This is a genomic window from Flavobacterium sp. FlaQc-28 (assembly GCF_044007415.1).
In the GTDB taxonomy this organism is placed as follows: domain Bacteria; phylum Bacteroidota; class Bacteroidia; order Flavobacteriales; family Flavobacteriaceae; genus Flavobacterium.
On record NZ_JBIPCM010000003.1, the window covers coordinates 346,029 to 403,699 of the forward strand.

At 35.0% G+C, this 57,671-nt stretch carries 33 protein-coding genes (2 of these 33 cut by a window edge); 21 read left to right on the forward strand and 12 right to left on the reverse strand.

Going from position 1 to position 57,671, the window contains the following annotated elements; genetic code table 11:
* Positions 1 to 214: the start of an alpha-L-fucosidase gene (locus tag ACHRVL_RS10985; RefSeq protein WP_395412677.1), read on the reverse strand. The gene continues 1,226 nt to the left of window position 1, outside the view; only the first 214 of its 1,440 coding nucleotides appear in the window; the start codon lies at positions 212 to 214; its stop codon lies off the left edge, out of view.
* Between the two features lie 411 nt (positions 215 to 625).
* Positions 626 to 1,492, reverse strand: coding sequence for an AraC family transcriptional regulator (locus ACHRVL_RS10990; protein WP_129056040.1), 867 nt, complete (start codon positions 1,490 to 1,492; stop codon positions 626 to 628).
* Positions 1,493 to 1,987: 495 nt separating this feature from the next.
* Between ACHRVL_RS10990 and ACHRVL_RS10995 the strand changes: the two genes are divergently transcribed.
* From ACHRVL_RS10995 to ACHRVL_RS11015, 5 genes are all read left to right on the forward strand, one after another.
* Positions 1,988 to 4,444, forward strand: coding sequence for a prolyl oligopeptidase family serine peptidase (locus ACHRVL_RS10995; protein ID WP_395412679.1), 2,457 nt, complete (start codon positions 1,988 to 1,990; stop codon positions 4,442 to 4,444).
* 300 nt (positions 4,445 to 4,744) lie between these two features.
* Positions 4,745 to 5,647, forward strand: coding sequence for an ROK family protein (locus tag ACHRVL_RS11000; protein WP_395412681.1), 903 nt, complete (start codon positions 4,745 to 4,747; stop codon positions 5,645 to 5,647).
* 51 nt (positions 5,648 to 5,698) lie between these two features.
* Positions 5,699 to 6,703: an isoaspartyl peptidase/L-asparaginase gene (locus ACHRVL_RS11005; RefSeq protein ID WP_395412683.1), complete on the forward strand. Its 1,005-nt coding sequence runs from the start codon at positions 5,699 to 5,701 to the stop codon at positions 6,701 to 6,703.
* Between the two features lie 164 nt (positions 6,704 to 6,867).
* On the forward strand, positions 6,868 to 8,313 hold the full coding sequence (locus tag ACHRVL_RS11010) for an alpha-L-fucosidase (RefSeq protein ID WP_395412684.1): 1,446 nt from the start codon (positions 6,868 to 6,870) through the stop codon (positions 8,311 to 8,313).
* Positions 8,314 to 8,341: 28 nt separating this feature from the next.
* Entirely contained in the window at positions 8,342 to 10,456 is a 2,115-nt protein-coding gene (locus ACHRVL_RS11015) for an alpha-L-fucosidase (RefSeq protein ID WP_395412686.1), read from the forward strand.
* An 85-nt stretch (positions 10,457 to 10,541) separates the two neighbouring features.
* On the opposite strand, the gene ACHRVL_RS11020 is transcribed toward ACHRVL_RS11015, so the two are convergent.
* The 7 genes from ACHRVL_RS11020 to ACHRVL_RS11050 form a co-directional block, all read right to left on the reverse strand.
* The gene (locus tag ACHRVL_RS11020; RefSeq protein ID WP_395412688.1) at positions 10,542 to 12,779 is read right to left on the reverse strand and encodes a GH92 family glycosyl hydrolase; all 2,238 of its coding nucleotides are present in this window, start codon (positions 12,777 to 12,779) and stop codon (positions 10,542 to 10,544) included.
* Between the two features lie 10 nt (positions 12,780 to 12,789).
* Positions 12,790 to 14,274, reverse strand: coding sequence for an alpha-L-fucosidase (locus ACHRVL_RS11025; protein WP_395412690.1), 1,485 nt, complete (start codon positions 14,272 to 14,274; stop codon positions 12,790 to 12,792).
* Positions 14,275 to 14,388: 114 nt separating this feature from the next.
* Positions 14,389 to 16,710, reverse strand: coding sequence for a family 20 glycosylhydrolase (locus ACHRVL_RS11030; protein ID WP_395412692.1), 2,322 nt, complete (start codon positions 16,708 to 16,710; stop codon positions 14,389 to 14,391).
* Positions 16,711 to 16,959: 249 nt separating this feature from the next.
* On the reverse strand, positions 16,960 to 18,039 hold the full coding sequence (locus tag ACHRVL_RS11035) for a putative glycoside hydrolase (RefSeq protein WP_395412694.1): 1,080 nt from the start codon (positions 18,037 to 18,039) through the stop codon (positions 16,960 to 16,962).
* A 6-nt stretch (positions 18,040 to 18,045) separates the two neighbouring features.
* Positions 18,046 to 19,113 (reverse strand): carbohydrate-binding family 9-like protein, encoded by a 1,068-nt coding sequence (locus ACHRVL_RS11040; RefSeq protein WP_395412696.1) that lies wholly within the window; start codon positions 19,111 to 19,113, stop codon positions 18,046 to 18,048.
* 7 nt (positions 19,114 to 19,120) lie between these two features.
* The gene (locus ACHRVL_RS11045) at positions 19,121 to 20,086 is read right to left on the reverse strand and encodes a glycoside hydrolase family 130 protein (protein ID WP_129053471.1); all 966 of its coding nucleotides are present in this window, start codon (positions 20,084 to 20,086) and stop codon (positions 19,121 to 19,123) included.
* A gap of 212 nt (positions 20,087 to 20,298) precedes the next feature.
* Positions 20,299 to 22,176 carry a sodium:solute symporter family protein gene (locus ACHRVL_RS11050; protein ID WP_395412698.1) on the reverse strand — a complete coding sequence of 626 codons (1,878 nt, stop codon included), beginning with the start codon at positions 22,174 to 22,176 and terminating at the stop codon, positions 20,299 to 20,301.
* Between the two features lie 541 nt (positions 22,177 to 22,717).
* On the opposite strand from ACHRVL_RS11050, the gene ACHRVL_RS11055 reads away from it, so the two are divergent.
* Both ACHRVL_RS11055 and ACHRVL_RS11060 read left to right on the forward strand, forming a co-directional pair.
* The gene (locus ACHRVL_RS11055; protein ID WP_395412700.1) at positions 22,718 to 23,776 is read left to right on the forward strand and encodes a sensor histidine kinase; all 1,059 of its coding nucleotides are present in this window, start codon (positions 22,718 to 22,720) and stop codon (positions 23,774 to 23,776) included.
* 65 nt (positions 23,777 to 23,841) lie between these two features.
* Complete coding sequence (locus tag ACHRVL_RS11060) at positions 23,842 to 24,555, forward strand: LytR/AlgR family response regulator transcription factor (RefSeq protein WP_395412702.1); 714 nt, start codon at positions 23,842 to 23,844, stop codon at positions 24,553 to 24,555.
* A 10-nt stretch (positions 24,556 to 24,565) separates the two neighbouring features.
* Here ACHRVL_RS11060 and ACHRVL_RS11065 read toward each other — a convergent pair whose 3' ends face one another.
* Both ACHRVL_RS11065 and ACHRVL_RS11070 read right to left on the reverse strand, forming a co-directional pair.
* The gene (locus tag ACHRVL_RS11065; protein ID WP_395412704.1) at positions 24,566 to 24,898 is read right to left on the reverse strand and encodes a hypothetical protein; all 333 of its coding nucleotides are present in this window, start codon (positions 24,896 to 24,898) and stop codon (positions 24,566 to 24,568) included.
* A 6-nt stretch (positions 24,899 to 24,904) separates the two neighbouring features.
* A complete protein-coding gene (locus ACHRVL_RS11070; protein WP_395412706.1) occupies positions 24,905 to 25,264 on the reverse strand; it encodes a DUF488 domain-containing protein in 360 nt (119 codons plus the stop codon).
* Positions 25,265 to 25,529: 265 nt separating this feature from the next.
* On the opposite strand from ACHRVL_RS11070, the gene ACHRVL_RS11075 reads away from it, so the two are divergent.
* The 11 genes from ACHRVL_RS11075 (at position 25,530) to ACHRVL_RS11125 (ending at position 42,727) form a co-directional block, all read left to right on the forward strand.
* A complete protein-coding gene (locus tag ACHRVL_RS11075) occupies positions 25,530 to 26,762 on the forward strand; it encodes an ROK family protein (RefSeq protein ID WP_395412708.1) in 1,233 nt (410 codons plus the stop codon).
* A gap of 476 nt (positions 26,763 to 27,238) precedes the next feature.
* A complete protein-coding gene (locus ACHRVL_RS11080; RefSeq protein WP_395412710.1) occupies positions 27,239 to 30,673 on the forward strand; it encodes a SusC/RagA family TonB-linked outer membrane protein in 3,435 nt (1,144 codons plus the stop codon).
* Positions 30,674 to 30,690: 17 nt separating this feature from the next.
* Positions 30,691 to 32,154: a RagB/SusD family nutrient uptake outer membrane protein gene (locus ACHRVL_RS11085; RefSeq protein ID WP_395412712.1), complete on the forward strand. Its 1,464-nt coding sequence runs from the start codon at positions 30,691 to 30,693 to the stop codon at positions 32,152 to 32,154.
* 93 nt (positions 32,155 to 32,247) lie between these two features.
* Positions 32,248 to 33,168 carry a dihydrodipicolinate synthase family protein gene (locus ACHRVL_RS11090; protein ID WP_395412714.1) on the forward strand — a complete coding sequence of 307 codons (921 nt, stop codon included), beginning with the start codon at positions 32,248 to 32,250 and terminating at the stop codon, positions 33,166 to 33,168.
* A gap of 29 nt (positions 33,169 to 33,197) precedes the next feature.
* Entirely contained in the window at positions 33,198 to 34,370 is a 1,173-nt protein-coding gene (locus ACHRVL_RS11095) for a galactose oxidase (RefSeq protein WP_395412716.1), read from the forward strand.
* Positions 34,371 to 34,436: 66 nt separating this feature from the next.
* A complete protein-coding gene (locus tag ACHRVL_RS11100) occupies positions 34,437 to 35,678 on the forward strand; it encodes an MFS transporter (protein ID WP_395412717.1) in 1,242 nt (413 codons plus the stop codon).
* A 130-nt stretch (positions 35,679 to 35,808) separates the two neighbouring features.
* Positions 35,809 to 37,914 (forward strand): GDSL-type esterase/lipase family protein, encoded by a 2,106-nt coding sequence (locus ACHRVL_RS11105; RefSeq protein WP_395412718.1) that lies wholly within the window; start codon positions 35,809 to 35,811, stop codon positions 37,912 to 37,914.
* 108 nt (positions 37,915 to 38,022) lie between these two features.
* Positions 38,023 to 39,207, forward strand: coding sequence for an AGE family epimerase/isomerase (locus tag ACHRVL_RS11110; RefSeq protein ID WP_395412721.1), 1,185 nt, complete (start codon positions 38,023 to 38,025; stop codon positions 39,205 to 39,207).
* 270 nt (positions 39,208 to 39,477) lie between these two features.
* Positions 39,478 to 40,620, forward strand: coding sequence for an exo-alpha-sialidase (locus ACHRVL_RS11115; RefSeq protein ID WP_395412723.1), 1,143 nt, complete (start codon positions 39,478 to 39,480; stop codon positions 40,618 to 40,620).
* Positions 40,621 to 40,668: 48 nt separating this feature from the next.
* Positions 40,669 to 41,808, forward strand: coding sequence for an N-acetylglucosamine-6-phosphate deacetylase (nagA, locus tag ACHRVL_RS11120; RefSeq protein ID WP_395412724.1), 1,140 nt, complete (start codon positions 40,669 to 40,671; stop codon positions 41,806 to 41,808).
* Between the two features lies 1 nt (position 41,809).
* Positions 41,810 to 42,727: a DMT family transporter gene (locus ACHRVL_RS11125; RefSeq protein ID WP_395412726.1), complete on the forward strand. Its 918-nt coding sequence runs from the start codon at positions 41,810 to 41,812 to the stop codon at positions 42,725 to 42,727.
* 160 nt (positions 42,728 to 42,887) lie between these two features.
* Here the strand turns inward: ACHRVL_RS11125 and ACHRVL_RS11130 are convergent, their stop codons facing one another.
* Positions 42,888 to 44,507, reverse strand: coding sequence for an arylsulfatase (locus ACHRVL_RS11130; RefSeq protein WP_395412729.1), 1,620 nt, complete (start codon positions 44,505 to 44,507; stop codon positions 42,888 to 42,890).
* A 538-nt stretch (positions 44,508 to 45,045) separates the two neighbouring features.
* Between ACHRVL_RS11130 and ACHRVL_RS11135 the strand changes: the two genes are divergently transcribed.
* The 3 genes in view from ACHRVL_RS11135 to ACHRVL_RS11145 are tightly spaced (at most 28 nt apart) and all read left to right on the forward strand, a layout consistent with a single transcriptional unit that may run on beyond the window.
* Positions 45,046 to 55,449: a PKD domain-containing protein gene (locus ACHRVL_RS11135; protein ID WP_395412730.1), complete on the forward strand. Its 10,404-nt coding sequence runs from the start codon at positions 45,046 to 45,048 to the stop codon at positions 55,447 to 55,449.
* 28 nt (positions 55,450 to 55,477) lie between these two features.
* Positions 55,478 to 56,401 carry a type IX secretion system membrane protein PorP/SprF gene (locus ACHRVL_RS11140; RefSeq protein WP_395412732.1) on the forward strand — a complete coding sequence of 308 codons (924 nt, stop codon included), beginning with the start codon at positions 55,478 to 55,480 and terminating at the stop codon, positions 56,399 to 56,401.
* Positions 56,402 to 56,412: 11 nt separating this feature from the next.
* Positions 56,413 to 57,671, forward strand: partial view of an OmpA family protein gene (locus tag ACHRVL_RS11145; protein WP_395412734.1) — the 5' portion only. It continues 670 nt past the right edge of the window; the window shows 1,259 of its 1,929 coding nt (coding positions 1-1,259); it begins with the start codon at positions 56,413 to 56,415; the stop codon falls past the right edge of the window.

A 57,671-nucleotide genomic window follows, 5' to 3' on the forward strand; every position in this document is an offset into this window, starting at 1 on the left:
TTCCAAGCTGACTGTATAATCCCATATGAATAAGCACTCCAAACTTATAATCCTGCCATTTGGCTAAGTTTTCTTTTACCGCTTTATCTTTTGGAGCAATATAAGTATCTGCAGGTGTTTTTTCGTTTTCCGGCATAATATCTCCTTGCGCCTGAGACAAAGTTCCTACGGCAAAACAACAAACGGATAATACTAGTTTTAATCTGCTTTTCATGTGCTATAATTATGTTTTTCTAAACTTATACCTTATTATAAAACAGAGTGTCTTTCTTTTAAGTAAAAACTAACTTATTTACTAAATCGTTTTATATATTTTGACACTCCTTTTTGATGCAATCTCAAAAAAATAAAATTATCGTATTATTAAGTCTTATATTACTCCAAAATTATCATTAATTAAGCATTTATTATCTTTACAATTAATTTCATAAAAAAAAGAATAAAAAATAATGCAATCCCGATTTTTTTAGCCTTTTAAAAGAATATCTGCTTTTTATTCTTTATAAATTCAAATAGTTTGTTTCTATTTTCTTGCAGAAATAAAGTCGTTTTAGAAAAACAGCATTGTATTTATCTTTTCAGATAAATATGACCTGTATTTATAAATAGAATAAAGAATCTAAAACTAAACCAATGCCTTTTTTCTATATTCCTTTGGTGTTGTACCAATTAATTTTTTAAACAGCTTATTGAAGTTTGAAGCTGTTTTATAACCGCACTCATAGGCAATCTCAGAAACGCCTAAATCTGTTTCGATTAAATATTTGCAAGCATTAGAAACTCTAATTTCATTAAGATATTCTACAAAAGGCTTTTTGGTTTTAGCCTTGAACATTCTACAAAAAGATGTTGGTGTTAAATTGGCAATTTTAGAAATTTCATCTAGTGATATCTCTTCTTTAAAATTTGACTTTACATATTTAAAAACCTCTGCTAGACGGTCATTTTTATTATCATCATCTACCGAAACATATGAACTGTCATTGATGAATCTTAAATCTTTACTTTTTGATAAAAGGAATATGATCTCGATTAATCCCATAACCACTTCAAAACCTTTTTTCTTAAGCAGTTTTTCCAATTTTTTAGAAACAATAGCATTTGTCTGTCCAGTAATCGAAACTCCTTTTATAGCCTGAGAGAAAAACTTTTTAATTTCCTGCGCTTCGGGAAGTTCATAAAAAGAGGTTCCAAAAAGATCACGGCTAAAATAGATTACAATCGCTTTTGCCTTTAAGCTATTAATTCCTTTATAGAAAATTTCATCATTAAGCCAAACGTGCGGAATATCATCTCCCAGAAAAACCATATCGCCAGATTCGAATGATTCAACAGAATTTCCAATAATTCTTTTTCCGTGGCTTTCTAAAATATATACCAACTCAAATTCTGGATGTGAATGAAAAGGCGACTGAAAAAAAGATTCTTCACGCGAGAATACAGACAGCGATGTATTGGTATAAGAAGCAATGTTAGTCTTTACAATTTTCATTTTCAGAATAGTAATGATAATTAATAATTAAATAAGGATAAAATCGAATTAATCACTTATTTTTTTTAGATATAATTTTAAATTTCCCAAAAAACAAAAATAATAAAAAATTCATATGAGAATACTAAATCGATTTACTAAGTTTGAAAAATATAAAAATAAAAACGAAAATGAGTAATTAATTTTCATTTATTACAAAAAAAACAGCACTATTTTTTCTATGCTTTACCTTGATATATTGGCAGATTATGCAAATAATCAAAGATAAAATAGAGGTAATTATTTGAAAAAACTGGGTTTTATAATTAGGAAGAGATTTCTCAAAAACATTTAAAAAAAACTAAAAAATAAAATAAAGAAAGGCTTTCTTTTAAAACAAAACCTTTCATTAATACCATACAATTCATCGTTTTTTACTCCTCAAATTTAAATTTTAGATCAAATATCTTTTGAAATGATTTTGGAGTAAAAATGACAAAACTAAAACTAGAAAAAATGAAAAAAGCCCTCGTGATTTTCCTTATTGGTTTGAGTGCAAACGCTATTGCACAAACCAAAACTACAGGTAATGTTGTTGAATATTTTGGAAAAGAAAAAATTGTTACAACTGCTGAGGGGAGCGTTTTATACAATTTCAGCACTGGTTTTACTCTTCCCGCTGATAAAAAATCGGGAACCCTTTTTAACGGGCAAGATCCTGTAGCTTGGCAGTATTCAGTTGGAAAATTTGTAAATCCAAACAAACAAAAAGGAGATTGGCAGCCTATTAAAGTTGATTCTGCCGGCGTTTTTAGCGGCAAGGATATGAGATCGGCATTTTTATTTACGGAATATAATTCCCCAAAAGAACAAATTGTACTGCTTGAAACAACCGGCGGCACACGTACTTATATAAATGGTTTCCCGCATGAGGGCGATCATTATGATTTCGGGTACACATTAATTCCGTTTAAACTTCGTAAAGGTGTAAATGAATTTGTGTATACAAAAGGCCGTTTTGGACGTGTGAAATCAAAACTTGTTGCGCCTTCAAAAAGTATACAATTTACCAAACGTGATTTAACACTTCCGGATGTTATTAATGGTGAAAATGACGAAAAATGGGCTTCTATTCGAGTTATTAATGCAACAGAAAAAGAGCTAAAAAACCTTGTTATCAAAGCAAAATTATCAAGCGGCGAAACTGCGAGTTATACAACAGATGCTATTATGCCTTTGTTTGTGAGAAAAGTAAAATTTAAAGTTCCCGCAGCAAAAGCCAATTTTACTGGCGAATTAAAAATCGAATTGACACTTACAGATAAAAGTGGAAAAATAATTGACAAAACCGAATTTCCTATTCAACAGCGATCTGCAACGGTGCATCATGAGCGTACTTTTGTAAGCAAGGTCGACAACAGCGTGCAATATTACAGTATTGCTCCTGCATTAGAAAGCGGTCCAAAAGCTTTAATACTTTCAGTTCATGGCGCTTCTGTTGAAGCTAGAAATCAAGCAAGAGCTTACAAACAAAAAGATTGGGTGCATATTGTTGCTGCGACAAACCGTCGTCCGTTTGGTTTTAACTGGGAAGATTGGGGAAGAATCGATGCGTTGGAAGTTTTGGGAGAAGCTAAAAAAGTATTCAACACCATTCCTGCTCAAACCTACTTAACAGGTCACTCAATGGGTGGTCACGGAACTTGGTTTTTAGGAACTACTTATCCAAGTAAATTTGCTGCAATTGCTCCTTGCGCCTCTTATCCTGATATTGCAACTTATGGTTTTGATAAAGGCGACGAAATGCACGATATGTTTAAAGCTTATGAACCAATTAAACGCTCTGCTAACTCTGGTCGTGTTAGAAGTCTTGTTCAAAACTTAAAACAATCTGGTGTTTATATGCTGCATGGCGATGCCGATTCGACTGTTCCTATTTCGCAAGTGCGAGAAATGCGACAAATTCTAGGAACTTTTCACCCCAATTTTTGTTATTATGAATATCCGGGAGGCGAACACTGGTATGGTGATCATTCTGTAGATTGGTTCCCTATTTTCGAATTTTTCAAACGCCAGACGATTCCAGCAAATAAAGAAGTTAAAGAAATTGATTTTCATACCGCTTCTCCTGCTGTTTCTTCAACTGATTATTGGATAAAACTGCAACAGCAGATTCTTCCGTTTGATTTTTCTAATATTAATGCAAAAATAGAGAAAGATCAAATTGCTATTAAAACGAAAAATGTTTCTATAATGGAACTTGACTTGGTTTCTTTAGATTTAAAAGGTGAAATCACGATCAACATCAACGATCAAATTTTAAAGGCAGCAACTGATAAGAAAGCAATTCTGGCTTTAAAAGATGACAAATGGTCTTTGATTAACGAAATCAATACAAATCAAAAATATGGTGATCGTCAAGGCGGTTTCAAATTTGCTTTTAATAACAATGTGGTTTTTGTTTATGCTACAGGTGGATCAGCTTCTGAGCGTGAATGGTACTTAAACAGAGCTCGTTTTGATGCCGAAACTTTTTATTATAGAGGAAACGGAAGTATCGATGTGATTGCCGATAAGGATTTTTCATTAGAAAAATATAAAGATAGAAATGTAATTATTTATGGTAACGCTTCTAATAATAGTGCTTGGAATTTAGTACTGAAAAACTCTCCTATTCAAATTGACAATCAACAGGTAAAAATTGGCACTAGAATATTGAAGGGATCCGATTTAGCTGCTTATTTTGTGGTACCAAGAAACGACAGCAAAACTGCAATGATTGGTGTTGTTGCCGGAACTTCAGAAAAAGGGATGAAAGCAACTTGGGCTAATAATTATATTTCTGTAATTACTGGTTTTCCTGATGTAATGATCTTTAAAACTGATTTACTTTTAAATGGTTTACCTAATATGAAAGTAAGCGGTTTCTTCGACAATGACTGGTCTGTCAAAACGCTTGAATTTTTTCAATAATAAACAATTTAAAAACCGCAAAATCATGATTTTATATTCAAAAAAAGGAGACTGGTATTTATTTACTAATACGATTTAGTATTTCGATAAAAAACAATTACTTTTAACGAAAATTTAAAGAATACAAAACAAACGGTAATCGTTTAAGGCAGAATAAACAACCTTTTGGCAACCCTGTTAATTAGTTTGTAATATAGGACTGCAAACTAGTCTTCAGAAAAGAACAAACAATTTCTAGGATGCCAATACTTTTTGAGTATAAAAACTAAAACAAAAATAACATAGAACAAAACTAAAAAAATGGAAAAAAGATTTGCAATAGCGATGGATGTCGGCGGTTCACATATTACTTCTGCAGTTGTTGATCTTAATGAGATGAAAGTTTTTAAAGAATCCCTTTTTAAGGTTTCTTTTGATTCCAATCTGCCTACCAATGAAGTAATGGATTTCTGGGAGAATGCCATTCGTGCAGTTTTAGAAAAACCACAATTAGAGAATTTATCTGGAATAGCCATGGCAATTCCTGGTCCGTTTGATTATGAAGAAGGAACCTGCTGGATTAAAGACCAAGATAAATATGAAAACTTTTATGGTCTAAATATAAAAGATCTGTTGAGAGAACGTTTTGATTTTGATCAAAACCTTCCAATTGTTTTTGAAAATGATGCTAAAAGCTTTGGCAAGGGAGAAGTTTACAAAAACATGGAAAATCTGCCTAAAAATGTTATGGCTGTTACTTTAGGAACTGGTCTTGGTGCCTGTTTTATTAAAAAAGGAAAAATTGTAAGCACTGGTCATAAAGTACCGCCAAATGGAGAAATATGGAATCTTGCTTACAAAAACGGAATGGCCGAAGACGCTGTTTCTTTAAGAGCATTGCTTTCTGGCTATCATAATTTAAGCGGTATTCAAATTAATAACGGACTCGACTTATATCTTTTGGCTGTTGATGGAGATCAAAAAGCGATTCAGGCTTTTACTGAATTTGGAGAAGATCTAGCCGAAATTATAATTCCGTGGTTAAAAAGCTTTAACGTCAATATGTTGGTTATTGGCGGTAAAATTGCAAATGCAGGAGACTTGTTTTTAAATGTTCTTAGAGAAAAATTAGAAGAATCAGAAATTGAAATTGAACTGGTTATTTCGACAGATAATGAAACTACTGCTTTATTAGGAGCTGCAAGCTTACTTTATGAAGCCTAAAAATAAACCCATTTCTGATTTTTAACAATCAGATTTAAAAAATAGATAATAATGACAAATCGCAGAAATTTTCTAAAAAAAACAGCAATGGCATCTGCTGCTGTTGCGTTTGGTTCTTTTGCCGGGCGAGCGGGAGAACTTGAAGAACAAAACGAACTTCTTGACGGAAAAGTGAGAAAACCAATTGTACTTTCGACTTGGCGTTTTGGTCTGCAGGCCAATGAAGCTGCTTGGGAAGTATTGAAAAAAGGAGGACGCGCCTTAGATGCCGTAGAAGCAGGTGTAAAAGTTCCAGAAGCTGATCCAAAAGAAAGAAGTGTTGGTTACGGCGGAAGACCTGATCGCGATGGACGCGTAACTCTGGATGCTTGTATTATGGACGAAATGTCTAATATTGGCTCTGTTGGCTGTCTTGAATTTATAAAACACCCTATTTCTGTAGCTCGTGCCGTGATGGAAAAAACACCTCACGTTATGCTGGTTAGCGATGGAGCGCTTCAATTTGCTTTGTCGCAAGGTTTTCCGAAAGAAAATTTATTACTTCCTGATTCAGAACGTGAATGGAAAGAATGGTTAAAAACATCCGAATATAAACCAATTGCAAATATCGAAAATCACGATACTATTGGTATGATCGCGCTTGATGCTGCAGGAAATCTATCAGGAGCTTGTACTACAAGCGGTATGGCCTTTAAAATGCACGGACGTTTAGGCGACTCTCCTATTATTGGTGCTGGTTTATATGTCGATAACGAAATTGGTGCTGCAACTGCAACTGGACATGGCGAAGAAGTAATTAGAATTTCCGGCTGCCACTTGGTTGTTGAATTAATGCGCCAAGGAAGATCACCACAAAAAGCTTGTGAAGAAGCTGTTTCAAGAGTTGTAAAACTGATGAAAAACCGAAATAAAAATCTAAAAGACATTCAGGTTGGTTTCATTGCCTTAAATAAAAAAGGGGATTACGGTTCATATTGCGTTCAAAGTGGTTTTAACTACGCCGTTTATGACGAAACTGGGAATCGTTTAATCGATCCTGATTTTTATCTTAAATAACATTTTACCTGTTATTGATTCATTTCTAAGTATCTCTTCTATACACTATAAATTTCTTCAACACATAGTCCCGAAACTTTGGCACTATGTGTTGAAACTAATAATATCCAACGAATATTAAAAAAAAGCTATCTATCCAAATACAGATAAAACAAACAACCACAATGAAAAATAAATTCCAGTTATTATTTACCGCATTGGTCTGTGCCAGTGCCTTCTCGCTGCATGCCCAAGGTGATTTCAGCATGGAAGCCAACAAATCTGAAGAAGCAGGTTATATTACACCAAAAGATCCATTGGTGAAAGCGAATCTTGACAAATGGCAGGGTTATAAATTTGGTGTATTAATCCACATGGGGCTTTACACTCAATTAGGAACAGTAGAATCTTGGGGATTAGCTCCGGAAGACTGGGTAACTAGAGATGGTTACAATGATTACTACAAATATGCTACTGATTATAGAAATACAAAATACAAATTGAATCCTACGAATCTTAATTCAGAAAAGTGGGCTAGAATGTTTAAGAATGCGGGAGCAAAATATATGATATTTACCTCCAAACATCATGATGGGTTTTGTATGTATGACTCGAAATTTACTGATTTTAAAATCACAAATCCAGAATTGCCATATAGCAAAAACGCAAAAGCCGATATCCTAAAAGATGTTTTGGATGCTTCAAGAAAAGAAGGTTTGGCTGTTGGTGTTTATTTCTCTAAGCCTGACTGGACGACCGAAACTTTTTGGTGGCCATATTATCCGCCAAAAGACAGAAACCCAACTTATGACATTACTAAATTTCCTGAAAGATGGAAAAGTTATGTACAATACACCCAAAATCAGCTGAACGAATTGACTACAAATTATGGTAAAGTTGATATTCTATGGCTTGACGGCTGCTGGGTTAGACCACTTTCGACCATAAATAAAAAAGTAGAAGAGTTTTGCAAATATCCTTATGATATGGATATTGACATGAAATTAGTCTCAGAAACTGCACGTAAAAAACAACCGGGAATGCTCGTTGTAGACCGCTGGGTTCCGAGTGAATATGAAAACTATTTAACGCCAGAACAAAAAACACCTGAAAAACCATTAAGCGTGCCTTGGGAAAGCTGCATTACACTTGGCGGAGCTTGGGGATGGGTGCCAAATGATCATTATAAATCTTCAAAAGAAGTTATTCAATTAATGACGAGCATTGTTGTTAAAGGCGGAAACTTACTATTAGGCGTTGGTCCAGATGCTAAAGGAGAATTTGATCCAAAAATTGAGACTACTTTAGCTAATGTTGGAAAATGGTTAACGGCAAATGGCGAAGCTATCTACGACACTAAACCTGTTGCACCATACTTAGATGGAAAAGTGGGTTATACTCAAAAAGGAAATGCTATTTACGGCATCTATATGCCATCAAAAGAGGAAAAAGAATTACCAACGTCAATCACTATCAAAACGGATAAAAAAAGCGGTTTAAAAGTCTCTTTATTGGGTACTAAACAAAAACTAGTCAGCAAAAAAGTAAGCGGTGGTATCGAAGTCACAATTCCGCAAGAACTTAGAACTTCTTTAGCAGCACAAGAAGCTGTTGTAATTAAAGTGATTTAACATCCTAAATAAATATTAAAATCTAAAGATGAAAAAACAATTAATAACAATTTTGGGATGTCTTGCCTTTTTATCTGTGACAGCTCAAAGAATCAGCGCTCCTGTACCTTACGGTGCATTGCCAAGCGAACCGCAATTGCGCTGGCACGAAATCGAGCAATATGTTTTAGTCCATTTTACGCCTACAACTTTTCAGAATAAAGAATGGGGATATGGCGACGCCGATCCTAAAATTTTTAATCCGACAAAATTCGATGCCGACCAAATTGTAAACGCAGCAAAATCTGGTGGCTTTAAAGGCGTTATTTTTGTGGCTAAACATCATGATGGATTTTGTTTATGGCCGACAAAAACAACGGCTTACAATATTAGTGCTAGTCCGTTTCGTAATGGAAAAGGCGATATGGTAAAAGAATTTGAAACTGCAACACGTAATGCAGGAATGAAATTTGGGCTTTATTGTTCGCCTTGGGACAGAAATAATGAAGATTACGGAAAACCTGAATATGTTACTAAATACCGAAATCAATTAAGAGAATTGTACACTAACTACGGTAAGCTTTTTATTACTTGGTTTGATGGTGCAAATGGCGGCGACGGCTATTACGGAGGCAAAAAAGAAAGCCGAAGTATTGACCGCGCTACTTATTATGATTGGGATAAAACATGGGCGATTTCTAAAGAGTTACAGCCAGAAGCTGTTATTTTCTCTGACAACGGTGAAGTGCGCTGGGTAGGAAACGAAAGAGGTTTTGCAGACGAAACTTCTTGGGCAACTTTTACACCTGAACCAATAGCAGGTAAAACAGTAGCCGTGCCGGGAGAAACTAATTACGAAAAAGCGCCAACCGGAACTCGAAATGGTAAGTATTGGAAACCTGCTGAGTGTGATGTACCGCTTAGAAACGGATGGTTTTACCATACTAATGAAGATAATCACGTAAAATCAGTTTCGGAGTTGTTTGAGATTTATTGTAAATCTGTAGGCCGCGGCGCTGGTATGGATATTGGTCTTGCGCCCACCACCGAAGGTATATTACATCCAAATGATGTAAAAGCGCTGAAAGATTTTGGAGATTTTTTAAAACAAACTTTTTCTGATAATCTTGCGCAATCTGCTGTGATTACTGCTTCGGAAGTTCGAGGTGAGAATCAAATCTTTTTCGGGACCAAAAATCTTACTGACAACGATCGCTACTCCTATTGGGCAACCAGTGATAATGTGAAAAAAGCATTTATAACTTTAGAATGGAATAAAGAGCAAACTTTTAATATCATTCGCTTAAGAGAAAACATCAAACTAGGCCAGCGTATTGAAAAAATAGAAATCGAAGCTTTTGCTAATAAAAACTGGAAAAAGGTAGCTGAAGCTACAAGTATTGGCGCTAATCGATTGGTACGTTTACCAAATTATATTACAACTTCAAAATTAAGAATTCGTATTGTAGAATCTCCAGTTTGTATCACTTTAAGCGACGTAGGTGTTTTTAAAGAACCAGAACAATTGCCTCTTCCAAAAATTAAAAGAGACAAAAATGGTACTGTTTCTATCACCACTGAAACAACTGTGAATCAAATTCGTTATACAACTGACGGAACAGAACCGACTATACAATCACCAATTTATAAAGAAGCTTTTTCGTTTTTAACTTCTGGCGATGTTAAAGCCAAATCATTTGGAACAGATATGAAACCTGGTGAAACCACAATTCAATCCTTTAATATTTGCAAAAAAGACTGGAAAGTAGTTACCGCTTCTTTCGAAAATGAACAAACATTAAATGCAATTGATGAAAATGCCGAAACTTTCTGGAGTACCGCAGATAATACATCGTTAATGCCTTTACCACAATTCATAGTTATTGACATGGGACAAGAATTGGAAATCAAATCTTTATCGTATTTGCCTCGTCAAAACGGAACCGGTGGAATTGTCAAAGACTACCAATGGCAAGTAAGCACCGACAATACGAATTGGACAACAATTGCTGAAGGTGAATTTGCCAATATCAAAAGCAATCTGGTTGAGCAAAATATTACTTTAAAAGCATCGGCGAAAGCCCGATATATTAGATTTACAGGAAAAACAACTGTTGACGGCAGATATATTTCTGTCGCTGAAATTGGTGTAAAAACGAAATAATTCAGTTTTCTTTTAATAGATTAATAGAGCAAAAAAGGACTTTCAATTGAAAGTCCTTTTTTTGTTCTAAATGTTATTATTCTTATTATTCTTGAATCACTTTTAATGTAGTTCCATTTACAAAATCATCATGATTGATAAAAAAACTATTCAATGTTTTTCCGTTTAACTGAATTTCTTTTATTTTTCCATCACTATTCATTGCCCTTTCAATTACTACATTTTCTTTATTGTAATACCTTGAATCTAGTTTAATTGTTACTTTATCAAACATTGGTGTTGTAATAGTATAAATTGGATCTCCCGGAGATATTGGATAAATTCCCATCATAGAATACACCAGCCAAGCCGACATCGTTCCTGTATCGTCATTTCCAGGTAATCCTTTTGGTTCATTTCTAAAATATTCTCTTACCAATTTCTTAACCATTTCCTGACTCTTCCACTCCTCGCCTTTTACATAATTAAATAAATAAGGATATGCAATATCTGGTTCATTTGCCATATCAAATTGTTTAATGTCAAAAACTTTCTGCAATTGATCAGAGAAAACTTTATCACCGCCCATTAATTTAATAAGTCCTTTTATATCATGCGACACCATAAAAGCATATTGCCATGCGTTGCCTTCTATAAATCCAACATTTTCTTGAAAATTAGCTCCCGCATTTGGATCAAAAGGCTCATACCACTTTCCGTCAGCTGTTCGTGGTCGAAGTAATTTTAAATCTTTATCATATAATTTTTGATAGGATAAAGATCGTTTATAAAAACGCTTATAATCTTCTTTTTCTCCTAAAGCTTTTGCCATAAGCGCAATCGCATAATCTGAAGCATTATATTCTTCTGTTGTTGAAACTGATCCATGATAATTTGTCGACAAATATCCTTTTTGAAGATATTCTTTAAGACCCGGACGCAGCGGATTTTCTTCAATTTGATCTGCTCCTTTCAGCATGGCATGATAAGCTTTGTAAATATCAAAATCCTGAATTCCTTTTAAACAGGCATCTGCTATAACTATACTCGCAGGATCTCCAACCATTGTAAATGTTTCCGTCGAATTTAATTCCCATTTAGGCAGCCAGCCGTTTTCATCATACATTTGCAGCATACTTTTTATCATATCAGATTGCTGCTTAGGATAAACTAAAGACGTTAAAGGATGCATATTTCGATAGGTATCCCATAAAGAAAACACGGTATATCGCGTACCCAATGTTTTTCCAATCTTGCTCCTTTTTATTTGAGGAAATTCTCCATTAATATCATTTAAAGTATTCGGATGAATTAAAGTATGATACAATGCCGTGTAAAAAATAACCTTATCTTGATAGGAACCGCCTTCTACCAAAATTTTAGAAAGTTCTTCGTTCCATTCGTTAAATGTTTCTTTATAAACATCATCAAATGATTTATATCCCGTTTCTTTTTCCAGATTCTCACGAGCGTTTTGAATACTTACATACGAAACTCCTATTTTTACTTCAACAGTTTCTTCTTTATCAAATTGATAGGTGAAATAAGTCCCAATACTATCTCCAACAACAGTTTTAATCGTGTTTTTCATCATTCGGGTTTTACCATTGTAACCCATCCATTGCGCTTCTGTACCTTCATATTTAGGCGTGTTTTTCCAAACGCCAAAATGATTTGCCGGTTTCGAAAACTTGGCAACAAAGTATACAGGATAAGCGTCTTCAGGACTATTATAACAAAATGAACCTACAGAACGCATTCCTTCAATCTCTGTTGAAGAAACTACTTTTACCATCGCTCCTTCTTCATTTGTTAATCCTAAGCCAAGATTCAATAAAATATTAGACTGCCCTTTCGGGAAAGTGAACCTGCTTACTCCTACTCTTTTCGAAGCTGTAAATTCACCTTTAACTTTATATTTATCAATGTTTACACTATAATAAGCCGTTTTAGCCAATTCTTTAGAATAAGTAGAACCATATTTTAAATGATTGGTTTCAACCGCTCCTGTTGTTGGCATTAACAAAATAACACCTAAATCAGGACAACCTACACCACTTAAATTTACTTGGCTAAATCCCGTTAAGAATGTATTCTCGTTTACATAAGGATTCGATAACCATTGACTGTCTTTTTCTAAACTATTTTGTCGTCCAGCCACATTAAAAGGACTGATACTTGCCATTCCTCTTGGAGCAATCGGCCCTGGAAAAGTTGCTCCATAATTAGAAGTTCCTATAAGCGGATTTACAAATTCTGCGGGCTGCTGCGCAAAAGTGTTTATGCTAAAAAATAGCATGCTGAAAAAACATGCTGTCTGTGTTATTTTACTATTAAAAATCATATTTAATTCTCTATCTGTTAATCGCTTCAACTTTTAAAGTCCAAGCTTCTTTACATGGTAAATTATTTCGTAAATTTTCTGGAATTGTAACTTTAAATCCGTCCGCAAATTTAGTCCATTTCAATGGTATTTTCGAACCTAACATGGTAATTTTTGTTCCTTTTTTAGGATTGATCGATTTTAATGTAATTTCTGCAGGAATTTTATCTTCTCCCTCTTTTGCTAGATAAAACAAGTAAACACTTCCTGCCTTATTCTGTGTCATACAAATATTATTTTCCTTATAAGGTGCAATTGGTTTGGTGTCATAAATTGCAGTGCTGTTTACTTTCATCCAATCTCCAAAAGAGGCTAATAAATCGTACGCTCCCTGCTGCCATTCTCCTTCTGGACTTGGAGCAACATTCAGCAATAAATTACCGCCTTTTGCCACTACATCAATAAGCATATGAATACCTTGTCTGCCTGTCATATATTTTGCATCTGGAGTGTACGACCAGCCGCCGCCAGAAGTAATACAAGATTCCCAAGGATAAGGAAGTGTTTTTTCGGGAACACGATTTTCAGGAGTCAAATAGTTTTGATTTTTACCATGAACTGCTCTGTCAACCACAATTAAACCAGGTTGTTTCTGACGTGCTTTCACTACCAATTCATCCATTTTAACATCCTGATTGACAACTCTATGTTTTATAAACCCATTTTTAGAAGTGTTTTCTAAAAACTTAGATTTATAGTGTTCGCTAATACTTTTTTGATCTCCTTTTTCTACCCAGCCGCCATCAAGCCATAAAATATCAACTTTTCCATAATTGGTTAAAATTTCTAAAATTTGATTGTGGGTAAAATCAACATATTTCTGCCATTTTTCAGGATATAGTGCCGGATCATAATTTACGTTTCTATCAAATGGAGGAAAATAAGGATCCCAGTAATTTTCGTTGTGCCAGTCGGGCTTAGAAAAATAGGCTCCAGTTGAGATACTTTCATTTCTAAAAGCATTAAAAACTTCTTTCAAAATATCCGCTTTTGGATTACTGCTGAAAGCACATTCTTTATCAGTTACTTTATAATCTGTGTATTTAGAATCATACATCGAAAATCCGTCATGGTGTTTTGTGGTAAAAACCATGTATTTCATTCCTGCCGCTTTTGCCGCTTTTGCCCACTTTACAGGATCAAACTTTGTTGGATTAAAGGTCTTCTTTAAACCTTCATATTCTTTTACATATTGACTATAATTACCCGGATTACTGCCTTTTTTACGCTCACACCATCCATAATCCTCAGGACAAATCGACCATGATTCTACAATTCCCCACTGACTGTATGTTCCCCAATGCATTAACAATCCAAACTTTTTACCTTGCCATTGTTCTAAATTTTTTAAAACTAATGGATCTGTTTCCGGTACATAACGTTCGTCTTCATAAATAGCCTGAGAGAACATTTGTGCAGAAAATAATACTGCGATTAATACTATTACTTTTTTCATCTTTGGTTTATTTTTTGGTTTGGTTTTACTGTAAAAATCTTATTTACGATGCTAAAATTTGTAAATCAAACTTTGTCAACGTTTTGAACTTTGACAAAGTTTATTTCTTCTTGTTTAATTCACTAGAATCTCATCCACAAACAACCAAGAACTTTCGCCTCTTGGGCTTTTCTTTAAGTTAGACGCAATTACTTTTATAAATCGAACATTCGTTTTTTCAAAATTAATTTTAAAATCTTTTAACTCTGAAGTTGGGTTAGATGCATATGGACGTAATATTTTGCCCACTTCTTTGTATTTGATACCATCGTTTGAAACTAAAACTTTTACTTGTATCGGGAAAAAGATGCCCGCACCTTGACTTTCTAAAGTTCCAACAATTACTTCTTTTATACTTTCTTGTTTTTCTAAATCAATAACAAGTTCCATGTCGTTAACCAGCCAAGCCTGCCATTGCCCGTCATGGAAGTTTTTAGATCCACGAATTGTATTTACCATCGTAAAAGGCCCATCGCCTTTGTAACTGTTATTAAATGGCGTTAAGTAATTGACTTTATGCGCTACTGCTTTGTGAAATACAATTGTATCTGTAAACGTTTTTCCAACTGGCTTTTCGTTTTGAAATAAAGAAGCTTTTAAAACTGTAGTTTGATTAAACTGAATTGGATTTGTATATTTCAGAGCGTTTATATCCAAAACCTTATCACCCAAAACATATCGAATATCTGGATTTGGAAACTCATTTTTCAAAGTCACATTAATTTGTTTCTTAACTATATCAGCACTTGAAACAGCTGTAACTAAATAAGCACTTTTTGCATAATTGATTCCCAAATAATCGTAGCGCTTTAATAATGGTGCTAGTCTGGTTGTAAAATCATTCCAATTACGGCTTTCTTTAGAACTCCATAAAACTTCGGATAAAGCGGCTAATCTTGGAAAAATCATATACTCCGAGTCTTTTGGTGCCGAAAGAAATTCGGCCCATAAATTAGCTTGTCCGCCCAAAACATGTGCTGCTTCCTGCGGTGTCATTCCAGCTACAACCGGATCAAATTCGTAAACTTTATTTAAAGGATTGTAAGCATCAAAAGCTAATGGTTCTTCATTTTGAGGACCTTGGTAAAAATTAAAATAACAAGGAGATTCTGGAGTCATAATAACATCATGACCTTGCTGTGCTGCTTCTGTTCCTCCTTTTGTTCCTCTCCAGCTCATTACGGTAGCCTCCGGAGCTAATCCGCCTTCTAAAATTTCATCCCAGCCAATAAGTTTCTTGCCTTTAGAATTGATGTATTTCTCCATTCTTTTTACAAAATAACTTTGCAGTTCATGAACATTTTTTAAGCCGTGTTCTTTCATTCTTTTTTGGCAATGCGGACATTTTTCCCAATTTGTTTTTGTTGCTTCATCACCCCCAATATGGATATATTTTGAAGGGAATATTGTAATTACTTCATCAATTACGTTCTGAAGAAACTCAAATGTCGATTCTTTTCCTGCACAGTAAATATCCGTTATAGGCCATAATCCGCCAGATGGCACACCAATACGCTGATCAAAACACGCTAATTCTGGATATGCAGCAATTGCACTGCTTACGTGTGCCGGCATTTCGATTTCAGGAACAACTTCTACATTTTTTGTTGCAGCATATTTTACGATTTCTTTTAATTCTTCTTGTGTTAAAAATCCGCCGTATGTACCTCTTTGGTCAGGGTTTGTAAGCAATCTTGCGTTCCAAGCTAAATTTTCCTGATCTACTCTCCATGCACCAACTTCTGTAAGCTTTGGATACTTTTTAATTTCAATTCTCCAGCCTTGATCGTCTACTAAATGCAAATGCAAGACGTTCATTTTGTGCATTGCCAAACGATCGATTGTTGCCAGAATATAGTTTTTATCGAAGAAATGGCGTGATAAATCCAACATTAAACCTCTCCATTGAAAACGAGGTTCATCCGTAATCGTTACATTCGGAATTTCCCATTTTGCAAGGGTTACAACATTTTTACTTTCGATTGCAATTGGAAGTAATTGTCTAATGGTTTCTAATCCGTAGATAAAACCTGCATTGCCCTTTGCTGTAACTGTAATTGTATTATTATTGATTTCTAATTTATAAGCTTCGTTATGAAGGTTTGAATCAACTTTAAACTGTATGTAATTATTCTTTGGCGCTTTTGTTCCAATAATTGGGCGCCAGCCTGCTGCAGCTCCAAATTTGTTTATTAAAGCGTTCGAAATGTCTTTTTGAAAATCTGTTGCGGCAACAAATACGGTATTCTTAGAAAACTCAAATGACCCTGTTTGCAAAACCAGCTGATTGGGTTTTGGAATGATTTGAATGTCTTTCTCTGTAAAAACTTTTTGACTGTAACCCGAACTTAAAACGGCTAAAAATAGTAAGGTGAATAAGGGTTTTAATGTTCTCATAATTATTATTTTAAATAGGATATGATTTTAAACTGGTATATTTTTTTATCCTTCAAAAGATACTCTTTTTTAAAAAATGCTATATACTTTTCTGTGTCATTGCATCATTCTTAAAAAACATAATAGGAAGCATTTACGGGCTCCCTATTATAATCCTTTATTTCTGCCAAAACGTTTGGTATACGCTCACAGCTATTATCGAAGTAATTTGTAATGATACTATGCTTTTGTTCTAAATAAAGTATTGCATTATTTTAAACTTGCTTTTGTTTCTTTGATTGTTTTAAAATTACTTTCAGACAAAGCATTTCCATCAAAAAAGGAAACTCCTACTGCTCCATTTTCTTTCGCATATAAAATAGCTTCTTTCAGCTCTTTATCTGTCTTTAAACCTGGAACGTAAATCCCTGTATTGATTTTTGTTTTTTTATCTTTTAAATCAGCAACACCTTGTTTTGTAGCGTAACCAACCCAGTCAATTTCTTCATCATAAAAACTGTTGTAAATCATTGGATATACTTGATCAATATTCCATTTATCCCAACGCTGACGCACCATATGATCTGCCATTTCTGGATAAGGAAATACTGCTGCAGTTAGGTTTTTATTGTGTTTATGAACAATATCATAAGCATCATTTACCACAGCTTGAATAGCATTTAATCTAAAGTTTTTCCACTCCATATCGATCGAAGTATTGTGGCTTTCTTTTGGATTTTTGTGATGGATCTTTTCGAATGCTTTTACACATTCATCACAATAACAGAAATCGAATTGAGGTAATTCTACATCTTGAACTAAGTTGTATTTTGGCAATAAACTAATTGGTAAAAAGATGTCTGGAAAACGAATATAATCTAAGTGAACACTTTCGATTCCGTCAACTTTTGCTAATTCTTCCACTAATTTTAAAACATGCTCTCTAGATTCTTTTCTAGTTGGGCATAACCATTGGTAGTAATCTACATAAGGGCGTGTATCAAAACAGGATTTTCCTTCTTTGCTTACTTGATACCATTCTGGATGCTGCAATGCAATTGAGTCTCCTGGTCTGTTCATTGCCATAATCCAAGCATGTACTTTTAAACCTTCTTTTGTTGCCAAAGGCACTAAACGGCTTAACAGTTTTGGATCTGTCGAAGTATTTATCAGTACTTCGTCAATACCGCCGTCTTTGTATTTTTTAAACTCTTTAGTATAATCTGCATCCGATTTTTTGGCATCGGCTGTAGTCCATACTCCAAATTTAAAAATGGTTTGTTCTTCTTTTTTAGTACATGAAAAAATACTAAATGCTAATAAAAAAAGTAATAGTTTTGGTAGTTTCATAGTGGTTTATTTTGTGATTATTTTTCCATCCTGCCTAATTACAAATGTTGTATTGGTGAATGGACTTTTTACTAAAATATTATATCCTGATGAGTGATTTTCTATTGTTGGTTTTAAAATTTTACCATCAACACTAATGCTTTTTGTGGTAAGATCTGCAATTGACTTTGCCCAAGTTTTATGTTTTTCAAAGTATCCTTTTTGAGCGCGGTATAGTGTATACAATTCCCATCTTACTTTTTCATCCTGCGGAATTGTAAAAGTGTCTTTTCCTTCTTTAGAAGAGAAATAAACATAACCCCATTTTTCTGGCTCATGCATATTGATTACACCCATTGGAGACCAGACCCAATTGTACTCAGGTAAAAATTTTCCTTCGGCATCTTTCTTTCGCTCATAAGTTCCGTTTTTAACACTATGCTGCCAATTTACTCTCGAAAAATTGACTCTCCAAAATTTATCAACGGGAACATTTTGATCAAAGAATGTGGTTTTGTAAGCTGCCCACGGAATCGCCATTTCTAAAACCCAGCCTTCATCTGTATCATTTGGATTATTAAGTGTTCCGTTAACTTTTACTGCTGATTTTAAACCCGGAATATTCCAATCGTTTGCCACTACAATATCGCTTTCTCTATATGGTTTTGTCAGGAACAAATCCCAAGCAGTATTTAAAGCGTTTATTTCTAATTCGTAATAATTAAAAGTATCACTGTCTGGATCAACAAAAACTTCAAAATCATTGTTGTAAAAAATAATGGTATCGCGTTGTTTTAAATTTGCCCAAACGTGCGGTTCTTCCATTTTTGCTAATATATAGAAATTGGTTTCATCCCAAAGCATTTTTACTTTGGTTGCATACTTAGGTTTTACGTCATTCTCAATATCTTCAAAAAGATCTGTCCAATCTGCTTTACTCCACGAAGCATCAGATTCGTCTCCGTCAATTACGATTGGTTTGGTTGTTTTTGCCGCAACATACGTTTTAGGAATAACCGGTTTCTTTGGCTGTGAATATCCAGTTATCGAAATCAAGCCTAAAGCAACAGCAATCCATTTAAGTTTTAAAACCATCTCTTTTTTATAAACTGTTATCTTTTGTAAACTGAACTACTTCACTTAATTTACCAAATGCGATGGCTACAACTGTATCAGCTGCACCGTAATAAACAGCTAATTTATCTTCTTCTGTATCATGCAAAGCTGCACATGGGAAAACGACGTTTGGTACATCGCCAACCATTTCATAAAGTTCTGCAGGTCCTAATAAATAAGGCTGTGTTCTGTATTTTACTTTGTCTGGAGAATCAACATCTAAAAGTGCTGAACCCATTGCATAACGGAAACCGTTGCAAGTATTAATAACTCCGTGGTAGATCATTAACCACCCCTCGTTTGTAAGAATTGGAATTGGTCCTGCACCAATTTTGGTACACTGCCAAGCACTGTCTTCAAAAGGTGTTGGTTTCATTACTAAGCGGTGCTCTCCCCAATACTTCATATCTGGACTATAACTAATCCAAATATCCCCAAAAGGTGTATGTCCGTTATCACTTGGACGGCTTAACATGGCATATTTTCCATTGATTTTTTGCGGAAACAAAACACCATTTCTGTTGAATGGCAAATAGGCATTTTCGCATTGAAAAAACTCTTTAAAATCGAATGTATAACCAATACCAATTGTTGGTCCATTATAACCATTACACCAAGTGATCCAGTAACGATCTTCGATAAAAACAACACGCGGGTCATACTTATAAGCAGATTCAATCATATCTGTATTACCAGCTTTCATTTCGATTGGTTCATGATTAATTTCCCAGTCGATTCCGTTTTTACTAAAACCGGCAAAAATGTTCATTTGAACTGCTTTATTATCACAACGGAAAACTCCCGCAAACCCATCTCCAAAAGGAACTACAGCACTATTGAAAATACTGTTTGATGATGGTATAGCATATCTTTCAATAATAGGATTTTCAGTGTATCTCCACATTACATCATTACTGTTTTCGGGTCTGTCTTGCCAAGGAATAGTACTCATTTTTATATTTTTGTTTATTGTTTTTTTTCTGTTGTTTGTTGTAAAGACTTTATCAAAGCCTTTTTTCTAAACACATAGAAACATAGTTTTTAAAATTTAAAAAAGTGGTTTTGGTTAGTTCAAAAGATATAGCTATATGTGTGGAACCTTTCTTTTGTAATTCTTCTTTTCTAATTATAAAAATCTATGTTTCTACCGTGTCTACTATTTTTTTAATCCGTTATTTTTCGAACTTTATCAAGCCAAGTGAATTTTAAAATTATCATTGTTACTAAAAATACCAATAACGCTGCAAACGCTTTTGGATAATCTCTGATAACAAAATAAATTGGAAGTAAAATCATGCTTGACTGCCACACAATTCCGATAACACAATTTAGCATATCTTTCCAGAAATCGTTGTTTTTTTCGAAACTTTGATCTTCTGTTTTTAATGTTTTATAAACTGGTCCCCACCATCCCCAAGGTCTAACATTGGTATAGAAAGATCTTAAAACATCCATATCTGTAGGCTTGCTTAAAAACGTTCCTAAAAGACAGCCTAAAATTGAGAATCCAAATATTGCTGGAAACAAGTAAATCGCCTGCACTTGTGATAAATCATACAAAAATGTTCCTTCTACAAATGTTCCTTTATACTGTCCTAAAACAAACTGTAAAGAAGCTACAATTAAACCAGCAAACATTCCCCAGAAATACCCCCAGCCGTTAAAACGCCACCAAATCCATTTTAAGAAATTCGCTGCTACATAACCGCCGTATAAGGCACTTGTAATCCATAAGGTTAAAGAGTTAATCGATTCTGCAAAGAATCCCATAAAAACTCCTAAACCAACAACTACGAATGAAGAGATTTGGCTCACTTTTATATAGTGTGCATTTGATGCAACGGGTTTGAAGTATTTTTTGTAAATATCATTTACAATATAAGCTGGTCCTGCATTTACAAAAGCAGAGAATCCCGACATAAAAGCGGCTAATAAACCTGCTAATAAAAGTCCTTTAATACCAACTGGAAGATATAAATTGACCACTTTCGGCATTAATAATTCTAAATCGACTCCCGTTAAATTTAAATTAGCATTTAATTCCGGCGCTAAATTTATTAAGGCAATTACAACAATTCCTGTAATTAATAAATATCTTGGAATGAACAAAATCAAGTTAGTAAAACCGCTCATATAAGCAGCTTCTTTTACTGATTTTGTAGACAGAATTCTTTGTAAATCGTAACTTGGTGTTGGTCCTGCAACACTGGCGAAGAAACCTTTGAACAATGTCATTCCGATAAAAGCACCAAACATTTTATACCCTTCAGAATCAATTAAATTATTGAAGGTTTGGAACTTTTCACTCCACTGCGTTTCAAACTGCCAGCCAAAGAAGACGTTCTTCCATTCTTCGGTAATTACTGAGTTTATTTGAATATCTGTGTAATTTACAAAAGCATAACCTGCAATTAAAACGCTGGCAATAATCATAATTAAATATTGCACAACTTCAGTTGCAACTACAGAGAACATTCCTCCTTTTACAGTATAAATTGTAGTTAAAAAAATGATTATTAAAGCATAAGAACGCTCTGAGGTTAATAGAATTAAATCGCCAGAATGAAGCGTTAAATCCCAAGGAAGAATAATGGTTATAAATTTCCCAATTCCTTCAAAAAAGTAGGCAATGAAACCTATTGTAGAAATAATCGCAAAAATAGCGACAATAATATGAGATGCTTTTCCGGCTTTGTCATTTCCAAAACGAGTTAAAATCCATTCAGAACCCGTCATTACTTTTGACCTTCGTATCCAAACGGCGAGAAACATCATTACAAAAATCTGATTCCAAATGGGCCAAAGCCACATAAACATAAAGCTTTTTACGCCATATAAAAACAATACTCCAATCATCCAGGAAGTTCCTGAAACATCAAACATTCCTGATCCGTTACTTAAACCTAAAAAATACCATTTGATTGTTTTTCCGCCTAGGAAATAATCATCTAAACCTTTTGAAGCTTTTCTGGAAATCCAGATTCCTATTCCTACTGATAGCACAATATATGCTATGATGATTGATATGTCAATGATATTCATTAATTATAATATTGTTTTTAGGGGTTAGTTAAATTTATGTTGGTTTTCAGTTTTTATTCATGACAGTTTTTAGACCAACAACGTTGATCTATTGTTTCGACTTTTATGGCATGGACTGCAATGTAAAGTCTCAGGTTTTGAAGATGTTAATCCTACATAGATTTTAGAATCTTTAAGAAAAACTTGGTAATAACACGGTATTGATCCTTTGTAAGCATGACTTGATATTTTATAATGTTGAGTGTTTTTCTTTGTTGCAAAAGCAAGTTTTTTTCCAGCGGTTTTAAATAAAAAATTTCTCAAATCACTAATTACTGTTTGTTGAACAAAGAAAGCTTGTTGACTATTATTTTTAATTTGCTTTATTTTACAGCTTCCTTTTAGAATTAAAAACAAAACTTACAAGTAAGGCCATTCATTTAAAAAAATAATAATTTAACTTTAAATTTATGCAAAATTGAATTTTACTTAAATTATTTTAGACAAACGACATCTAAACGAAGACAAACATCAAAAAAGGTCTCAAAACATACTTTGAATTATGAATTTCAGCACTAGCAAATTATATCGAATACCATTACAATATCATATCCTTTTTTGGCTTACTTATTTCTTGTTTAATACTTTTCGCTGGGGAATTTATTTTAATGATTACGGCTACTCTTTCAAGACTAATTTACTGGGCTTTCCTATTCATATGACGTTGTGTTACTTGAATATTCTTGTCTTCATGCCTTATTTAGTTTATCGAAAAAAATACCTTTTATATATACTTGCGGTTTTGTCTTCGATCTTTATAATGGTTATTATAAAATTCAATCTTACGTATTTATTAATAAATCATGATGTTTGGCCGGAAGGACCAGAAACTATAGATAAACTTTCGCTCAATTACACGATTGACATGATGATCGGCGAATTGTATGTCATCACTTTTGTTACGGCGATTAAGATTACATTGGATTTTATGAAGGAGCAAAAACGTGTAACGGATCTCGAAAAATCGCAATTAGAAACGGAATTATTGTTTTTGAAATCTCAAATATCGCCGCATTTTCTCTTTAATACACTTAACAATATTTATTCGCTCTCTGTCGAAAAATCAAACAAAGCACCAAAAATTGTACTTAAGCTTTCAGAGTTAATGCGTTATATGTTGTATGACACAAAAAACACCAGACAATCGCTGGAAAATGAAATTTTATGCATTCAGAATTATCTTGATCTGGAGCGAATTAGGAATGATGATCGATTAATTATAAATATGTCTGTTTCAGGAGATATTCACGACAAAGAGATTGCTCCTATTATATTGTTGACTTTTATAGAAAATGCTTTTAAACATGGTGTAAACAAAAACACTGGAAAGGTCGTAATTGATATAAAATTTAAGGTAAAAGGCAATTTTCTGCATTTTACAGTTTCGAACCCGCAGCCTGAAACTACTGATCTTGAGGACAATTTTAATGTATCTAGCGGTATAGGTATAGAGAATGTAAAAAAAAGGTTAGAACTGGGTTATAATAAAAACGAGTATAACCTTTCATTTAAAAAGAAAAAGAATATTTTTGTCGTAAAGCTTGTAATTAAAGTCACTTAGAACGACTTTTCTTATACTAAATTTTATACGCTGGATTATTTTGCTTAAAAAGTAATAATAGAGAAATGAAAATAAATTGTTTGATTATAGATGACGAGCCATTGGCTATTAATGTTATTAAAAATTATTTAGAACCGCTTGAAAATTTTGAGGTTATAAATACTTTTAGTAATCCAATAGAAGGGTTGAATTTTGTAAAAAACAATAAAGTTGATGTCATTTTTCTAGACATTAATATGCCGGTTCTAGATGGTATTAATTTTATAAAAAGTCTCGAAGATCCACCTTTACTTATTATTACTAGTGCATACAGTCAATTTGCAATAGAAACCTACGAACTTGATGTTTTGGATTTCTTAGTAAAACCTATCGAGTTTCCGAGGTTAATGAAGGCCTTGAACAAAATCAGTAAAAGACTGGAAAGCAAATCCAATCCTACTCCAGAAAATTCTGCTGAAAACCCTTTTATTTTTATCAAAATAGATAAGAAAAGAATGAAGAAGATTTTCCTGAATGAGATTTTAGTTGTCGAAAGCTTGAAAGACTATCTAAAAATAAGCACCTTAACAGGCAAATACATTATACACAGCACCTTATCTGACTTTACTGATTTACTGCCGGAAAGAAATTTTTTAAGAATTCATAGATCGTATACTGTTGCTATTGACAAGATCGATGCTGTTGAAGGAAACAGTGTAGAAATAGAAGGCTTAAGATATGTAATTGGCAGATCGTACATGGATCACGTAAAACAAAGAATTTTAAATTCTGCTAACTAACTTTTACAAACTACAATTCCAGAATCTCAATCTGCGAATCTTCTAAATCAGTTGTGATGTACAATTGACAGGAAAGCCGAATATTCTCAGCGGTATATCCTAGTTTAGATAATGTCGCTGGTTCGTTTCGATCTTTTTTTAACGCATTTCTTTCAATACTATTTAATCTGATAACACAAGTAGCGCATCTTCCAACGCCACCGCATTCGCCAAAATCATCTAAAAAAAGCTTATCTCGAAGCAAAAACATCAAATTGGGATATTCGTGTATATAAGTTTCAATTTCATGAATTGTACCGCTTTCTGTAACAGTAAATCTTATTTTCTTTCTGTCTTTACTCAAAACCCTTTAAATTATTTTATTGTTTAGCAAATAATCTCTCAGAATTACTGCATGATTTATTACGGGATCTTTTGCGGCATATAATAATGTCAAAGATTTCTCTTCTGCCATGTTTCTTAAACGTGTGATTTCTTCACTTTTTATATTCAATTCTTGAATGTAACGTTTAGTAAATTCTGCGTAACGCTCCCCTTTATGAGCAAACCATTTACGCAGCTCTGTCGATGGTGTAATTTCTTTATCCCATTCATCAAAACTTAAATCTGTTTTATTAAGTCCGCGCGGCCATAATCGATCAACTAGTATTCTGTACGTTCCATCACCTGCTTTGTTATCGTAAACCCTTTTTATAATTATAGTCTTCATATTTATTACTTTCTTTTTACAGCTGATACTTTTTATTTATTAAAAACAAAATTCAGAAACAGTGTCGGTAACACCACATTCTATAAATTTACAAATTAATTGACAGTTTGGAAACTTCATCTTATGAGTTCTTCATATTTTACTAAAAAAGTCAGAAATTTAAAATGACCTAAGACTATTTAAAAAAATTTAATATTGTTTACTGTTTTTTAACTCTAATTTAAAAAATAAATTAAATTTGTGTTAACCCATAAAACAGAGAGCAATGAGTTTAAAAGATTTATTAGACAATAGTAAAGACAAAAGTCTGTCAGAACAAAAGTGGCATATGTTAAGACAATTTATCACTAAACGTTTGCTTACTGGCGGAAATGCAACCATTGCAGAATTAAGTGCTGAAATACAATCGAGCGTTCCAACAGTGACTAAAGCTGTTAACGAACTGCTGGCTGAAGGTTATGTTGTCGATATGGGAAAAATTACAAACAGCGGCGGCAGAAGACCTTCGTTATTCAGCATTAACCCTACTTGTGCTTATTTTCTTGGGGTTGAAGTAGGATTAACAAGTATGTCTATAGGACTTCAAAACATTAAAAATGAATTAGTAAGCATAGAACTTGGAACTTCATTTGCGTTAGAAAATACTCAAGAATCTTTACTAAATTTCTGCAACTTAATCAACTCTTTTATAGAAGACAGCTCTGTTGATAAAAAATTAATTGTAGGTGTCTGCATCAACTTTTCGGGGCGAATAAATTCAATGGAAGGTTTTAGCTATAATTACTTCTTTAGCGAAAACAGACCGTTAACCGAAATAATCTCTGAGCAATTAGATCTTCCTGTTCATCTAGAAAATGATACTCGAGCAATGGCCTTTGGTGAATATTGCGAAGGTGTTGTCGACGATGAGCAAAACATAATTTTTGTAAACTACAGCTGGGGAGTTGCTATCGGGATGATTACAGACGGAAAGCTTTATTATGGTAAATCTGGCTATTCTGGGGAGTTTGGACATAGTACCATTTTTAATAATGAAATCATGTGCAAATGCGGAAAACTGGGTTGTTTAGAAACCGAAATATCAGGCTGGTCACTTGTAAACCAATTTAAAGAAGCTGTAAAAGAAGGCAAACAATCTAAGGTTGTTCTTGATGATTCTTCATCAGAACTGCAGCATCATACTATTATAAAAGGAGCTGTAAATCTTGAAGACACACTTTGTGTCGACCTTGTGACACAGCAAAGTGAAAAAATGGGACGTTATTTATCCATTTTACTTAACATCTTCAATCCTGATTTATTGGTGATTGGAGGAGATTTCGCACAGTTAGGCGACTATTCCTTACTGCCAATTCAATCTGCATTAAAAAAATATTCATTAGGTTTAGTCAACCGTGATATGAAACTTAAAAAGTCTACTTTAGGCCGTCGCGCGGGCGTTATTGGCGCTTGCTGCGTTATAAAAGAAAAGATGTTATTTCCTCTAATCAACAACTAATTTTTAGTTTTCTTTCTTAATTATTAAAATATTTTAATAACTAAAGTTATTATATTAAAATATTTTATATCTTTACTTCATAATAATAAAATAATTTATTCGTAAAGTTATCATAACCTTGGTTAAGCTGTTAAAATTTAATCAATCTATAATAACATAAAAAATGAATATTGCTTTTATTGTTATGAAGCATTCAACATTAATAAATCATTGAACATGAGGTCGATTAATCCTCATTAAAAAACAAATACAGGAAGGAGAAAAAGGAGAATACAAATTTTTATACAGTAACAATAGAATTAAAGATCATAGAGAATTATCAATAGAACCAATTGCATACCCCATTTATTTTCTAATCATAAAAAAGCCAGCTAATGCTGGAAACATAGCTGGCCAGTTCCGTTAAGGAACAATGATTGGAGAATAAACATATAGACCTTTAACAAAGTTATTATTAACCAAACCATTACAAAAGTATGAAATTATTGCCTAAAAGTAAACCTAAAAATTGCAGGTTTACTCCTAAACACGTAAAAGTTATTAAATTTACGTCGACGTTACTTTTAGTTTTTACCATGCAGTTAGCAGCTGCAAAAACGGAAAGAAGTATTGTTTTTACAGATAAAAATGTAAAAAAGAACGCCCCTATTCAAAAGAAAGTAACCGGAAAAGTGACCAACGAAAAAGGAGAATCACTGCCGGGTGTAAATATCGTTGCTAAAGGAACTAATGTAAGTACACAAACAGATTTTGACGGAAACTTTGCTTTTGAAGTTCCAGATAATGCTACCACTTTAATTGTTACCTATATAGGTTTACAAGATCAGGAGGTAACAATAACAGGAGGTTCTCTTAACATTGTTTTGAAAGAAATTGGACAGCAGATGAATGAGGTAATTGTAGTAGGATATGGTTCTCAGAACAGAAGAACTTTGAGTACTGCAGTTTCTAAACTGGACAAAAAGGTTTTAGAAAATGTTCCTTACTCAAACGTAACCCAGTCTTTGCAAGGAAGTGTAACTGGTTTGGTGGTTAAAACTTCATCTGGTCAACCCGGAAAAGCATCCAATGTGATAGTCCGAGGAGGTACATCTATCGACAATCCTTCTGGAGCAACACCTTTATATATTGTTGACGGTGTAATTCGTACGCAGATTGATGATATAAATTCAGCAGATATAGCCTCCCTTCAAGTTTTAAAAGATGCCGCTGCTACCTCTATTTATGGTGCAAGAGCTTCAAATGGTGTAATTATCATTACTACTACAACAGGAAAAGCAGGCAAACTAAAAGTTACTTATAATGCCTCTACACAAGTCAGCCATATTGCGAAAAAGTATGATTTTATGGATGGTGGAGATTATATTAAACTTCAACGTCAAGGTTTATATAATGCTGCAGAACTTGCAGGACTTTCGACAACTACTGGTATTGCGCGATTAGGACAGTTAACAGGTGCTACGCCTGCAGGAACTGGAAATAATTTACAGAATAATACTCCTTTTGCAACATTACTGAAATCTAATTTATCTGCTGATACCGTTAGTCAGCTGCAAGCAAAAGGCTGGCAGGAAATTGCAGATCCATTAAATCCAAGTAATACTATTATCTACAAAAGTACGGATTGGAACGACGTTTTGTTTCAAAGTGCTGTAACACAGAATCATAATCTTGGTTTCAGCGGAGGTACTGATACCGGCGTATTCGATTTGAGTCTTGGTTATTTAAAAGGCGATGGAATTACCATTTTTACAGGTTATCAAAGATTTACAAGTAAATTGAATGCATCATTAAAAGTTGCTGATAATTTCACTTTGAACGGACGTGTATTATTTTCTAAATCGAGCAATAATCAAGTTGTTGCCAATAGTGTTGTTTTCAACAGATACTTAGGAAACTCCCCTACAACAAAAATGTATTTAGAAGATGGTTCATTGGCTCCAGGGCAAAATAATATCAACGGAAATCCATTGTATCAAATGGGTAAAGTAAAAGGAATCAATGAGAACAATAAACTGCAAATGAGTGTAGATGGTGAATTAAGACTGGCGACAGACTTTACCTTCACTCCTTCTATGTCTCTTTACAGCGAAAACGAAAATGACAATACTTTTCAACAGGCATTTTTAAGCGGAAGCAGTGGATTGGTTGACAATACACGTACGGCAACTCGTTTAAGCAATCAAATTTATCAAGTACAATACGAAGGTGTTTTTGCTTATAAAAAAGGATGGGATGCGATTGGTGATTTTGATGCAAAATTGGGAGCGTCAAAATACGATCGAACAATTAAAGCTTTTAATGCTTCAGGAAAAGGAAGTCCTTCTGACTTAGCACAAACTTTAGATTCGTCTCCGGTACCTGTTTCAGTTTACAGTAACAATACTAAATTAGTTTTAAACAGTGTATTTGGCCGTTTAAACTATGATTATAAAAACAGATATTTTGCTACAGCTTCTTTCCGTTATGATGGTTCGTCAAGTTTAGGACCAGACAATAGATATGGATTTTTCCCAGGAATCTCTGCTGGATGGAATATGCAGGAAGAAAAGTTCTGGACAAAAGTAATGCCTAAATTCTTTTCATCTCTTAAACTTCGCGGGAGTTACGGTGTAAATGGTAACTTAGGAACTTTAGGCGATTTTCAAGCTGGCGGATTATATGCTGGCTCTACAAATGGTATAGCCAACAGTTACAACGGACAATCGGCAATTATTAATTCTCAAATTGCAAATCCAGGTTTAAAATGGGAACAATCTGAAACAATAAATGGTGGTTTTGATATAGGGTTTAATAATGATAAGATTAGAATTATTGGAGATTTCTACAACAAGTTAACTTCTGATTTATTAACGAATTTGACTTTGCCTTCAAATAGTGGTTTCTCTACAGTTTTAACTAATTTAGGAGGATTAAGAAGCAAAGGTTTTGAGCTTGAAGTGCAAGCAAATCTTTACAATCAAAATGATTGGAAAATCAATGTTGGAGCAAACGTTTCGCACAATACAAATACGGTTGAAAAGCTTCCATTTAATGGAAACACAAATAATAGAATTGGCGGAACTGAAATTTACGATGTAAAAAGCGGTACTTATAAATATGTAGGCGGATTACAGGAAGGTCAAAAAATTGGAGATTTCTATGCGCACAAACAATTATACATTCTTTCGACTCAAGCAGAAGCCGACGCTTACAACTTAAAAGTTCAAGATACGTATGTAACAAAAACAGCAGCAAACGGCGGAAACCCAACTGGTAAAAAATTCGCTGGAGATGCCGTATTTGAAGATACTGATAACAATGGTATAATCGACAGCCGAGACAGACAATACATGGGTAATATGTTCCCAACATTTGTAGGAGGATTTAATTTTGATGCGGCTTACAAAGGATTCTCTTTAACTGTAAGAACAGATTATTCGTTAGGAGCTACAATTTACAACGAAGCAAGAGCACGTTTCTTAGGTCAGTTTCAAGGAAACTACGGTTTATTAGCTGAAAGTGCACAAGCTTGGCAGAAAGAAGGAGATATTACAGATGTTCCTCGTTACCGTTGGGCAGATCAAACGAATCAAAACAACTTATTTAGATCAGAAGCAAGCGGTGCAGCTTACAACACAAATATGTTTCAAGGAAACAGCCGTTACTACGAAAGTGGAGATTACTTATGTATTAGAGAAATCACATTCAGTTACAACTTTCCAAAATCATTAGTCGAAAAAGCAAGATTAACATCACTTCGTATGTACTTGACAGGAAGCAATTTATACTACTTTACTAAATACAAAGGATTAAGCCCTGAGGTGCAAGGTATCGACGGAGGATCTAGTTTAGGTTTAAACGCTGCGGGATCTACTGGAACTTATCCAGTACCTAGAAACATTATACTTGGTTTAAATATCAGTTTGTAAATTTTAATACTAAAATCATGAAAAAGAAATTTCTTTTATATACAATATTATTCGCTGGTCTTTCACTATTCACCTCGTGTCAGGATGAATTAGAACTAACATCTGATAGTGTAATAACCTCTGATAGTTTTTGGAAAACAGAAGACGATGCAAAGGCCGGTGTAAACGGTATGTATGTTAACTTCAGAATCCAAACACAGCAAAATTATTATCTTCTTGGAGGTGCAAGAAGTGCCGAAATAACAGGCGGAGTTCAATCGCCATTAACATTAGCCAATTATTACAATAACAATCTTACGCCGCAAAACATCGACGTAGATTGGGCAGGATTGTACACTACAATACATCAGGCAAATTTGATTTTAAAGTATGTACCGCAAATTCCATTTAGTCCAAGTACCGCAAAAGAGCAAAAGAGATACCTTGCACAAGCATATACAATGCGTGCCTTATGCTACTTTATCATGGCACGTTCATGGGGCGGTGTTCCAATTGTTACAGAACCAACAGAAAATACAAATCAATCACAATACATAATTCCGCGTAACACAATCCAAGAAACATTTGCATTTATTAAATCAGATCTAGACAAAGCAATTGCAAATTTTCCTGATACAGCGATTAATACAACGCAATTAGCAATTTCTTCAGTTCAAGCTTTAAAAGCTGATGTTTATTTGTGGACAGCTAAACAATTGGGCGGAGGAACGGCAGATTTAAACACAGCTTTAGCCGCTGTGAATGCAATACCAGGAACTCCAACTTTATTACCTAACTTTAAAGATGTTTTTGCGTATGATAAAAAAGGAAATGCTGAAGTGCTTTTTGCTGTTCGTTATTCCTTAGCAGATTTACCATCTTCATTGTCAGACAACTGGAATCAATTTATGTTTGTTGGACCAAGTGATTTTGCTCCATTAACAGCAGCGCAGGCAACTGCAGTTTTTGGAACTTTAGGAACAGGAGCTGGTAATGCAGGAATCTCGAGAGTTCAACCTGATATTACAAGATTCAACTTTGCAGCTTCAGATACCAGAAAAGCAGCAACATATTTAACTTTATACAATGGTGCAACTCCTGTTGTTACAGGAATGGTTAAATATAATGGAACGGTTGACGGCACAATTAGACGATTTGTGAGTGATATTATTATATACCGCTGGGCTGATGTTTTATTAATGAAAGCTGAAATTAAAAATGGTTTAGGTCAAGATCCATCAGCAGAAATGAATTTGGTTATGAAAAGAGCTGATGCAACGGCATCTTTCACAAATGGTTCACAAACTGCAAATGATGATATAATTTTAAAAGAGCGTTTAAAAGAATTGGCTTTTGAAGGTAAATCATGGTGGGATTTGGTTCGTTTTAACAAAACAAGCTTAGTGCCTTCTATGACAGCTGGTAAAGAAGTTCTGTTCCCAATCTCTCAAAATACCATTAATTTCAATCCAAAAATTGTTCAAAACCCGCTAAGTAAATAACATTTTAAAATACAAGTTTAAAATCAGACTGAGAATCGCAAAAATTCTCAGTCTGATTCAAACAAAATACATCAATAATAAAAAAATACAATCATGAAAATTGAACATTTACAAGGACTTATCGCAGCACCTTTTACTCCATTTGACAGCAGCGGAAAACTAGATTTAAGCTTGATTCCTCCTTATTACGCTTTCTTAAAAAGAAACGGAGTAACCGGTGCATTCATTATTGGTTCAACTGGAGAAGGTGTTTCTATTTCGCTTGAAGAAAAGAAAGCTGTTGCGCAGGCTTGGGCTGATTGCTCGAATCATGATGCCGATTTTAAAGTAATGGTTTTTCTTGGCGGAACTTCGCTTACGGACTGTATCGAATTGGCAAAACACTCTTATGAAATTGGTTTGTATGCCGTTTCTATAACTGCACCATTTTATTTCAAACCATCAAACGTTGATACCTTGGCAGAAATTTGTATTAAAGTTGGAGAAAGTGTTCCAAATATGCCTTTGTACTATTATCATATTCCAGTATTAACAGGAGTAAATATTGCAATGTATGATTTGGTTAAAGCCTTAGACGGAAAACTGCCAAACTTTGCGGGCGTGAAATATACACATGAAGATTTTATGGATTTTCAAAGCTGTATGAGTTATGCTGATGGGAAGTTTGATATGCTTTGGGGACGTGACGAAAATATGCTTTCTGCATTAGTTTTAGGGGCAAAAGGTGCCGTAGGAAGTACTTTTAACTACGCTGCTCCATTGTACTATGATTTAATCGACGCTTTTAATGCAAACGATTTGGTTAAGGCTCGTAAACTGCAGCAAAAATCTATTGATATGATTCGTTTCTTAGGGAAATATGGCGGAATTTCTGTTGGAAAAGCCTATATGAAATTGGTTGGACATAATTTAGGCGAATTTAGATTACCGGTTAAAAATATGAGTGCGGCACAATTTGAGTTATTCCAAAAAGATGTTGAAGGTTTAAATTTTGATGAATTTAAATCAAAATAATTAAGTTCGTTTTTCTAAAACAAGCCTTTATGAATACTGTATTTTCTTCTTTAATTTTTACCTTTTTTATGATGTCAACAACAATAAGTTCTGCGCAAAAAACAACTATAAAAAGCGTCGAATGGCAAAAAGCCGCGCAATTACAAAATGAAGACGGAAGTCTGTCTCTAGGTTTTGCAGGTCCGATTAACGGAGTTTATAATGACGTTTTTATTACGGCAGGCGGAGCAAATTTTCCTGATAAAATGCCTTGGGAAGGAGGGAAAAAACAGTATTCAAAAGAAATTCATGTTTTAGAAAAAAGCAAAGATCAATATCAATGGAATAAGAAAAATTCCATTTCATTGCTAGAACCAATTGCTTATGCTGGAAGTACGTCAACTAGTCTTGGAATTGTATACGTGGGAGGAGAAAATGAAAATGGACTTTCTAAAAAAGCATATCTTTTAAAATGGAACAGCAAACGAAATGAAATTGAACTAAAATCACTGCCCGATTTTCCAATCGCTGTAACCAATATTGCTCTGACTAATTTAAATAATGTAGTATATGCAATTGGTGGAGATGAAGCTTCAAAATCATCTGATTTAGTTTTTAGTATTGATTTAAATACTGCTGAACCACAATGGAAATCATTACCAAAATTGCCTTTTGCTTTAGCAAATGCAGTTGCAGTAGTTCAGAAAGATAAAAACGAAACGAACATTTATATTATTGGCGGAAGAACAAAAACACCATCAGGAATAAGTGATTTACACAATACTACATTGGCTTTCAATTTAAAAAGTCAAACTTGGGAAAGTAAAGCCATAATTACTGACGGTAAAAACACGACGAATTTTTCTGCGGGTGCCGGTGTCGCATTTGGGAATCAATACATTTTGATTACCGGCGGAGATAATGGAACTACTTTTCATAAAATCGAAACGTATTTATCGCAAATTTCAAAAGCTTCTTCTGAGGAAGAAAAATCAAAGCTTATTGCAGAAAAAAACATAATAAATACAACGCATAAAGGTTTTTACAATGCTATTTTACTTTACAACACACAAACAAATAAATGGTCAAAAATTGGAGAACTTCCCTTTCTTGCACATGTAACTACACCGGCAGTGTTATGGAACAATAAAATTGTTTTATCAAATGGGGAAATCAAACCTGGAATACGCACACCGGATGTTATGATAGGAAATGTCAAATAACATAAAAATCCTAAAACCTATTAGATTTACCAAAATACAATCAAAAAATAAACCATATTAAAAGAAATGAAAAACTCTAAATATTATCCTTGGTTAGTAGTCGCCTTACTTTGGATTGTCGCCTTACTAAACTACATGGACAGGCAGATGCTGGCCACTATGAGACCATCGATGGAAAATGATATTCCAGAATTGGTGTCTGGTGAAAACTTTGGACGATTAATGGCTATTTTTCTTTGGATTTATGCTTTAATGAGTCCAATTTCAGGAATTATTGCTGATAAGTTAAACAGAAAATGGCTTATTATAGGCAGTTTGTTTGTTTGGTCTGCTGTAACATATGCAATGGGTTATGCTACAACCTACAATCAAATTTATTGGCTGCGAGCTCTTATGGGTGTGAGTGAAGCATTATACATTCCTGCTGGTTTATCTTTAATTGCCGATTTTCATCAGCAAAAAACTAGATCGCTTGCCATTGGTATTCATATGACAGGTTTATATGTAGGTTCAGCATTGGGTGGTTTTGGTGCGACGATTGCCGCTAAATTTTCTTGGCACACTACTTTTCATCACTTTGGTATTGTGGGTATTGTTTATTCATTTCTATTAGTTTTCTTATTAAGTGAGAAAAAAGTCGAAACTAAAACTTTTGACCCTGAGTTTAATAAAACACATGAAAAAGATTCATTGTTTAAAGGTCTGGCGTTATTATTTACCAATATTTCGTTTTGGGTAATTCTGTTTTATTTTGCCATTATAAGTTTACCGGGTTGGGCAACTAAAAACTGGCTTCCTACCCTATTCTCGGACAACTTAGGTATTTCAATGGATCAGGCTGGACCTTTAGCAACAATCACCATTTCGTTTTCATCCTTATTAGGTGTTCTATTCGGAGGTATTTTATCAGACAAATGGGTTCAAAAAAATATAAAAGGAAGAGTTTATACCAGTGCCATAGGTTTAAGCTTAACAATTCCTGCATTAATGTTAATTGGTTTTGGACATTCATTATGGCATGTGGTTGGTGCAGTTCTATGTTTCGGAGTAGGTTACGGAATGTTCGATGCTAATAATATGCCCATTATCTGTCAGTTTGTTTCTTCAAAACACAGAGCAACCGCTTATGGTGTTTTGAATATGACAGGAGTTGCCTGCGGTGCATTGGTTACGTCATTGTTAGGTAAATCAGCCGATACCGGCAGCTTAGGTTATGGTTTTTCCTTAATGGCCGGTGTCGTTCTGGTTGCATTGATCGCTCAAATCAGTTTTTTACGCCCCAAAGTAAATGATTTTGCCGATGCCTAAAACGTAACGTAATCCCTTAATTTATTTATCCTGAAAATTAATTAGTTGGCTTTTGGTTTTATAAGTCAGGGCGGAGCCTTGCGCTCTGCCCAGCTTATAATGTATTAAGTTTTAAAAATTTAGTTAGAAAATGAGAATACTAAATCGAAATTTACTCTTGCTCGCCTTGCTTTTTTTTGTGCTCGTTCACACTAAAATAAATGCGCAGCAAAATACTGTAAAAGTTGCCTGCATTGGAGATTCTGTAACAGCTGGATATCTTCTAGCCAATTCAAAAACAGAATCATATCCGTCGCAGCTGCAAATTTTGCTGGGTAATAAATTTGAAGTTCTAAATTTTGGACACAGCGGTGCAACACTATTAAAAAAAGGCAGTAAACCTTATTATAAAACAGAGGAATGTGCCAAAGCTATCGCTTACAAACCAGATATTGCCATTATTCATTTAGGCTTAAACGATACCGATCCTAGAAACTGGCCGAACTACAGAGAAGATTTTAATGCTGATTATTCTTGGATTATTGATACGCTAAAAAAGCAAAATCCAAAAGTAAAAATTTACATCTGCCGCATGACTCCCATTTTTAACGAACATAATCGTTTTAAATCAGGAACTCGTGATTGGTTTTGGCAGATTCAGGAACATATCTCTGAGATTGCAATCGCAAATAATGTAAAACTCATTGATCTTCATGAAAAATTATACAATCGTCCAGATCTTTTTCCAGATGCTTTACATCCAACAAAAGAAGGCGCAGCAATCTTAGCGCAGACTGTTTATGAAAATGTCTCTCAGAATTTTGGAGGTTTAAAATTTGGCGCCGTTTTTAGCGATAATATGATACTCCAACGTGAAGAGCCAATTACAATTTACGGAAACGCAAACGGAGGCAGTAAAGTCGAAATACTCTTTGACAATCAAAAAGAAGTGGTAACCACAAATGAATATGGAAAATGGAAAGTCGTTTTTCCTGCAATGAAATCTGGAGGAACACATCAAATTAAAATTTCATCAGAAAAGAAAAGTATTGTTTTAAAGAATATTTTAATTGGAGATGTTTGGTTCTGCTCGGGGCAATCGAATATGGCGTTTCCACTGAAAAACGCAGAAAACGGAACTTCAGTCATTAAAAATGCACAAAACAATACCACATTACGTCTCTTTAATTTTGAAGTTCTTCGGGAAACAGATGAAAAAGCTTGGGATTCAATTACTTTAAAGAAAACCAATCAATTACAATACTTTTCTGGAAAATGGAAAGTTTGTGATTCTATAAGTGCCAAAAACTTCTCGGCAATTGCTTTTTATTTTGGTCAAAATATTAGCAGAGAAGAAAATATTCCAATTGGTTTAATAGAAGTTGCGGTTGGCGGGTCTCCTATAGAATCTTGGATAGACAGATATACTTTAGAACATGATGATAAAGTTGTAGATGTTTTGACCAATTGGCGAAAATCTGATTTTATAATGCCTTGGGTGAGATCACGTGCAGATGAAAACTTAAAAAATGCTGTAAACCCAAAACAACGTCATCCATACTCGCCAAGTTACAATTATGAAGCGGGAGTTGCACAATTTACGGAATTTCCCATAAAAGGATTTCTGTGGTACCAAGGCGAAAGCAATGCACATAATATTGAGTTATATGAACATTTAATGCCTGTAATGGTTCAAAGCTGGCGAAAAGCTTGGGGAGCTTCTCTACCCTTTTATTACGTGCAACTATCAAGTATCGATCGCCCGTCTTGGCCTTCGTTTAGAGATATGCAAAACAGAGTTCAGAAAGAAATTCCAAACAGCGGTATGGCGGTGAGTATGGATTTTGGCGATTCGACAAATGTGCATCCAATTAGAAAAAAACAAATTGGAGACAGACTGGCTCTTCTTGCCTTAAAATATACTTATGGAAAAAATACAATCGCAAACGGTCCCGCAATCTTAAAAGCAATACAAAAAGGAGATGTAATTCTAGTTTCTTTTTCAAATGCAAAACAATTACAAACTGCAGATAAAAAAGAATTAATCGGTTTTGAATTAGTAACCGAAAAAGGAAATAGAATGGAATGTAAAGCTGAAATAGTAAATAATCAAGTTGAGATTATTATTCCAAAAACCGAAAAGATTAAAACGGTCTTATATGCTTGGAAACCTTATACAAAAGCCAATTTGGTAAATGAGGAAAATTTGCCTTGTTCGACTTTTCAAACAGAACTAATTTCTTCAAACACAAATTAGAATACATCTCCCAAAGTATATAAAACGTATCGAAAATACAGTACAAATAGTAAAACATAGTAAATCAAAGCCTAACGACATCGATGGGTATAAAAAAATACTTAAAAAATGAGCTATACAACAACAGACCTGATAGATTTAAAAGATTTTTATCAGAAGCAATTACTTAAAAATACAGTTCCTTTCTGGTTTCCTCGCTCTATTGACACAGTTCATGGCGGTTATTTGTTAATGCGAAATCAAACGGGTGAATTAATAGATGATGATAAATCGGTTTGGTTTCAAGGACGCACGGCTTGGCTTCTTTCAACGCTTTATAATACAATTGAACCTAAACAAGAATGGCTGGACGGCGCAAAATCGGGTATCGATTTTATAAACAAACATTGTTTTGATACGGATGGAAGAATGTTTTTTCATGTAACACGCGATGGAAGTCCTATTCGCAAACGTCGTTATTATTTCTCTGAGACTTTTGCTGTTATTGCTATGAGCGCATATGCAAAAGCCAGCGGTGATGAAAAGATTGCTGAACAAGCACGTCATTTATTTGGAGAATGCATTAAATATGCCACTACACCTGGATTATTAGAACCTAAATATACGGCAGTACGTCCGGCAAAAGGAATTGGTTCTCCAATGATTATGATTAATACAGCACAGCAGATAAGAGAAACAATTGGTGACCCTAGATGTGACGAATGGATCACTAAATGGATTGCTGAAATCGAAAATGATTTTGTTAAGCACGATATTGAATGCGTGATGGAACAAGTTGCGCCAGACGGTTCTATAATTGATCATATTGACGGACGAACTTTGAATCCGGGACATGCTATTGAAGGTGCATGGTTTATCCTGCATGAAGCAAAATATAGAAATAATGACCCGCATTTAATTGAATTGGGCTGCAAAATGCTCGATTATATGTGGGAACGCGGCTGGGATAAAGAACATGGAGGAATTTTGTATTTTCTTGATGTATATGGAAATCCTGTGCAGGAATATTGGCAGGACATGAAATTTTGGTGGCCTCACAATGAAGTAATTATTGCCACGCTTCTCGCCTACACTATGACTGGAAATGAAAAATATGCAAAATGGCATAAAATGATTCATGACTATTCTTATAGTAAGTTTCATGATAAAGAAAACGGAGAATGGTTTGGTTACCTGCATCGAGACGGAAGCGTTGCACAAACTGCAAAAGGAAATCTTTACAAAGGACCTTTTCATTTACCGCGTCAAGAATGGTACTGTCTGCAGCTTCTAAATGAAACTTTAAACCAATAATTCACTGACGCTGGCTTAAAATTGAAACACATAGAAACATAGATTAGATACCTAAAAAAGAAAACGAAAAGAAACACATTTCTTTCACATAGATATGCTTTGTGTATTTTAATTAAGTGAAACGTCTTTTTTCGAAGCGAAAGTCTATGCTTCTATGTGTTAAAATTAATTACACTCAACGAGTTAATTTAGATATATTAGCAACAAAAATTCGAATTTGATTGAGTGTTTCTGAAAAATAAAACCCAATAATCTATTTTTATTTTAATTATGAAAAAATATTTCACATTACTATTATTAACTTCTGCAACAATAATCTATGCGCAGAAGGACATCTATAAAATTGCAGATGGAGTAATCACAAGCCAAGATTTGTTTAATAAATCGATGGTTAAGGATGTTTCCTGCTTTAGAATTCCATCTATAGTAACGGCTCCAAATGGCGATTTAATTGCAGCTATTGACGAACGTGTTCCTTCATGCGGCGATTTAAAATGGAGCAAAGACATTAATATCGTTATTCGCAGAAGCACTGATAATGGAAAAACATGGTCGGAGATTGAAAAGGTAGCCGATTTTCCTTTCGGGCAATCTGCATCGGATCCTTCGATGATTGTTGACAAACAAACTAATGAAATCTTTTTGTTCTATAATTTTATGGATTTAGATAAGGAAAAAGATGTTTATTATCTGCATGTTGTAAAAAGCAGTGACAATGGTAAAACTTGGAGTAAAGCTCAAGATATTACGAGCCAAATTGCAAAACCAGAATGGCATAAGGATTTTAAGTTTATAACTTCTGGACGCGGAATACAAACAAAAAACGGAAAGTTATTACATACTTTAGTAAATTTAACGAGCGGCTTATATATTTTTGGAAGTGATGATCATGGAAAAACATGGTACTTTATTGACACCCCAATAAAGCCTGCAGATGAATCAAAAATTATCGAATTGGCTGACGGGAGCTGGATGGTTAATGCAAGAGTAAACAAAGGCGGAATGCGATATGTGCATACTTCTACAGATGAGGGAAAAACGTGGAGTACTAAACCAGAACCTAAACTAATAGATCCGGGCTGTAATGCTGAGATTATTCGATATACAGCTAAAGCTGATGGATATGATAAGAATAGAATTCTGTTTTCAAATGCTAAAATGGAAAAGGATAGAATGAATCTAACTGTTCGTATTAGTTATGATGAAGGAAAAACATGGACAGAAGGAAAAACTATATATGGCGGCGGATCGGCTTATTCGTCTCTTACAATACTTGAAAATGGAGATATTGGGGTGTTTTTTGAGAAAGACGATTATACTCAAAATACTTTCGTAAGTTTTTCATTAAAATGGCTTACAGATGGAAAGGACAATTATAAAAAACCTTCTAAAAAAGGAAAATTAAAGAAATAAGAAACTGCTCAAATATTTATTGGGAAGTTTAATTTACAAATAAAAACAATGAAACAAGCTATTGTTAATGCTATTGTGCATACGGGTGATGAAATAATTGATAATGGAGTTATAATCATAGAAAATGGAATAATTCTTTCGGTTCAAAAGGAGATTCCAAACGATATACCTCAACTCGATTTAAAAGGAAAGCATATAGCGGCAGGATTTATAGATATTCAGATAAATGGAGGTGAAAAACTTTATTTCAGCCAGACTCCTACTGAAGAAACGATTCAGGATATTTATGATTCAAGTTTAAAATATGGCACAACTCATGTTTTGCCTTGTTTAATTTCATCTTCTAACGAAACTATTCTGCAAGGAATTGAAGCGACTCGAAATTACATTAAAAAACACAATAATGGTGTAATTGGAATGCATTTAGAAGGTCCATTTCTAAATCCATTAAAACGCGGGGCACACAGTATAGATCAGGTTCGTAAACCAACAAATAGTGAACTTGAAGAAATTATTAGATACGGAAAAGATGTGATAAAAGTTATTACAATTGCTCCGGAATGTTTTACTGATGATCAATTGAATATGCTTTTAGAAAGCGGTATTACAATTTCGGCAGGCCATTCTACAATAGGTTATAAAGAAGCTCAGCATTATTTTTCAAAAGGTATAAAACTCGTTACGCATTTGTTTAATGCCATGACTCAGTTTGGTCATCGTGAACCGGGATTAGTTGGTGCTGTTTTTGAAAATGAAAATGTTTATGCTCCCGTTATTTTAGACGGTGCCCATTGTGATTATGCTGCTGCGAGATTAGCATATAAACTTAAACAAGATAAATTCTTTTTGATAAGTGATGCGACATTTTTAGGCCGAAAAGTAGAAAGTTTTAAATGGGACAATTTTGATGCTCACCTTGAAAATGGCTTTTATAGAAATGACGAAGGCAATTTAGCCGGAGCCACAATCTCAATGTTAGAAGCAGTTCAAAATGCTTATCATCATTTGAATGTTTCTGCGGACGAAGCTGTAAAAATGGGAACAACACGTGTTGCAAATGCAATCGGACTAGGAGAGAAATTTGGAAAAATAAAAACGGGCTTTCCTGCTAGTTTTGTTCAATTCAATGCTGATTTATCCAATATAGAAACGCTTAATTTTTCTAAAACCTCAACGGCAGTTTTATAAAATGGTTAAAGAAAAACTGCTTCCGATTACTGCTAAAATCAAAGAATTTAAAATCATTTTTGCTGGAATAGTATTCGCTTTTTTATGGGCATCGGCATCGACCGCTACCAAAATAGGTCTTCATGCTGCGCAGCCTTTTGTGATTTCTATTTTTAGGTTTGTAATAGCAGGAAGCATTATGCTTTTTATTTCTCATATTTTAATGGCAAAGCGACTGCCTCAAAAAAAAGAGTGGATTCAAATTAGTATTTATGGTTTGTTTAATATTACTTTTTATTTAGGCTTATATGTTGTCGCCATGCAAAAAGTATCTGCCGGTTTAGGGAGTTTGGCTGTTGCGACTAATCCTGTTTTTATTGTTTTGATCTCGGCGATTTGGTTATCTCATAAAATTAAAATTAAAAACATACTTAGTCTGTTTCTTTGTTTTATTGGTGTGTTTTTAGCGGCATATCCTTTATTGCAAAGCAGTTTTGCAACTCCCAGCGGCATACTTATTTTAGTTGCAAGTATGATCGCCTATTCATTAGGCACAATTTATTACTCTAAACAAAACTGGAACGGATTACACATTCTTACCATTAATGGGTGGCAAACCATTATTGGAGCAGTGTTTCTGATTCCAGTATTACGGATTACCTATCGATCTGATCAAAATGTTTTTAACAGTGATTTCTGGTTTTCGACTTCGTGGCTGGCCATTGCTGTTTCTATTGGAGCGGTTCAGTTTTGGTTGTATTTATTAAAGATTAATCCAATAAAAGCCTCTTATTGGCTTTTTCTATGTCCTATTTTTGGATTTTTAATTGCCTATTTAATGGTAAACGAACCGCTTACTTTGTATACCCTTTTTGGTGTAATCTTTGTAATAATAGGATTGTATACCAGTCTTTCTATCGATAGAAAGAAAAACACATAAGTAAACTACAATTAGATTGATTTTTTGAAGAAGAGAAAAGCCTTTTTAGCCACAACTTTAAAGGCTTTCTTTTTTACATATTGTCAATGTATTTGGATTTTATTTCATAAAAAAGCCCGACGCAAATCGGGCTTAACGGTATAAAGTAAGATAGAATAATTTAATTTTTTGGATCGACACTTAAAGACGGCAGCGACAATTGTTTATTATTAAGCAATTGTTTTGCCTGCTCAATAGTTCTGTATTTACCAATTTCCATTGGTCCGCCATAAGAGCCGCTTTGTTGTGGTCTTGGAGGAACAGCGGCATAGGTTTTCATAAGTTCAAGAGTAACTTGATCAAAAATTACCATTGTCCATGTTTTTTCTGTAAAACTGTTCATGAAAAGATCGTACCGTTCTTGTGGATCCTGCCATAAATCATATACGGCGGGAACAGTTGCTACATAATTTTGATCGCCTCTCCAGCCTAATTGTTGTCCCGGCATATCACTTCCTGCCTGCGCTCCATTATCTCCGCGAGTATTAAAGACTGCTTTCCATTTTCCTATGCGAACAGCTCCAGGTGAAAGTTCATTTTCTGTAAAATAAAACCATCTGTCACGAAGTGGTTTTCCTTTTTTGAATAGAACATTCGACATATCATAACTGTCAAAAACCATTGGTTTCCCTTCTTTATCGTTCTTTGGCAGTTCTACTCCTGCAAGACTTGCAAATGTAGCCATCAAATCTAAACCTCCTACAATATCATGGCTTTGACTACCTGCTTCAATTTGTCCCGGCCACCATGCAATAGCAGGAACTCGGCTTCCTCCTTCTCTATCAGTTCCTTTTGATCCTCTAAATGGAGTATATCCAGAATCAGGGTGAACGTCTTGCCATGCGCCATTATCAACTGTATAAATTACAATAGTATTATCTGCAATTCCAAGCTGACGAATTTTATCCATAATTCGGCCAACATTATAATCCATTTCTACAACGGCATCACCATATTTACTTTTAGCTGGTGATTTTTCTTTAAATTGTTTTGATGGTAAATTTGGCTGATGGTTTTTGGCAAAATTGATACACATAAAAAATGGATCTTTTGATTTTCCATATTCATCAAGCTGTTTTAGATTATTATCTACCATATTTATATCCAGTTCAGCAATATTCTCTTCAGTAACAGGTCCAGTATCTCTTGCTGGTTTTCCAGCTTCTCCTTCAAGAATACCTTTTGTTGCTTTTTTGATATAATCAGAAATTTCAGGAGCCATATCAGGATTCCATGAAGGGAAACAATATGTATAAGCATTTAAGTGATACAACACCACATTTTGCATTTTATCAAAACCATGCGCAATTGGCATAGCATAATCTGCTTCACCCAAATGCCATTTTCCAGAAAAGTATGTTTTGTAATTTGCCTTTTTCAAAATAGATGCCAATGTCCATTCTGCTGCCGGAAGTCCACCTCCTTGCCCCTGAAAAGCAACTGTTGTCATACCGCTTCTGTTTGGAATTCTACCAGTAATCATCGCAGCTCTTCCAGGAGTACAACTTGGCTGTCCGTAAAACGACCAAAACTGCATGCCTTCCTTAGCCATCCTGTCTAAATTTGGAGTAGGCATTCCACGACCAACACCGCCGCCATATACTCCTAAATCTCCCCAGCCTGTATCATCAGAAATTACCATAATGATATTTGGCTTTTTTTTAGTTTGTGCTTGGATAACTCCAATCGAAGCTATGCAGAACAAACATGCAAAAAATATTTGTAAGGCATTTTTTTTCATAGTTTAAAATTTAAAGATTATAATTTATAATGAAATTGTATGGGAATACATTTTAATTATCTGCAGAAGACTCTATGCAAATAATTGATTCTCAAATTTAGATAATTCCACAAGCCTATAGGAGTCAATATTTTATAATAATGTTCCATATTATAAGATGCAACCAATTTCTTGTTTCAAGAAAAAAAAGTTTAAGTCAATATTTCTCACAAATCGATTTCTAAATCTTTTCTATATCTCACTTTAAAGTCCACAAAACACAAAGCACAACATATCAACATATTACAACACAAAAAATCACAATAATCGTAAGTTTTTAAACTTAAAAAGATCTTTTATAAAACTTCAATGATTCTGTTTTCTTGTTGCAAGTTCTAACTTGCAACATATAAATCAGCATCTTAAAGCTAACTTTTCATAAATTTGAGTACCCCCTATTTACAATTACCAATCATTCTTTTCGAAATTAACGAACAGCATAAATTTTAATTTAATGTGGTTATAAATTGTTCGTATCCACTTTGCAATCTCGAAGCCTATGGGACAATCTTTACAAACTAAGAAGTATTTTAAAAAACTTGTTCTGGCATTATTTATAGTTCTTTCCCACACTATAAATTCATATGCTCAAAACTGTACAGTAAATGCTGGAGTTCTAAATGTCACTATTTGTGAAACTGATGCTTTAGTTTTAGAAGGAAGCACGCCTTCGCCAATTATAGGTACGGTTTTGTGGTCTCAAATTTCAGGTCCTGCGGTTGTTATCAATTCTCCAAACAGCACAAGCACTACAGTATCTGGTTATACAGGAGGAAATACTTATATTTTTAGATACAGCGCAGTCTGCGGAGATGGTATCTCAACCTATCAGGATAAAGTAGTTAATGTTGCACCTATCACTCTAGCACAAGCTGGCGGAGACGTAGCCAGTTGTCCGAACAGTGCAGGAACGTTAACCATTACAGCAAATACACCTCAAAATACGGGAGAGACCGCTTATTGGGAAATTGTAGGCAATAATAATGCAGGGGTTGTAATTAATTTTCCCAACTTACCTACTTCAACCATAAATCTGCCTGCAACAAGCTGCGGGGTAACTACATTACAATGGGTTATTGAAGGTCCAGAACTTGCTCCTGGAATTCGCTGTAGAACTACCTCGCAAATTACTGTGACTAATTATGGCGGTGTTAAACCTATTTCGGCAGGACAAGATCAAACATTAAGCAATTGTTACACTACTACACAAAGTACCAATTTAAACGGTACATATGGCGGATGCGGATTAAATGGACAAGGCGGAATATGGACATTTGTAAGTGGACCAAATACGCCGACAATAAACAATCCTACTTCAAATACTACTCAAATTTCAAATCTTACCGAAGGCAGATATACTTTTAGATGGGAAGTAACAGGTCCTTGTGCTTCTGGAAATGATTCCGTTACTATTATTGTTCCTCCAGCAACACAGGACGTAACAACATTGCCTGGCGGTGCCGAAAACATATACTTTTGTGACAATACCATCACTCAGGTTACGCTAGTAGCCCAAACGCCATTGTATGCAGGTGAAACTGTGCAGTGGACACAAATTGCAGGGGATACTGGTGCTCAAATTATCTCACCTACAAATCCTACAACATTAGTTAAAAACATTTCTGATTCGGGAGATCCTTATACTTTCAGATACACTCTTACCAATGCTAATACAGGCTGCGTTTTTACTAAAGACTATAATGTACAGTATAATGGTGCAACGAGAACAATTGTTGCCAATAATGGCAATGATATTGTAGGAAGCTGTAATGCAACAGTTTTTACAATTCCGCTTACTGTAACTGGCACAGGAGTAAATCAATACAGAATTACAGATGGGCCGGCCAGCTCTCCTTTAGGCCCTTTCCCAACTTTATTACAAGATGTTGGCAACTCACTTACTTTAACCCTCACTGCTCCTGGAGATTATACTGTTGAGTTCATCAGAAGTCAAAACGGCGCACTAAATGTAGGCTGTAATTATGGTTTTGACACCATAAACATCCTTGTTTCTGGTGCTCCAACACCTTCTAATGCAGGATCTGATGTGAGTCTTCCTTGCGGAGATACCAGTACAATGCTTTCTGGCGTTGCTACTGACGATGGGTTGCATTTTTGGAGTCAGCTAAACGGTCCTAATGAAGCTGTAATTGCTGATGTCTTTGCTGTAGATACACAAGTAAGCGGACTTATTCCCGGCACTTATGTTTTTCAATATATAACAAAAGGCGGCGGAGCAACCTGCGGATTTTCTATTTCGACCGTAACCATATATGTATCTGGAAGCTCACTAGGTACTACTGACGCAGGACCTGATAATGTAGTTTGTACGAAAAGTGATGTGCCTCTTGCTGCTAAACCTGCAGAAAGTGGTGAAATAGGTACTTGGAGTTACGTTTCTGGACCTGATACTATAACATTTTCTGATATAAATGACCCTAACGCTATTGCATCTGGATTTTTAACCACAAATGGTACATATGAGTTAAAATGGACAATATCTTACTTGCATCCGGGGCCTTCCTGTAGTTCTTCTGTCTCTGACAATGTTCAGATTCTCACCACAAATAGTATTGCTCCAACAAGTTCTGATGCCGGACCTGATACTTGCTATCCAAATGGAACCAGCACCTTTAACTTAAGTGGAAACACACCTGAAGTACAAGACTTTGGTACTTGGACAGTAACACCATCTGCGGGAGTAATAATTGCCAATATAAATGATCCCAATACTATGGTAACCGTTCCAGGAGAAGGAACGTATACTTTTACTTGGGCAATAGCAAATAGACTAAGATTATGTATACCTAGCACAAGCAGTGTAGACGTAACTATTGCTGCTACACCACCTGCTTCCTCAGCAGGTCCTGATCAAGAAACTTGTGGTTCTGTAATAACGATGGCCGCCACAGTCAGCGCTGGTGCAGTTGGAACTTGGACAAGAATATCAGGTGCAGGTAATTATACAATCAGCGATCAACATGATCCTAATGCTGTTTTTACTTTTACATATAGCGGCTATTATATTTTTAGATGGACGGTAAATGCTAATATTTGCGGAGAAGCTTTTGATGATATTAACTTAACTGTTGGAATCCCTCCACACGTTGCAGCTGCGGGACCAGATCAAAATATTTGTAATGCTACCAGCGTTACGATGGCAGGAAATGCTTATGACAGCTTTTTTGAAGTGGGTCAGTGGTCTGTCGTTACTGGTGCTCCAAATCAGCCAAACATTGTTAATCCATCCAATCCGAATACAGTTATTAATGGGCTTGTACAGGGAACTTATACATTTAGATGGACAATTAATGCCAAAAGTGTGTTTTTATGTCCGCCAACATTTGATGACATGATTGTAACCGTTACACCTGCTGCCAATGCTGGTCCAGACAAAACATATTGTGATGTTACCAGTATACAGCTTATAGGAAACGAAAACTCAACTGGAACTTGGACACTTGCTAATACCTCTGGAAATATTGCTGATGTTGTTATTACACAATCTCCTCCAAACAGTTATATTGCAAATGCTACAGTAGTTCCTGGAAACACATATGTCTTTACCTACACCACATCTTCTTCTACCAATCCAGTTTGCCCTGGATCTTCAGATAATGTAAATATAGATGTATTTAGCGGAGCAAGTGTTGATCCTAATGCAGGAGCCGATCAAAATCTTTGTATTGCTGATGTTGCTGGCAAAACAATTTTAGACGGAAACATCCCTCCTCCAGATGTTTCAAAAGCTGAATGGAAATTTGTTTATCAACCATCAGGAAGCGTTGCTGTTATTGAGACACCAACAGCTCCAAAAAGTAATCTTTTAAACTTAACTGTTCCTGGACTTTATATTTTAGAATGGGTTTTTGAAAGTGCCTCTTGTCGAACACTATCTTATATCGTTCGTATTGAAATGAATGCTCCGCCTAGTACTGCAGAAGCAGGACCAAATGATACTGCTGCATGTCAAACTACATACAAAACAGCCGCTGTGCCACCAGCAGTAGGTATTGGAACATGGACTTTTGATACTGTACCATCTGGAAGTACGGCTGTAATAGATAATCCAAACAGTCCTGTAACAACCATATCAAATATTACCGTTCTAGGAACTTATATATTAAAATGGACTGTTACAAATGGTCCTTTTACAGATCCTTCATTATGTCAGCCTTCATCAGACACAGTATCAATAACCTTTAATGACATCCCTCCTTCTAAAGCAGAAGCAGGACCTGATCAAGAACTATGTAATGTTGGTTCTACTACTATGGCGGCAGTTCCTGTAACTTCTGGTATTGGTACTTGGACTAAGGTGTCGGGACCTGCTGTCAATATTGGCGCTCCAAATGACCCTAATTCTGTAATGCTCGGACTTCAGCCTGGCACTTATAAATTTTTGTGGACGGTGACAACATTGAATAATAATGGTTGTATTTCTGAAGATTCAGTTATAGTTACCATTTACGACCAGCCTTCAACTGCTGACGCTGGACCAAATCAGACAGTTCCCCAATTCTCTCCCGTAAACATGAACGCTCTGCCTCCAACAGTAGGCACAGGAGAATGGACTCAAATAACAGGACCAAGTACTTTAGGTTTCGTGGACAGTACATCACCTACAACAGCCGTTAGTGGTACTATTGCTGGCACATATCAACTTCAATGGACGGTAAGCAATGGAAATTGTGCTGTTTCTTCTGATGTTATAACCCTTACAATACTTTCTGTTTCAGATCTTGAACTAACGAAATCTGTATCTCCTACTCATGGGAGTGCTGGAGATGCAGTAACCTTTACAATTCAAATTTTTAATAATAACTCTCTTGGAGGAACAGTAACCGCAACTGGTGTAGCCGTAAGAGATTACATTCCTACTGGATTTACAATAGTTCCAGGGTCTGCAAATTTAAATGGCCAGTATAATGTAGGTGATAATACTTTGACTTGGTACAATCTTACAGTTCCTAATGGAGGAAGGCTAAATTTAACATTCAAAGCTACTATTAATACTGCTGGAAGCACGTTAAATAAGGCTGAAATTGTAGAATCTGATCAATTTGACCCTGACAGCACACCAAATAACCAAATAGAAACTGAAGATGATCAGGATAGTGTCTCTGTCTCAATAGACGTTGCCGATTTATCCCTTCAAAAAACAGTTTCTCCAACTTCTGTAAGCATAAATGATAATGTAATATTTACGATTAGAGCAACCAACAGTGGTCCAAACAATGCCACGGGGGTAACTGTTTTAGATAAGCTTCCTCCGGGTTATACCTATGTAAGCGACAATGGTTCCGGTAAATATAATAGTACTACTGGTATTTGGAATATTGGCAACTTAAACAACGGAAACACTATTACGTTACAAATTACTGCAAAGGTTAATGTTGCAACAGCAGCAAATTATAAAAACACTGCAGAAATACAAACTGCCCGTCAAGTTGACCCTGACAGTACACCAGGAAACGGTCTTCCTGAAGATGATATGGCAAGCGCAAATATTACACTAAAATCTGCTGATCTAGAGCTTACAAAAACGGTTACGCCAACATCTGCTACTGCTGGTCAACAAGTAAACTTTACTTTAAATTTAATCAATAAAGGTCCTGGAAATGCTACAGGGGTAACTGTGCAGGACGTTATTCCTGTAGGTTATACATTAATTCCTGGATCTGTATCAGTTGGAGGAACCTACCAAGTGGCAACAGCTACGCTAGAATGGAAAAATATCGAATTAGCAAATGGCGCAAACACCAACTTAACTTTTAGTGCATTTGTAAATCCATTAGGAAGTTATAAAAATGTTGCTCAAATAACCGCCAGCGATTTACCAGATCCTGACAGTACACCAAATAACGATGACGGTGATCAAAGCGAAGATGATGAAGCCAATGCAGAAATTACCTATATTGGCCCTTCTGCAGATTTATCATTAACCAAAAATGTAGTCGCAGGAAATACAAGTCCAGTAGTAGGAAGTCAGATTTCTTTTGAACTTATCATTCGAAATGACGGTCCAAATAACGCTACAGGAATTCAGGTCAAAGACTTACTGCCAACGGGATATCAATTTGTAAATTACAGCGCAACAGCAGGTTTATATAATAGCACTACAGGTATTTGGAGTGTCGGCTCTGTTGATAATGGAGATGCAGAATCACTTATTATTGATGCCGAAGTACTGCCTACAGGAGATTATAAAAATACTGCTCAAGTAACAGCCAGCAGTTTACCTGATCCTGATAGTACACCTAATAACGATGATGGTGATCAAAGCGAAGACGATGAAGCAAATGCTGTTGTTACTCCAATACAGCCAACAGCTGATTTATCACTTACTAAATCGGTAAATACATCTTCTCCATTAATAGGTTCTAAAGTTACTTTTGAGATTATAGTAACCAATAATGGACCAAATGATAATACTGGTGTACAAGTAACTGATATGCTGCCATCGGGCTACACCTATGATTCATTTACAGTATCTACTGGAACTTATAATCCAACAACAGGTATATGGACAATTGGAAATTTAGTTAATGGAAAATTTGAAACACTGCAAGTTACTGCAATCGTAAACTCAACAGGGGTTTATCTTAATTCTGCTGAAGTAACTGCCAGTGATCTTCCCGATCCAGATTCTACCCCAAATAATAATGTGACAACAGAAGATGATTATGCCGAGATTTCGACAACTCCAGTAACAGCTGTAGCAGATCTGTCTATTACAAAAACAGTAAGCAGTACTAATCCAACAGTTGGTTCTCTAGTTACTTTTACAATTATTGTAACCAATGGAGGGCCACAAGATAATACAGGTGTTGAAGTTACTGACTTACTGCCTTCTGGATATACATATAACAATTTTACACTCTCAACTGGAGCTTATAACCCAACTACAGGAGTTTGGACTGTTGGGAATTTAGTTAATGGTAAATTTGAAACACTGCAAATCACCACTCGAGTAAATGCATCTGGTAATTATACTAATAGCACCGAAATAACAGCTGCTGATCTCCCAGACCCAGATTCAACTCCAAACAATGGAAATACAACCGAAGATGATTATTCGTCAGCTACGACAGTTCCAATATATCAATCTTCTGATCTATCATTAACTAAAACCGTTAATAATGCCACTCCGCTTGTAGGTACATTAGTAACTTTTGAAGTAATTGTAACAAACAACGGCCCGCAAGATAATACAGGAGTTCAAATAAAAGATTTATTACCTTCTGGTTATGCCTTAAGTGAATATACCATTTCGACAGGAACTTACAATTCAACAACAGGTATCTGGACTGTAGGCAATTTGATAAATGGAAAATCTGAAACCTTACAGATAATTGCAACGGTAAACCCTTCCGGAGATTATACCAATATTGCAGAAATTACAGCAGCAGATCTTCCTGATTCTGATTCTACTCCAAATAATGGAATAACAACAGAAGATGATTACGCAGCTGTATCAACAACTCCAATAAATAAATCTTCGGATCTGTCATTATCTAAAATTGTAAATAATGCTACTCCTGTAGTCGGTTCAGTAGATACTTTTGAAATTGTAGTTACTAACAGCGGACCACAAGATAACACAGGTGTTCAGGTAACTGATTTATTACCTTCTGGGTATACATACAGTGGATTCACTGTTTCAACTGGAACTTATAATCCAACCACAGGAATATGGAATATAGGGAACTTAAATAATGGGAAATCTGAAACTTTACAAATTACTGCAATTATAAATCCAACTGGAAATTATGTTAATTCTGCCGAAATAACAGCAGCAGATCTTCCAGATCCAGATTCAACTCCAAACAATGGAGTGACAACTGAAGATGATTATGATACTGCATTTACAGTACCAATATTAAGAGGAACTGATTCAGACTTATCGTTAACAAAAAAAGTAAACAATGCCACTCCCTTAGTCGGGTCTCAAGTTATTTTTGAAATTATTATCAGTAATAACGGTCCATTAGATAATACTGGTGTTAAGGTTCGAGATTTGCTTCCAAACGGATATACTTTTAATGGCTATTCCATCTCTACAGGAACTTATGATTCTACAACAGGAGTTTGGACTGTAGACGGTTTAGTTAATGGAAAATCGGAAACCTTAGAAATATTGGCAATTGTAAATCCTGCTGGTGACTACACTAATGTTGCAGAAGTGATAGCAGCAGATATTAAGGATCCTGATTCAACACCAAATAATGGAGTTGTTACCGAAGATGACTATTCAACTGCGACAACTACACCAATCGATCAAACATCTGATTTATCTTTAACCAAAACTGTAGATAATACAGCTCCCATAGTAGATACAGAAGTCACTTTTGAAATCGTAATAACCAATAGTGGTCCACAGGATAATACTGGTGTTCAAGTAACTGATTTACTGCCAATAGGTTTTACTTTTAACCGCTATACTGTTTCCACAGGAACATATAATGCAACTACAGGATTATGGAATATAGGAAATTTAAGAAAAGGACAATCTGAAACACTTCAAATCAATGCAATAGCTAGTATAGCTGGAGAATTTGTGAATACTACTGAAGTAATTGCTGCCGATCTTCCTGATCCAGATTCAACTCCTAATAATGGAATTACAACAGAGGACGATTTTGCTTCCGTTAAGATATTAATCGTAGAAAAAACTCCACCTCCGCCTCCATTCTCTGATTTATCAATAACGAAGTCTGTCAATAATACAACTCCTCTTGTGGGCTCTCAAGTTACTTTTGAAGTTGTGGTGACTAATGGTGGAAAAGATACTAATACTAATGTGCAAATAACAGATTTACTCCCATCTGGATATACTTATAATTCATTTACAATCTCTACTGGAACTTATAATCCGTCAACTGGATTATGGACTGTAGGAAATTTGATAAACGGTAAATCTGAAACACTGCAAATAACTGCAACGGTAAATCTTACAGGCAACTATACTAATATTGCTGAGGTAACGGCAGCAGATATCCCTGATCCTGATTCAACTCCTAATAATGGGGTTACTACAGAGGATGATTATGCGACAGTTAGTACTACTCCAACAAATCAGGCATCAAATTTATCTTTAATCAAAACGGTTAATAATCCAACACCTTTAATTGGATCACAAGTTACCTTTGAAATTGTTGTCACCAACAGTGGTCCGCAAAATACTTCTGGTGTTCAGATCAAAGATTTACTTCCGTCTGGTTATACCTTTAGCAGTTTTACCGCTACAAAAGGATCTTATAATAAAAATACAGGAATCTGGAATATAGGTTCTTTTGTAAATGGAGATTCTCATACACTGCAAATCAATGCAATAGTAAATGCTGCTGGAAATTATATCAATATTGCAGAAGTTACGGCAAGCAGCATGCCCGATCCTAATTCAACTCCAAATAACGGAGTTACTACAGAAGATGATTATGCTACAGCTGTTGTTACGCCTTCTGTTCTTATGGCCGATTTATCGATCAGTAAAACTACACAAACGGGTAAAACAATTTATGAAATTGGTTCGACTGTTATTTTTAATATCACGGTCACAAATGACGGTCCTGGCGATGCCAGCGGTGTCAGAGTAAAAGATTTACTTCCAGCTGGATTTACCTATCTAACCAATTCGGCAACAAGCGGCATTTATAATTATGCTACAGGAATTTGGACTACTGGAACTGTTAACAATGGAGAAACTCAAACTTTGGATATTTATGCCAAAGTAAATCCGCCAACAGGTGCCGCGAATGAATATACTAATGAAACAGAAATTATTGCCAGTAATATGCCTGATCCAGATTCAACACCAAACAATGGGGTTAAAACAGAAGACGATTACGACAGCACTCAAATCAATGTTTCTATCGCTGATTTAAGTTTAGAAAAAACGGTAAGCAATAAAAATCCAAATGTAGATGAGGTTATAACCTTTACATTACAACTTAACAACGAAGGACCAAGTCAGGCAACCGGAGTCGCCGTTGATGATATAATTCCGTTAGGCTATCGAAATATTACTAATATCTCAAACGGAGGATTATTTAGAAACAACATCATAAAATGGCCTAATTTAATTGTTCCAGTTGGAGGCATTACTTTAACCTATCAAGTTACAGTTGCAAGTCCGCATGGGCTTGACGGTTATGATTATTTGAATATCGCCCAAGTAACCGCAAGTGATCAATACGATCCTGATAGTAAACCAAATAACGATAATGGCGATCAAAGCGAAGATGATGAAGACTCAGAATTCATCAACATTTCGTCAACAGATATTGCTATAAACAAAGAGGTAGACAAAACTGATGTGCCAATGTACAGCACCGTGACCTTTACTATTACAGCTGAAAATCTTGGAAACCTAACTGCTACAAACGTCGAAGTTCAAGATATACTTCCTAAAGGTTATAAACTAGATACATTCGCTGTATCGGCTGGAGTATACAACAGTACAACTGGAACTTGGACAATTCCAACTGTAGCTGTAAAAGGTTCTCAAACTTTGACAATTACAGCAAAAGTGGTTGATTTTAATGATTATTTAAACACGGCTCACTTTGTTAAAATGGATCAAATTGACAGCAACTCGTCAAATAATCAAGACAGCGCAACCGTTGCTCCTAATTGTTTGAAAATTTTCAATGAATTTTCTCCAAATGATGATGGTCAAAATGATACTTTCTATATCGATTGTATCTCACAATATCCAGACAATCAGCTCGAAATATTTAATCGCTGGGGCAATTTAGTGTATTACAAAAAAGGCTATAATAACACTTGGGACGGCAAGGCAGACGGATCTGCAAAAACACTTCCAGAGGGCACCTATTTCTATATTCTTGATCTAGGAAATGGTTCCCCAAAAACATCTGGATGGCTTTATTTAAAATAAAATAGCAATAACCAAAATAGAATTGGCTATGATTAAAAGTATAAAAAAGATTTTCACAATCCTTACAATGCTTTCTGTATTTGGTGCGATGGCTCAGCAAGATCCCCAATACACACAGTATATGTATAATACGCTTAGTGTTAACTCTGCGTATGCCGGCTCATTAGGGCATTTAGCTATAACAGGGATATATAGAACACAATGGGTTGGACTTGAAGGGGCACCAAACACGCAATCTTTTACACTCGATACTCCTCTTGGAAAAAATGTAGGTTTGGGTTTATCTGTTGTAAGCGAAGAAATAGGCCCTTCGGAAGAGCAATATCTTGATGCTAACTTCTCTTACACCATTCCATCAGGACAAACTCATAAATTGTCTTTTGGTATTAAAGGCGGCGGGAGAGTAATTAATATCGATTGGACAAAAGGAAGTTATAGAGATTCAGATGTTCAATTTCGTGAAAACATCACCAATAAATTCCTTCCTGTAGTTGGTGCGGGTTTATACTGGCATGGCGAAAGAGATTATATCGGATTAGCTGTTCCTAATTTTATGACTAGAGAACGATACAATTATGATGATATTGCCGATGATCTAGTCAATGAACGAATGCATCTTTACCTTATTGGAGGAATTGTTTTTGATCTTTCAGCTCACACTAAGTTTAAACCAGCCGCAATGGTAAAGTATGTAGCCGGAGCTCCATTAATTGCCGATTTCTCAGCCAACTTCATGTTCAATAACTGCGTAACACTTGGTGTTTCTTATAGAACAGCAGATTCTGTAAGTGCTTTAGCATCGTTACAAATCACACCGCAGTTTCTTGTTGGTTACGCTTACGATTATACTACGACCGAATTACAAAACTACAATAGCGGCACACACGAAATTATGCTTCGATTTGAATTAGTATCACGCAAAAAGGGGTTAAAATCTCCTAGATTCTTTTAATACTAGCAGCTATGGAAAAAAGAATTATTATACTCGCCTTGCTAATCATCCAAATGGTTAATGCGCAAACAAAGAACAAAACGGCCGATGCTCTTTTTGATAAAATGTATTATATAGATGCCGCAAAATCATATGAACTGTCAGTAAAGAATGGCGATACTTCAAAAGAAATTTTGCAGCGTTTAGGAGATGCACACTATTTTAATACCCAAATGCAAGATGCCAGCAAATGGTACAGCAAACTGCTTGCTGACTACTCTGCCGAAGTTTCAGCTGAATACTACTTTCGCTATGCACAATCCTTACAGGGAATCAAAAACTATGATCTGGCAAAAAAATGGATGAAAAATTTCTCCGAGAAGCAAAAATCATCTGATTCTAGAGCTCAAAACTTCTCTCTAAAAACCGTAACTCTCGAAGATATAAAGAAAATAAAACCGCAGTTTATTCTAGAAAATCTAGAAATAAACTCCGCTTACTCTGATTTCGGGCCGATGTTCTATAAAGGTGACTTAGTTTACTCGACAACGGTAGATTCTTCTTATTTAAAAACAGCAAAATACGGGTGGAACGATCAGCCCTATTTAAATATGCAGCTGGGAAAAATAAGTCCGACACAAACAAACGTAACTTTTAAGGAACGTTTCGCAAAAGAAATTACAACCCAATACCATGAGGCCTGTGTCGCTTTTTCGCCTGATGAAAAAACCATCTATTTTACCCGAAATAATTACAACGGCAAACTAAAAAGAGACGACAAAGGTGTAAATAATTTAAAATTATACTCTGCTAAAGCAGTAGAAAACAGCAATGGCACCGTTCGATGGGAAAATGTAAAAGAACTTCCGTTTAACAGTGACAACTATTCTGTTGGACAGCCAACTGTAAGCAAAGACGGTAAAAAACTCTATTTTGTTTCTGATATGCCGGGAACAATTGGTTCTACTGATATTTTTATGGTAGACATTTTGGGTGAAGACCAATATTCGAACCCTAAAAACTTAGGCGAGAAAATAAATACCAGCGGACGCGAAATGTTTCCGTTTATAACAGACAAAGCCTTATACTTTGCTTCTGATGGTTTTTTAGGTTTGGGCGGTCTTGACGTTTTTGAAAGCCGATTAAATAATGAAGTCTATGATTCGCCAGTAAACCTTGGTGCGCCTTTAAACAGCAGTTTAGACGATTTTGGCTATATTGTAAATGAAGAAACGAATAAAGGTTTTGTATGTTCAAACCGAAAAACGGGAAAAGGAGATGACGATATTTA

What these genes read in the sequence shown, in the direction of transcription:
- ACHRVL_RS10990 (WP_129056040.1), bottom strand. Translation starts at nt 1,492, where the DNA reads ATGAAAATTGTAAAGACTAACATTGCTTCTTATACCAATACATCGCTG.
- ACHRVL_RS10995 (WP_395412679.1), top strand. Translation starts at nt 1,988, where the DNA reads ATGAAAAAAGCCCTCGTGATTTTCCTTATTGGTTTGAGTGCAAACGCT.
- ACHRVL_RS11000 (WP_395412681.1), top strand. Translation starts at nt 4,745, where the DNA reads ATGGAAAAAAGATTTGCAATAGCGATGGATGTCGGCGGTTCACATATT.
- ACHRVL_RS11005 (WP_395412683.1), top strand. Translation starts at nt 5,699, where the DNA reads ATGACAAATCGCAGAAATTTTCTAAAAAAAACAGCAATGGCATCTGCT.
- ACHRVL_RS11010 (WP_395412684.1), top strand. Translation starts at nt 6,868, where the DNA reads ATGAAAAATAAATTCCAGTTATTATTTACCGCATTGGTCTGTGCCAGT.
- ACHRVL_RS11015 (WP_395412686.1), top strand. Translation starts at nt 8,342, where the DNA reads ATGAAAAAACAATTAATAACAATTTTGGGATGTCTTGCCTTTTTATCT.
- ACHRVL_RS11020 (WP_395412688.1), bottom strand. Translation starts at nt 12,779, where the DNA reads ATGATTTTTAATAGTAAAATAACACAGACAGCATGTTTTTTCAGCATG.
- ACHRVL_RS11025 (WP_395412690.1), bottom strand. Translation starts at nt 14,274, where the DNA reads ATGAAAAAAGTAATAGTATTAATCGCAGTATTATTTTCTGCACAAATG.
- ACHRVL_RS11030 (WP_395412692.1), bottom strand. Translation starts at nt 16,710, where the DNA reads ATGAGAACATTAAAACCCTTATTCACCTTACTATTTTTAGCCGTTTTA.
- ACHRVL_RS11035 (WP_395412694.1), bottom strand. Translation starts at nt 18,039, where the DNA reads ATGAAACTACCAAAACTATTACTTTTTTTATTAGCATTTAGTATTTTT.
- ACHRVL_RS11040 (WP_395412696.1), bottom strand. Translation starts at nt 19,113, where the DNA reads ATGGTTTTAAAACTTAAATGGATTGCTGTTGCTTTAGGCTTGATTTCG.
- ACHRVL_RS11045 (WP_129053471.1), bottom strand. Translation starts at nt 20,086, where the DNA reads ATGAGTACTATTCCTTGGCAAGACAGACCCGAAAACAGTAATGATGTA.
- ACHRVL_RS11050 (WP_395412698.1), bottom strand. Translation starts at nt 22,176, where the DNA reads ATGAATATCATTGACATATCAATCATCATAGCATATATTGTGCTATCA.
- ACHRVL_RS11055 (WP_395412700.1), top strand. Translation starts at nt 22,718, where the DNA reads ATGAATTTCAGCACTAGCAAATTATATCGAATACCATTACAATATCAT.
- ACHRVL_RS11060 (WP_395412702.1), top strand. Translation starts at nt 23,842, where the DNA reads ATGAAAATAAATTGTTTGATTATAGATGACGAGCCATTGGCTATTAAT.
- ACHRVL_RS11070 (WP_395412706.1), bottom strand. Translation starts at nt 25,264, where the DNA reads ATGAAGACTATAATTATAAAAAGGGTTTACGATAACAAAGCAGGTGAT.
- ACHRVL_RS11075 (WP_395412708.1), top strand. Translation starts at nt 25,530, where the DNA reads ATGAGTTTAAAAGATTTATTAGACAATAGTAAAGACAAAAGTCTGTCA.
- ACHRVL_RS11080 (WP_395412710.1), top strand. Translation starts at nt 27,239, where the DNA reads ATGAAATTATTGCCTAAAAGTAAACCTAAAAATTGCAGGTTTACTCCT.
- ACHRVL_RS11085 (WP_395412712.1), top strand. Translation starts at nt 30,691, where the DNA reads ATGAAAAAGAAATTTCTTTTATATACAATATTATTCGCTGGTCTTTCA.
- ACHRVL_RS11090 (WP_395412714.1), top strand. Translation starts at nt 32,248, where the DNA reads ATGAAAATTGAACATTTACAAGGACTTATCGCAGCACCTTTTACTCCA.
- ACHRVL_RS11095 (WP_395412716.1), top strand. Translation starts at nt 33,198, where the DNA reads ATGAATACTGTATTTTCTTCTTTAATTTTTACCTTTTTTATGATGTCA.
- ACHRVL_RS11100 (WP_395412717.1), top strand. Translation starts at nt 34,437, where the DNA reads ATGAAAAACTCTAAATATTATCCTTGGTTAGTAGTCGCCTTACTTTGG.
- ACHRVL_RS11105 (WP_395412718.1), top strand. Translation starts at nt 35,809, where the DNA reads ATGAGAATACTAAATCGAAATTTACTCTTGCTCGCCTTGCTTTTTTTT.
- ACHRVL_RS11110 (WP_395412721.1), top strand. Translation starts at nt 38,023, where the DNA reads ATGAGCTATACAACAACAGACCTGATAGATTTAAAAGATTTTTATCAG.
- ACHRVL_RS11115 (WP_395412723.1), top strand. Translation starts at nt 39,478, where the DNA reads ATGAAAAAATATTTCACATTACTATTATTAACTTCTGCAACAATAATC.
- nagA (WP_395412724.1), top strand. Translation starts at nt 40,669, where the DNA reads ATGAAACAAGCTATTGTTAATGCTATTGTGCATACGGGTGATGAAATA.
- ACHRVL_RS11125 (WP_395412726.1), top strand. Translation starts at nt 41,810, where the DNA reads ATGGTTAAAGAAAAACTGCTTCCGATTACTGCTAAAATCAAAGAATTT.
- ACHRVL_RS11130 (WP_395412729.1), bottom strand. Translation starts at nt 44,507, where the DNA reads ATGAAAAAAAATGCCTTACAAATATTTTTTGCATGTTTGTTCTGCATA.
- ACHRVL_RS11135 (WP_395412730.1), top strand. Translation starts at nt 45,046, where the DNA reads ATGGGACAATCTTTACAAACTAAGAAGTATTTTAAAAAACTTGTTCTG.
- ACHRVL_RS11140 (WP_395412732.1), top strand. Translation starts at nt 55,478, where the DNA reads ATGATTAAAAGTATAAAAAAGATTTTCACAATCCTTACAATGCTTTCT.